Origin of the sequence: Enterococcus ratti, from assembly GCF_001886195.1 — a bacterium.
Taxonomy (GTDB): domain Bacteria; phylum Bacillota; class Bacilli; order Lactobacillales; family Enterococcaceae; genus Enterococcus_B; species Enterococcus_B ratti.
In genome coordinates this window covers 1-56,894 of record NZ_JXLB01000016.1, presented here as the reverse complement: position 1 = coordinate 56,894, position 56,894 = coordinate 1, and the positions used below count along the sequence as shown (strand labels likewise).

Sequence of the window (56,894 nt, the reverse complement as noted above, 5' to 3'; positions counted from 1 at the left end):
TAGTTTAGTCATAGGTATATAAAAAACTACCAAAAATTAGGTAGTTTTTGCTATTTAAAAAGAAAAATGACAAATCGGACAAGTTTTATCTTCACTTCCATGAAGAAACCTTATAGGTAATAATTCTTTCATTGCCAGATTTTTTTCTGGAGAAAATTTCCTATAATCAGAAAAATACTTTTCAATAAGTTTTCTCAAATCTGAACAAAGATACATATAAAACAAATTTGTAAATCCACTAACAGAGACTATTCTTTCTATACTAAAATTAATAAATTGAGAGAGACAGATTGCGATATACGCTCCCTAACTCTCATCATATATTTTTATTTTAAATCCTTGAGGATCATAATAGCTAACGACAGTTTTTACAGCTTCAATAATACCTCCGTTACCTATTAACTCATTTTCATATTTTTGGGAATATCCTGTACTTCCAGGGAAATTCACTAAACAAATATTATTGAAATTATGATAGAAATCAAAGATTAATTTATTGGTTGATACTACAAAACTAAAAAGTCGTTACTCCATATTACTTTATAAGCTCATGCGGGAAGCAGATAAGGATCATGGTAAAAAAATTGCTATCTTACAAGGAACACCCGAGCAATCCAAAGATTGGTTAAACACTCCAGAAAACTATGACTATAAACGTTTAAAAGGTAATGTTCTGAAAAAAGCAGTCGAGGGAATCAACCTAAAAATTAACGATATGGACTTAGAAATATTACAAGCTCGTCGTGGGCAAAAAGTCGTTCAAGTAGAAATCCATAATAATTGGACGTTCCCACATTGAACTATCATGCCTAAAATCACGAGTATTCTCGGGTTTTTGATAAAAAGCACACTAGCCGAAAGTGGTTAGCGTGCTTTTGGACTCTTTATTCTTAGATAGGCATCGACAATGGTAATACACGCCTGAAATATAACATACACAGGAAGTAAAAAAAGGAGAATCATTTGAAGAAAGGACTGATCAGAAAAAAAATAAAAATAAAGTGCAATAGGTCCTAAAAATATATCAATACAATTTAACCATTTAACAAGTTTGGTTAATTTACTAGTGTTTTCCTTGTATCTACTCATTCGTTCTTGCCTTTTGGTTAATAAAGTTTTCATTGGTTAACATATCCTCTGTATTTCCAACTACGTAAAAAATATGTTCTCCCATGTTTTATAGAACCCATTTTTATTGTATTAGCAATCGCACCAGCTCCTGCTTTAGCAGCTCCCCAATAACTTCCCAAATATAATTGAATAATCACATTGAACAATTGAGCGCCTGTATATGAAGCACGCAAACCCACAATAGTCGCTTTAGACAAATATAAATCTACATTTTTGTTTCTTGCTTTTCCATGCCAAACAATCTTAGTAACCCCATCAGCTCTTGAACAAGCAGCGTTCAACAATTCTTGTGGTACTTCTAACCCTTGATCTAGCATAAAATCAACTAATTGTTGATCTGTCATTGTTACAGTAGTTGTGTTCGTAGCTGAATTATACGTAGTAGTATAGTCCTCTATGGAAGGCATTGAACTTACGGAAGAGTTAACGGTAGATTGTTCATTAGCAAATACTGTAACACTAGGAATAACAGCGAAGCCTATGGTCAAGATTGATATAGATATTAATAACGTCTTGAATAAAGCTTTTTTCATAACATTTACCTCCTAAAAAGAAATATTATTTAATCGCATTGTTATTTTAACAACATAAGAAATCGCTATCAATAAGTAATATAAAAATTCTTTTCTATAATGTTCGTTATTTTTAAAAGGGCGATTATGAAGTCAAATTCAACGGTTTTTAGGTGACAAAATGCGCTGTTCCGTGCCTATTCAAATCACCAATATGTTCGATTGGATACACTGTCAGCAACAAATAAAAAAATTATTTCTGCATACAAAAAACTTCCTACTTCTCTTGTATGGGGAAATAATCAAATGGCTTCTCGTTATACCACACCACAACGTTCCCTATATTCTAGAAGTAATCCAAAACATTTTGGCCGTGGTTATGGAATCACATTTTATAACTTTCACTCCTTTTTCAAGAAGTTAGCCACCATCTTTTCACTTTTCTACTTCATTATTGTAACATATCTAAAATATACACTCCATATGATCCAAAACTTGAACTCTTTGAGATTGTCATAGTGAAAATACATATTCCTCTCCTGTAATACACGTTATAGTTTATAAATAATTATAACCCTGTCACTTTTCTTTTTAAATGGCAATATTTTTCATATATAAATGACAATCATCCATTTTCTCTTTATCTGACGAAAATTTTTCTCGTATAGTTCTTTACACAATTTGAATAACACAATGAAGAAGTCTATTGGAAAGAAATAGAGCTTTTTTTTCATTAGAAATAAATTCCTATTAAGTAATGTATAGATTTAGGTATTTATCAGCATAAATTTCATTAGGCGTTTTTTTTTTTTTGACTAATTTACTTTTAAATGATCATATATTACCTGCTTTTACTTCCGATTTTTTTGAAGATCTTGAAAAAAAGCAGAAGTAAAAGAGATTATTCATTACATCGTTTTTAATCGTTATCAATTTCTAATGGAAAATAAAGAGATTGTCTTAATTTTCTTGTCCGAAATACTAATAAACGAAGAGTTACAACAAGATTTTTTCTCATATATTGATTCAAATAATAAGAATAATTGGACAAGAGATCATTCCCTTTTTTCGAAAATAGATGAAAAAATCACGGTAACGAGCTTGTTCTCAGCGATTGCCAGTCAAATTCTTATGTTGTTTGTTCAATGTCTGATTTTTAATAAAAAAATGACTGAACAGCAACAAAATCAACGTTTAGAAGAGATTGTAGACTTAATTTACAATGGAGTTAAAAATAGAAAGGAATAAAAATAATGTATCTTGCAATACCCTACCAATTTTGAATTAAAGGAAGGAGAGTTTACTGCTATTGTTGGTCCTTCAGGATCAGGAAAAACAACTTTCTTGACGACACTAGGAAACTTGCAAACACCAACTAGTGGCCAAATCATTATAAAAAATAAAGAAACAACACAAATGAATGAAAAAGAAAAAACAGCTTTGCGCTTTAAAGAATTTGGCTTTATCTTACAAGCATCAAATTTGATCCCATTTTTGAATGTTCAAGAACAGTTAGATCTAATTGATCGTTTAGACAAGTCAAAAGCAAAAAAAATGAATCGTGAAGAACTATTAGATCTGTTAGACCTAAACAAGGTGTTACAATCTTATCCGAAAGACTTATCCGGTGGGGAGCGACAAAGAGCAGCAATTGCACGCGCATTATATAATAACCCAAGTATCATATTAGCTGATGAACCCACAGCTAGCCTTGATACAGAACGCGCACATCAAGTTGTTGATCTACTTGCACGAATTGCTCACGAGTATAATCGTGGTGTGGTTATGATCACTCATGACCTGCGTTTGCTAGATAAAGTCGACCAAGTTTACACCATGCAAGATGGAAAATTGTCACGTGGAAATGCTTTAGAAAATAATTGATAATAACGTATGTATGACATTCACATGAAAGTAAAATCACATCAAATAATGCGTTGATAAGATAAAAAACTCCCTAACTACTATATAGGGAGTTTTTATTTGTATATAAGTGTCACTTTTCTTTTTATGTGGCATAAACTTTCATTTTTAAATGGCAAAAAACAAAGAGCGTGAAACCCTGTCCTTATCTCACGCTCGGAAAATCAATAATTATATCTACGTTTTGAAATTTTTCTATATTTTTGGCTCCCCATTTAGCTAAACCAAAAGTTATTCCACAAGCTTTCGCACTTTGCATGTCATATAATGAATCCCCAATATAAATGGTTTCTTCTTTTTTTATACCCAATTCATCAATTGCCTTTTGTATAAGATCCGGAAAAAGTTTATGCAACTTAGTGTCTGAATCTGTAATTTGTATATCAAAATATTGGTTTAAATTAAATTNTTTTGGCTCCCCATTTAGCTAAACCAAAAGTTATTCCACAAGCTTTCGCACTTTGCATGTCATATAATGAATCCCCAATATAAATGGTTTCTTCTTTTTTTATACCCAATTCATCAATTGCCTTTTGTATAAGATCCGGAAAAAGTTTATGCAACTTAGTGTCTGAATCTGTAATTTGTATATCAAAATATTGGTTTAAATTAAATTGATCAAATTCATTTTTCATTTCTTCTTTTGTTTTAGATGTAACAACTCCTAATTGAATCCCCTTTGCGTGCAACGTCTGTAATGTTTCTTTTATACACGGAAAAACTTGCACATTATCTTGCTAATAAGAGGACATTTTCACCTCACTTTGATAAGAGATTATCCTCTTCTTCCTCATTATTTTCAAACTTTTTAATGGTTTCTCTTCCTAGAATCCCTAAAATGTAATGTAATTCTTGAATTGGGAGATCCTTCTCTAATTCTTCATGCAAGTTTTTTTGTAGAGAATGTGTCATAACTATTCTGTATCAATAATCGTTCCATAAAAATCAAATAACATCGTTTTAATAACACTTTAAAGAAGAAGGCTCATTTTATAAACATCTAAAAATTCACCCGTATCTTTTCTAGCACCTCGTTTCATCGTCGCTTCAATCTGAAACCCCATTTTTTGATAGAGGCGAATGGCTCGTTTGTTTCGAGTCTGAACATCTAACTCTAATCGAAAAAGAACGCCATTTTCCTTAACCCAACATAAGACTTCCTCTAACATCATCGTTCCTAATCCCATTCCCCAGTATTCCTTTAAAATGCTAATTCCTATTTCTCCGATATGAGCGATTCGGTATTGATCCTTTGCTTTAACGGAAACAAGACCAATTATTTTTTTATCTGTAATCGCAACAAGTAAAAGATTATTGATACTTTCTTGTAAATAACTGATTTCTATTGCTAAAACTTCTGAAGTTAATTCTAGACCTTTCTCATCCAAAACTAAAAAATCAGTTTCCTCATCAATTTGCTGCATTAATCTCAATAATTCGCTAGCATCTTCTGGTTTAGCTTCTCGAATAGTTAAAGCTACTTCTTCACTCATTTATTTGCCCCCAATGCTTCATCACGCGTTGTTTAAAATCTGCACTTTGTTGCCCGTGGGAATGTAATTTCACATACCTTTTAGTTGTATCTTTCTCACTTTTTTCTAAAATCAGTTCCAAATAATCTTCCGGTAAATCATCTCCTAATAAAGTCCCCCATTCAATGACTGATAATCCCTCACCTTCAAAGTATTCTTCTAATCCAAGATCTGCCCCGCTTTCAGCTACACGATAAATATCCATATGATAAAGTGGCAATCTACCTTGAGGATATTCACGAATAATCGTATATGTAGGACTTTTAATCATTTGTTCAATCCCCAAGCCTAGAGCAATTCCTTTAGTCAACGTTGTTTTTCCAGCACCCAAATCGCCAGTTAGCACTAAATTATCTCCAGAAATTGCTACTTCTCCTATCACTTTTGCCAACTCTTCTGTCTGATTTAAACCATTTAATTCAATCATCGGACTACTTACTCCTTGTCGTCTTTTTTGCCAGTATATCGCGTTAAGAACAATTTTTAAAGTCAAAAAAGATTCACAACAAATGCTGTGAATCTTTTTTCCAATAAATAAAGGATCACTTGCCAGTTAAATTAGTCTAATAAAGTCTGAGCAGCAGTAATGATCGCTAGTTTATAGACGTCTTCTTCATTTGCTCCACGAGATAAATCAGAAACTGGTTTATTCAATCCTTGTAAAATCGGACCAATCGCTTCAAAATTACCAAAACGTTGCGCAATTTTATAACCAATATTTCCGGATTGTAATTCTGGAAAAATAAATACAGTTGCTTGACCCGCCACCTCAGAATGAGGTGCTTTTAATTGGGCCACTGAAGGAACATAAGAAGCATCAAATTGCAATTCGCCATCAATCATATATTGTGGTGCTAATTTTTTGGCAATTTTAGTGGCTTCTACTACCTTGTCTACTTCTGATGCCGAAGCAGACCCCTTGGTTGAAAAACTCATTAAAGCAACTTTAGGATCGATATCGAATAATTCAGCTGTTTTTGCTGATTCAACAGCGATTTCTGCCAATTCTTGAGCATTCGGGTTTACATTGATGGCACAATCTGAAAACACATATTTTTCTTGATCCCGTCCTCGAACCATGATCATAGCTCCACTTGTTCGGCTAACACCCGGTTTGGTTTTAATAATTTGCAATGCAGGGCGAACCGTATCACCCGTTGAATGAATGGCTCCAGAGACCATGCCATCAGCAATTCCCATGTAAGTCAACATTGTACCAAAGTAATTGACATCTTTTAGAATACTTTCTGCTTGTTCCTTGGATGCCTTTCCATTTCTGCGTTCAACAAAAGCGGCAACCATTTCATCCCATTTATCGTAATGATTTGGATCAATAATTGTAAAACTTGAAGTTGTGATGCCTCGAGCATTAGCAGCAGCTGTAATTTCTTCTTCACTTCCGAGCAATATTGGTTCCACTAATTCTTCTGCTTTTAAGCGAGCCGCAGCTCCTAAAATTCTTGCATCTGTTGCTTCAGGAAAAACAATTTTAATCCCACGACGTACAATTTTGAATCTTAAACTATCAAACAATTCCACAAGATAACCTCCAGATATTTTTTATGTATTCATCATACACTATCCTTAAAAAAAAGAACAGTTTATTTTATCTGTATTAGTCAAAAAAAAACAATAAAAATGAAGAATTTTACATATAACACTGTCTGATGTATCACAGGAAACCGTTGTCTTAACCTACTGTTTCAGGAAGTTGCCAATTAATAGGTGTCTCTCCTAATGCTATGAGCGCATCGTTGGTTTTTGAAAACGGTCTTGAACCTAAAAATCCTCGATGAGCAGATAACGGACTAGGATGCGAAGAAGTCAAAATAATATGTCGTCTTTTATCAATCATTTTTATTTTCTCCTGTGCCGGTTTTCCCCACAAAATGAAAACGATCGGTTTTTGTCTTTCATTTAATTTTTCAATAATTTTATCTGTCAATTTTTCCCAGCCTTTTCCTTGATGGGAATAAGCTTGTCCTTCACGAACCGTCAATACGGTATTCAATAATAAGACGCCTTGCTTTGCCCAATTAACCAAATAGCCATGGTTAACCGGCTTAATCCCTAAATCATTTTGTAACTCTTTATAAATATTACTTAAAGATGGAGGGATTTTTACACCCGGTTGAACAGAAAATGACAATCCATGTGCTTGGTTCACTCCATGATAAGGATCTTGACCTAAAATCACAACTTTTACATTTTCATAAGGAGTTAATTCTAATGCTTCGTAAATATGATACATATCTGGATGAATTTTCTGAACTGCGTATTCTTTTTTTAAGAAATTTCTTAGGCTTTGATAATATTCCTTTTCAAACTCATCTGCTAAAATATCTTGCCAACTATTATGAATAATTTTTTTCAATTCTTCCACCTCCATCAATCAGAATAACGCACAAATTCTTTCTTAACAAGTAGCAATCTTCCCACGCAACGACACACGAATATGGTAAACTAATAAGAAGAAAAAGAAAGGAACGATTATACGCATGATCAAATTAATTGCATCAGACATGGACGGCACTTTATTAGACGCACATATGAGTATTTCATCAGAAAATGCTAAAGCCATCCGATTGGCAAATGAAGCAGGGATTGAATTTATGGTAGCGACTGGTCGCAATTACCAAGAAGCCCGCGCCGCTTTAGATGAAGTTGGGATTAACTGCGCAATGATTACGTTAAACGGGGCACAAGTTTTTGACAAAACAGGAAACTCCTTATTTACAGTTCCGATCCCAACCATTCAAATAATGACAATATTAGACATTCTTGATGAAAACAATATTTATTATGAAGTATCCACCAATCAAGGTCTTTATTCTGAAAGTCAAGCTAAAAGAATTGAAAGCTTTGCCTCAATGATTGGCGACCATCTCCCCCATTTAACTTACAAAATGGCAATTGCTATGGCTTCTGCCAATCTTGAGTTATTGCATATCAATTATGTCGAAAACATTCGGGAACTGCTGCAAGACAAAACATTAGAGGTATTAAAAGTCATCTGCTTCCACATTGAAGGCCCTCGTATATTAGGTCCCGTCAGTAAAGCAATCAGCCAGCTCGGTAATTTAGCAGTTACTTCTTCTGGACAAAACAACATTGAAGTCAATCATAAAAATGCCCAAAAAGGAATTGCCATGGCACAAATTGCTCATGATCGAGGAATTTCCTTAGAAAATGTCATGGCAATTGGTGACAATTTTAATGACATCAGTATGCTGCAAGCAGCTGGAGTTAGTTTTGCTATGGGAAATGCTGAAATTGAAATAAAAGAGCATGCCAAATATATCACGGATACAAATCTTGAATCCGGAGTAGGTAAAGCAATTTTACGCGCCATTTCTGAAGACTTGTAATTTTTTGAAAAGAGGGGTAAAGATGTCAGAATTTTTCATTCAAGAAAAACATCTGAGCCGTGCCACACGGACGGTTATTAAAAATGAATCTGGAAAATCAATCTTCTTGATGGTTGGACGCTGGGGAACAAAAGGTGATGTTCTATCTCTTTATGCGATGAATGGAAATCTTATTGCACACATTAAGCAAACGAGTTTTACTTTTGGCGCCCGTTTTGAACTGTATAAACATTTTAAAAAAGTGGGAACGATGCAAAAAATTTTTAATTGGCCTGGTGATTTTTACTATATCCGTCATCTTCACTGGACAGTTCAAGGCGACATTTACAACCATAAATATCAAATTCATCATTTTAATGAACGAATCATGAAAATGGATCAAGCAACGCTTTTCACTGGCGATTATTATGTACTTGATATTCCTCTAGAAGAAAATGCACCCATCTGCATTTGTATCGCCGCTGTATTAGATTACTGGCTGTATCGCAAAAATACCAATAAAAAAGCCCCCTTTTCCTATCGGCTAGACACAAATTAGTAGAACACCACAACTTTAATATTAAATAATAGAAAATACATAAGGCGCTTTTATTTTCCATAAAAGCGCCTTGTGTATTTTAGCCAAACCTGTCTACAAATAGCTTTTAAACCACCTCTTGCATCCCGATTAAGTTCATCAAACTTTATTATTAAGCTACCTTAAATCTTTTTTTGCATGTGATCATAAAAATGTCCACTAATCTTTCGTTTTCCAACAACTTTGAAGCCATGACTTTCATACAATTTTTTAGCTTTAGGATTTTGTTCATCTACACTCAAACCAATCACAGTTCTTCCGGATTTTTCTGCCAGTTTTGGCAAGGAAGAAAGTAACTGAGAACCAATTCCTCGACCTCTAAATTCTTCAGAAACCGATATAGAATCTAAATACCATTCTTGCGGAAATGTTTCTTGATCCACAAATAATTGCTCACTTTCCGCTATGCCATATTTTTTTAAAATAGTCGCCAAAGATTGATCAATTGTTGGCTCTTCTTCATCTGTATAACCAAATGCTACTCCTGCTATTTTATCATCCCATTCTGCTACAATCCCTCTTGTATAGCTGTAGCGATAATCAGGATCAGTTATTGCTTCTTCTAAAATTTTAAGCGTTTTTTCTTTCCCATATTTTTGTAAAAATGGTAACTCCATATCACTTAAAATAACTAATATAAGCGGAGCAATTGCACGAGCATCTTCTTTTTTTGCAAAACGAATCATTTCATTCTCTCCTTTTTTTCATTTTAACATTGAAAAATAAAGATCGAAAGCGTTATTTTAAATAATCTTCAATTTTTTGTGTAATAAAATAACCATGTGAAATGATTCGTGCAGCCTCTGCACGACAATATGGACAAACAATTGGCATTTCTTTATCTGAATGCTCCACCACATTATTTACTTCTTCATAAGTAAATTTTTTCCCACAGTTGGGACATTTCATTTTTTCCATAGCAATCGACTTCCTTTCTATTTTACACATTTAGCTTACTCTTATATTTAAAAAAAGAAAAATGATAGCCATTCATTTTAGGCACGAATCAGTAAACTGTACTCTTGGTTCTTTTGGAATAACGTGATCTCATAATACAGTTTGCTATTTTTCATTAATAAAATCCAGCTTTTTATGATAGTATTTTTTCGACCATACTTTTTTATAGCCTCTTTCATTGCTGTTTGTGGAGATTTGATGCTATTTACCTTCTCAATATCAAAAGAGGAATTCTTTTGATGATTAGTTGGTTGATGCAAATGAGCGGTGATTTTACCTGTCGTTGGATTAATTGCCACTGATTGATCAGAACCTACAAATACATACTCAAAATTATTATTTGTCGATTGTTGAGCATTTTCTTGAAGAATAAATTGAACCATTTGAACTTTTGATTGATGTGTTTCCTTTTTAAAAAGCATGGCGGCTTTTGTTATCGGAATTTGATATTCTTGCTCACTAATATCATCGTAACGAAAAGCAGCATTTAACAATCCTAAAGAAGCAGTAATCCCGATAAATACTAGAATCACTGAGCCAACAACAATTTTTTTCATTTTCATCGGTGTCTCCTTTTCTTTTTTTCTAGCATAGCAAGTTTTTTTTAAATAAAAAATCGAATGCAAGAAAGAAAAAGTGACAATTTTGTTACTTATTCATGTAATTCTAAAGGTAACCCATCTGGATCAAAGAAAAAAGTCATTTTTTCCCCAGTAAAAGTATCAATTCTGATTGGTTCTGTTTCGATTCCTTTTAAACGAAGTTCATCAATCACAGGCTCAATTTTTTCGACTTTAAACGCAAGATGCCTTAATCCACATGCTTCAGGATAGTTTAACCGATTAGGCGCATGAGCAATACCAAAAATTTCCAATTCTATTTGTCCTAATCTTAAGTCTAATTTATAGTCTTCTCTTTCTTTACGGTAGTTTTCACGAATGATTTCAAATCCCAATTTATCAACATAAAATTCCCGTGACTTTTGATAATCAGACACAATAATGGCAACATGATGAATGACGGATAAATCCATGTATTTGCTCCTTTTCTTTTTATTCAGTAGTATTTTACCATTTTATTTCCTCGTGTGAATTTTTATCTATAAAAACTTATTTTTTCTTTTTAGTCCTTTCTAACTTTTTCTCACTCGTGTTTTTTCCTTTCAAAAACCATAATTACGTAAAAAATACTTCCAAAAAATTGTTCTTCTGTACAATCTTTTGGAAGTAGTCGATTTTATCATCTCGTCTGATAATCTTTGTGGCATTGATTTTTAGAAAAAAATTAATGAGTAGTTCCAGCATTACCAGAGATGTCCCGCTTATTCATTACAGCAGCTTCTATCGCATACGTTAAAGAAGCTGCAATATCTGCTAATGACATAGACGGCGTACCCACGGGGCGATCAATTACTTGATCAGGCGAAAAAGGAACATGAATAAATCCACCGCGAATCGTTGGAAACTGTGTTTTAATCAAGTGAAGCAAGCGATACATAATATCATTACAAACAAATGTACCAGCTGTATAAGAAATATATGCCGGTAGCCCATGATCACGGACATTTTTTGTCATGGCTTTAATTGGCAATGATGTAAAATAAGCTGCTGGACCATCTGCTTCTAATGCTGTATCAAAAGGCTGGTTTCCTTCATTATCTTCAATTCTAGCTTCGGCTAAATTGATTGCTATACGCTCAAAGGAAACAGCAGAACGTCCGCCAGCTTGTCCTACACAGATCACGATTTCAGGACGATACGCTTGAATCGCTTCCTTCACTACTTGACTGCTTTTTTCAAACACAGTCGGCACTTCTAATTTAACTATTTCAGCTCCAGCTATTGTATCAGGCATTTGCTTGACAGCCTCATAAGCAGGATTTACTTTGTCTCCGCCAAACGGATCAAATCCTGTTACTAGTACTTTCATTTTTCATTCCTCCATGTTTTTTCATCTAAATAAATGAAGTCATTGCTGTGACGGACTGCTTTTTAATGGATTGATAAGTTTAGAATTCATCAAGCATTCTTTCACAAATTATGTCCTTATCATACCATCTTAATCATGAAGCGTAAATAAAGGAATGTTTTCTTCCTTTAACACAACTCATTCCTCTACTCTTTTTCATTCATTTTATAACACGCTTATTGACTCGTTCACACTAATTCTTTGTTTTTTTCGAATTCCTTTTTTTATAAAGAATTCCACCAAGTAAAACAACGGCAAGTAAGAAAAGCCCTATCAAATAAAAAAGAAGATTTATTTCATTATTTTTTTTTCATCAACAGACGTCGCATTTAATTTTTTTGCTGCCTTCTCTTTAATTTCAAACTCTTTTGTAAAATGCCATTGATGTCCTGATGAATCAGCCAACTCTATTGAATAAACATAACTTCCCGATTCAAATTGTTCTTGCCATTGCGTTATTAAGTGAAATTTAGAATTTGGAGCAAACGACAATCGTTCTTTATTTTGTTCAATAATTGGCTGTTTTTCTCCTTTTTTTGTAATGCGTATAACTGCTTTTACTTTAGAAATAACTGTCGGCGTCACGTTACGAAGCTCCATTTGAATATGATTGCGTAAATTGATTTGTGTAACAGTTATTTCACCTGCTTTGACTTCAGGCACCACTTTATTTTCTGTTTCTGTTAATTGAATGGCGATCGTTCGGGTGAAAATATTATGGATTCCTTCGTTGTCGTTTGCTGTTATGATTGGCTCCACAGTAATGCCTCCAAGTAAAACTCCCTCAAACGGTTCGCTCGGCGTATTCAAATCAAAGATAATTTCTTTTTCACTATTTGCCGCAATCTCAACTTGTGATTCTTTTAGACTCAAACAGTCTTTTAAAGAAATTTTCATTGAAGAATCCTTCTCAAAATCTTCAAGTGAATAATCAATAATTCCATTTTGATTTGTCGTAGCAGTGTTGATTGAAATTTTATATTTCTGAGCAGTAGCAGTATGATTCGTCACGTTTATTTGTAAATGCTGCTTTTGATTGGGGACGACTTTTAAATCAAAAAAACTTGAATCTTTACTTTTTTGATTTTCCGGCAAAACTGGTGTGACAGAAAAATAATTATTGTCTGCCCTTACCATCTGCTCAAAAGCAAAGGCACTAATCATTACGATAGTTAATACAAATATATTTTTAATAAAATGTTTCATTTATCTCTCCTCCAAAAGAAAAAAGACTGAGACCATTTAGCAGGGCCCCAGCTTCTTATTTTAACTAATGTCTTCTATGTTAGAGCATCTTGTACCATCTATTCTTTTGCTTGTCACTACATCAAACAAAAGAATTTTTTCGCTTTATCGAGTCAAAAATTAGAAAATTTCTTTAAGAATTATTCATCTGCTGTTTCAGGTCCTTCTGCTAAGTTCCAAATAATAGTTGTTGTATATGTATTTACTTTTGTATTTTTAGGAATATTAAGTGTAGCATTTAACAAAATCTCAGTTTCAAAATCAGAATTTGCAATGCGGTCATTATCAATAGATGCAATTAACTGATCCTGATTATTCAAATTACTTGTATTAGTTGCAACTGTCGCCACTTCGGTATTTGTATTAAGAGCTGGCGTTAACTTTAATCCTAATCCATTGAAATTTCCTTCACTTAGTTTTGCTTTTAAAGTCCACCCTTTACTCGTCGTGCCACGAAAATCTTCGACTGTTACTTTTGCATTCGTTCCTTCTGGTTCATGAACAACATGATCCGTTCCATCAATTTGAATGTCTGCAAACACAAGATTATCCGCACTCTTTATACTAAGTTGCCCCGGATTTACAACGACCCTTGCTTGCGTAGATTTAGAATCTGCATGTACCATTTGGTTTTGCATGACTCCTCCAATTATAATTGCTCCTAAACATACTACTCCTACTAAATTAATTTTTTTCATTTGTCTTCTCCTTTTTATTTCTATTTATGTATAAGCCAATTATTCCGACTAAAAAAATCAACATTCCTGAAGTCGAATAAACTGGTAAATTCACAGAATTTGTTTCTGGTAATTGTTTCATTTGCTTATTCTGAGATTCTTTCTTAGTATTTACCTGATTCTCTTGATTTTCTGGCTCTTGAGAACTCGCTAATTCTTCGTTGATTATTGTAACTGTCACATTACTTCTTTTTTCATCCGCCCTTATACTTGTTGACTTATAATTTATGGATAAACCAATCATGCTAAAGCAAGCAAAATAAATAAAACATTTTTTCATCTCAAGGTCCCTCCACAAGATTCCACATAATCGTTGTTGTATAGGATTTAGCAAATAAATGATTTTTTGCAGGAACTTTAAGTAAAATACCTGTATCATTTGTCCATTGTCCTGAAATTTCTACATTAATTGGTTCAGTGGCATTTTCTTGTTTTTCTTGGGCATAAATTTCAGTCATGCCATGATTTAAATACTGATCCTCAAAGCCCGAATTTCTAAAAATTAAATAGGAAGCCAATCCATCTTCCTTATTTTCAATTTGTGCCATTAAACGCCAATTCCCTTGGCTATTCGCTCCCCGACTATCTTTTACCGAAAGTCCAAGATTTCCTGAATACTTTCGTTGAATAATTTGTTCATTTCGTGATTTTGTAAACTCTTTGAAAGTTAAAGTTTCAGGCACCTTATAAGATAGCTCTCCGGGAGTAACGCTAAACGTTACTTCATACTCATATTGAACATTTTGTCCAGTTGTTAGCGTTTCTTCTACTAAAATTTTCCCTTTTTGTTCACCAGATACCGTAGTATTTGGATATTGAGAAAAACCAACGATCCGAACATCCGAATGACCGTTCAAATCTATGTACTGAGCAACATGGTCATTTAAATACTCTTCTGTTGTATAAATTGGTATAGTAGGAGAGACAACTTCTAAGTGGTTCACATGTAAAATGCGGTACCCGTTCGTTGTAATTTCATAATAAACAGTACCTTTTCCTTCGCTTTCAAACTGCTGGACTTCATCACGCATGACCCATTTATTATCTCCCCAACGACTATCTACTTGATATGCAAGAATATCTCCATAAGCGAGCTGCTTTCTTTGTTCAAGACGATTCCATTTGTCCGTTGCAGTAGCGAGTGTTTCGTTTTGCCCTCCAAGAATTAAAGAAAGATACGGATTCGTTTGACTGTCATTTAAGAGTTGGGGATTTTTAAATATCTCTACTGAAATATAAGTTCCATTTATATGATCATTTAACCAACTATTTCTAGTTTGATCATTCCCTAAAGTAGCAACAATCGCTGGTGTTGTACTTGTCAATAAGCTTAATGAAAAGCCAGTACTTGAAGGATAAGGAACATTATTAGAACCTATGGTATATCCCCAAAGAACTGATACAGGAACTAATACGTCAGTCGTTTTTGTTTGATCTGCGTTGAGTGTTACTCTTAATTTAGCTGTTTTATTCCCTATAATGTTGGTTACTAAAGGTTCAAGCAACTCAACCGTGTACTGATCTGCAGAAATCATTTGATCGCCAACTTTTACATTTTGTACAAAATCGGAAAGATTCATAGTCACTACTTCTGACCCAAGAATCGTTGTTTGTGAATTCGGTTCAGCAGTTAACTGAGTATCTTCTACTACGACAGGAAGGTTGAATAATTTACTTTGAACATAATCATCTAAACGATCAGTTACTCGGATTTGCGCCATCTGCTCACCAACCACAGAAGTATCCGGTCGTTTTATCCATTCCATAAAAAGTTGGCCACCATCCATATGTTGAGAAACAGAGACATAATGAGTAGGATCAAGTGCATCTATTGATTCATTTTTGGCTAAAACTAGTTTATCAACTGTAGTTGTCCCCACAATTTCTGGCGGTGCTTCAAAATTTAAATTCGCTGGACCATAAATAGTCGTAGCGTAGGTACTCTTTAATGATTGCGTATAATAGCCACCTAACATACTAGGCATATATTTTGTCCCAGCGTAACTTAGAAACGCCTGAATTCTTACAGCATTAAAATCATAATCAATCGGCGTATTTTTTAGTCGCTCAATAGTAACCATGTATGTAGCTGGATCGTAGTAAAACTTAAAACTTCCATCACTTGCTACGTAGGTTGTCATACTCTCTAAGGTAAGACTTCCTATATACCTCACCCCACCCCCTGCATTATATTCTGGAAAGAAAAAATTCCTAGTCACTTCATAAGACATTTTATTGCCCTTTAAATAGCCCAGAGAAGCATTTTGCGCATCTCTAACCCATCTTGCGTTGTTGCTCAAATAATTAGTAATATAGTTTTCATATATTTGGTCTGCTGCATCTTCTGCAAAGCTCACTGGGGCATGGAAAAGCATCAATAAAATGATATAGCTCACTAGCAACGTCTTTTTTTTCACTTAGTTACTCCTTTCTTTTTATCATTCGTTATAAAATTTAAAAAAAAGCAAGTCTATCCTCCTTTTTAAATATAGCAATAGACTTATTTTTTCCTAATTCTTTGTTCTAGATGAGTAAAAAAGACACTTAACTTTCCTTATTAGATCCAACATGAAGCAAGTGACAAGTACTAAAAGCATTTTTAGTAAAATGTGAGTTTAGTAACATATACAAGATATCTCTTTGTCATTTATGTAAGTAATTGTTTAGTAGACTAATATAAAATAGGGGATCACTTTTAGAAGAAAATTACCTTTTCTTTCTAATAATAACAATAAAAACCTAATATCCTTATAATTATGTTATTTAAAAATAAAGTTTTTATCGTTGAAAAAATAAGTAGAGGACAAAAAAATGCTTAAACACCAAAAGAAAAAAGATGAATACATACATATATTATTATAATAAATAAGCAGTGTCAATACAAAACAAACATAATAAACGTTATTAAAATAATCTCTCTAAAAAAGTTATGTAAACAAAACGAATAATAAATACTTTTTTGAAATAAAAAAACAAGTAGAAGTTTCACCTAACGCAGTCAAGTCTTCTACTTGTTTTTTATATAAACTTATCTATAAATAAATTTAAACTATTTAAATAAAATCATGTAAACTATTTGAAACACTAACATAAATACTGCGATAACTAATTGATTTTTTATCACGCCATATTTATCTTTCATTTCTAACATGGCAACAGGTACTACGTTAAAGTTAGCGGCCATTGGGGTCAATAATGTTCCACAAAAACCACATGTTAAAGCAACCATTCCAACTAGTGCTGGATTTGCTCCAAGACTAAATACAAAAGGAGCGCCAATCCCCACAGTCATCACTGTAATTGCTGCAAAAGCATTTCCCATAATCACCGTAAAAATGACCATACCTAATGCGTAAATAATAATGCCGACATTTACGTTGCCTTCAGGAACAACTCGACCTACTGTATCAGAAATGACTGTACCTACACCCGCACTAGTAAATACTGCTCCTAAAGAGGCTAAAAGCATTGGCAGCATGCTTAATGGTCCTACTGTGCCTAACATGTCCGCTGCATCATCCAAAAAGGTTGTTGGACGATTATCTCGCGAAAAGAACATCATAAGGATCATGGCAGCGAACACCCCAACACCCACTCCCACTAATGCACCAAGCTTGGTAAACAAGGCAAACAAAATCGCAAATAGACCGATGCTTAACGCTGGGATAAAAATTTTCATGCCTAATTTATCAGACATTTTTTCCATGTATTGTTTGGAAGGTAAACGACTTTCCCCTTTGCTTACTTTTTTTGCAATCGCAGGAATCGTCATTGCAAAAATTAAAAGTCCATTTACAATTGGCGGTAACCATCTTCCACCAGCAATCACGATTCCTAATACGAGCCAAAAAAAAGCTGAACCGTAACGATGAGGATTTGTTTTATCACCTATATTTCTCATCCCCGTATAAATGAGTACAAGTCCCATGATAATATATAATATTTCTAATAATTTATCGCCCAATAAAATTTCAGGATTTGTAAAAAAGCTCATTTTATTGCTCCTTATCTGAATAATACTTTTTTGCTAATTTTTTTTCTTTTAAATAGAAGTAAACACTTGCAGCAATTAATGCAACAAGGGCAACAGGTACTTCTACTAAAGCAAGCTGACCTAAAGAAACATCATAACCTAGTTCTTTTAGCGTCGATTGAACAAGTAACGCCCCTGCACCGCCTACAAATAAGACTTGTCCAAAAAACCAACAGATGTTTTCCATTGCAGAAGACATTCCTTTTAGTTCTTCTTCATGTCGTGGATCAACTTCTAGCCCTTTTGATTCGATGGTTCCTAAAGCCATTGGCAGAATAATTGGACGAACAAACCCTGCTACTCCACCAAAGCTGACATTGAAGGCTGCAAAAATCATACGAAAGATGCCATAAATATCAATGATCATTCCTGCTGATACTTTCTTAAAACGCTTGATAAGGGAAGCTGCGGATTCTTTTAGTCCATTCCGTTCAAGAGTGCCTGTCGCAAGCATAATGATAATAAAAATAGCCATCCCGCGGTTATTGATAAAACTTGTGCCTAAAGTTTCAAGCATTCCTTCTAGACCTAAACCGCCTGTTAATGCGGTAACAATAAGGGCTACCATGACAATTAAGATTGAATCTAACTTTAGTGCAAATCCAAGGATAACAATTAATACACCTAAAAGACTAAGATAGTTCTCCATTTAAATTCCTCCCTAAGAATTATATTTTTTTATTATAAAACAAAAACGAATGAAAACATAGACTAAAGTCAATGAAAGATTATTATTTTTTTAAAATTCAGAAGATTAGAAAAAGAAAACAAACAACTAGCTAACAAAGTATTACTGCCATTGAATTTTATTTTTATATTTATACATTTTCAAATTCTTTGCTACCTTTACAAAGAGAAGAAAAAGTCCAAACAAATACGATTGATACTTTTACCAATCACGTTTGTTTGGACTATCTATAACTTAAAATGTTTGCTTGTTAAACATGCAAGATTCCCGTAGCAAATAAAAGCATAGCTGTCAATCCGATCATTGTGACTGCTACTAATAATATTTTATCCAGATGAAGATGTGGAACTGGTTCGTTTTGTTCTTTCCTTGCTCTTAAATAAAAGAAAATACCCGGTAAGAATAAAACCAATACCAGCATGACCTCATTGAATGCTACGACCAACATCGCCCACACTTGAAAAGCACTTGCTAAAAAACCTACAAGAAATTGCATCCATTCTTTTCTTTGATAAGAAAGTTTCATTTGATAAAGCCCTAAGAACAGCCATGTAAAGAAAATAGCTGCTGTACCAAGTGTATAGGCAAAATTATAAGCACTATTCGTAAATAATAAAGAAAGTAAAAATACATTTGTACAGATAGTCGTTAAGGCAATAGCATAAGTAGGTGCACCTTTTTGATTGACTTTTCCCCAACGTCTCGGTAGCAAACCATCTTCCGCCATATTTCGCATGGTTTCGATCGGCAAAATCGTCCATGACAACCAAACACCAATTAATGAAATAATCAAGCCGCCATTGATTAGAATAGCGCCCCATTTCCCAACCATCCGCTCAAACACATATCCCATTGCTGGTTGAGTATTGATTCCTTGCAACTCCTGCATGGACATTGTTCCATAAGGCAACATGGATACGAGGACATAAATAATGATCAAACCAAAAATACCAAGAATCGTCGCTTTACCTACATCAGATTTCTTTTTCGCCCGTGAGCCAACAACAGAAGCACCTTCGATTCCTACAAATACCCATAACATGACCATAATGCAACTGAGTATCTGACTTGAAAACGACACGGGCTGTCCATTTATATTTAATATGATGGCACTAGAAAAATTATCTAAAAACTGTTGCAGTGAAAAAGTACTGATTGCCACGACGATAAATAAAAACAAAGGAACCAATTTACAAATCGTGACAATTGCATTCACGTAACTTGCATTTTCGACGCCACGATTGACTAACCAGGCATATCCCCATAAAAATAAGGTGCTCATTACAATTGAAGCAACGTTTTGTCCTCCGTCAAATACTGGAAAAAAGTAGCCTAGTGCACTCATCAATAATGTCGCAAATGCTACATTTCCTAGCCAGCAAGTTAGCCAGTAGCCCCAACCGCTGATGAAACCAGCAAAACGCCCGAACCCTGCTTCTGCATAACTAAAAATTCCGCCTTTTAATTCCGGACGTTTTTTATTAATATTGTTGATTGATAACGAGAGCATCATCATGGCTGATCCGACGAGCAGCCAGCTAAAAACAGCTGGACCGCCGGCTGATCCAGAGATGTCCGTCATAATCCCAAATACGCCACCTCCAATCGCTGATCCAATCACTAAAGCCGCTAGTGGAATCAAACCTATTCCTTTGCTCTGTCGCTTTGTATTCATTTAAGCATCCTCCAAAATAAACCGCTTTTAAACAAAGTATAACAAATAATCTCTTATTTCACTTTATTCATAAAGATTCTAATAGAAATATAATTGTAGCGATTTTTTTCTAATTATACAAGAATTTTATCATTTCACTACAAAAATCCTTTTAACTAAACCTGTTTAAAAAATGCTATACTGATTACTAAGGATTGGAGGAAGTGTAATGAATATTTTATATCTCTCAATTTCTGGTAATACCCGTGCTTTTGTCAAAAAGCTTGCAGGATACGCAATCAAACAACATACAATTGATTCTCGATTTCCAGAAGTTGTATTAAAAGAAATTCACGAAAATAGTGATTTTGAAAAAGAAAGGGAGCCTTTTTTTACTTTCGTTCCGACATACCTTGATGGAGGGAATGGAATAGATAATGGGGATACGGAAATTTTAACGGAAACGATGCGCGAATACTTGGAATATGAAAACAATTATGCACTTTGTCTTGGGGTCGTAGGCAGCGGAAATAAAAATTTCAATAATCAATATTGCTTAACCGCCAAGCAATACGCAACTCAATTTGGTTTTTCTTTTCTTGCCGATTATGAATTACGAGGTACCCAAGCTGATGTAGAAAGAGTGTATCAAACGCTTGTTGAAACATTGAAAACAAATGTTCATTGATTCGTTGATGAATTGAAAATTTTTCTATGCAAAAATGGTTGTGACAAAAGCATGCTGTTTTTAAACTTCAGACTTCTGTCACAACCTTCATTCGCTTATTTTTTTTAATAGACTGAAATGCTTTAAAAGTTCTTATTTTTAGGATCAAAAATAACTAATTCAGTATTATCTACAAAAAAATCAAAGAAAATCGCATTTGGCATGGGATGAAAATAAGCGTTCATGATTCGAATTAAAGCATTATGGCATACAAGTAAATAGACGTTGTCTTGGTCTGCAAGGCATTCTTCAATTAGTGGAACGACGCGAGCGTAAACATCTAACACAGATTCTCCATTTGGAAAACGAACAGCAAATTCTCGACGTGCTTTTTGAAACATCGGATCAAGAGCATCTACTCCATCATATTCACCAAAATCCATTTCGACTAAACGTTCATCTACTTCCAGTGGCAACTGAAGCTTATCCGCCACTGCTTGTGCTGTATTTTTAGCTCGCTGTAACGGTGAATGAATGATTTTTGTTACGGGTATTTTTAGTTTTGAAACATCCTCTGCCAATTTTTTTGCTTGTTTTTGACCTTTTTCCGTCAGGGAAACATCCGCTCTTCCACAGACAGCTCCTGCTGCATTCCAAGTGGTTTCACCATGTCTGGTTACATATAACATTTATAACGCTCCTTTATTTGTACTGGCTCGATTGTAACACAATCAGACAGCAAAACAAGTTCATCTCGTTATTTCCTTTGAAGAAATAATTTGATCGGCTACTTTTTCTAAAAATACTTGGTCGTGGTCAACAATCAATATCGTCGGTTTAATCGTTGCAATTAATTTTTCTAGATGTATTTGATTAAATACATCTAAATAGTTTTGGCGGACGTAACTGACCGCTAATTCAATATCTTCTAGGTATTTCCCTTTTGATGTTCCCGTGAAATACCTAGAAGATACTGGATGATTGAAGACCTCCCTGCACTATTAGATCCTATTAATGCCCTGCATTGACCTTGTTCAATTAAAAAAATGATTGGCGAAAAAAGCATTTTTTCATAACCTAGCTATAAATTTCCAATAGATAGTAAGCGCTTATAATAGTTTTTTATTACATTCATTTTAAACTAAAAAAGGAAGAAAATCATGCCATTTGTTCTCTTCCTCTCATTAAATCCATTCTATATCGGTATATTTTTAACCACACCTAAAAATAATTCCATTTATTACATGTTGTGGCTAATTTTTTAATTAATCAATTCATTTTCTATTCTAATTTTTTGACCCAAGTACAAACACTTATTATTCAAAGAAATTGGTAAAACTTGGGTGTTTTCAGTGTCAAATCCGCTTTGATAAACAGTAACATCACAAAAAACGATTCTTCTAGTACGATATAGACATTCATCAGGCAGCTCTTTCAATGAGTGATAAATCATTGAATTTAATTCACTATTTTCGTTAATCTGAGCCATCACCAGCTCTCGATAAAAAATTTGTTTTACTGCATTGGGTGCCACAATAAAAATTTCAGTGGGTTGATTTTTTTCTTCCATACGTACAGTCAAGTACATGCTTTTAACAAATTTTCGGATTAAATTATGATTCCATCTTATATCAAGGCAATGTTCTTCTTTCCAATTATTTAAAATCTTTACAGTGTTTTCATAAAGTTCTTTTTCGTCATCCGTTAATAAATAAATTTGATCAGGAAGAAAAACTTGTCCATCCGCCCATATTGTCCGAATAAACTGTAAATAAGATTTTCTTAAAATAAAATTATTCGCACATTTTTTCCCAATTTTACTGACTATTTTTTCAATTAATTCATTTAAATATAAATTATTTTCAATGAAACTAGTATAAACTATTTCAAAATCTTTTCTTATCAATTCCATATTCTCGTTGGTATAATTACGAGTATTAAATAAAGAAAAAATATAATAAACGTCCTCTTCCTGTAATCCTAATACATTTTTATATTGAGTTAATCCTTGACATATGATATGAAATAATGGTTTCTCTTCTGCTAATTTCTTTTCTTTTTCACTAAAATGAAGAGGATAATTTTTTCTACCAATCGCAATCTCAATCCCTCGAATAATCAAAATTCTTTCTTCTTCAGAATATCTACGCTTGAAAAAATGTGCTTCGATGAAATCAACTAGCTCATTACAAGCATTTTTTACTTTATTATTTTTGGTTTCATATCCTTCCCAGTTAATATACCTCACCAATGCAATCAAAAGATTACGCACATCATATTCAGGAATAACGATCTGTTTGTTTTTCAAATACGAATTTGCTTTAAAGAAGTCAAAGACTGTTTTTTTGATCGTATAGACCTTGCTCAAAGAGATGAACTCCAAATCGGATAATTCCGTACTAGTAAATTGTCCTTTAAAATAATAGCTCAAAAATTTTAAAAAATACGATTGACCATACAAAAACTGTGTTAATTCTGATAGCCTAATCCCCTGCTTAAATATAACTTTATATATATGTTTTTCCCGCTCACATTTTTCAATACAGTATTCCAAACATTCTATAATACTTTCAAGATCATGCAATACAGTCGGCACTGTCACACCCAACAACTTGGCAGAATCATTAATGTCTATTTCTTGAAATTCAAATAATTGCTCACAAAGATATACTTTTCTAGAAACATTCCGCTCAATGTAATTCTCTAACATGCCCTTTCCCGCTCCTCTAAATTTTATGTATGTCTATTTAAGCATATTATCTCATTTATATTTTTTTTATTTCCTTTTTTAGAAAACGCTTACAAAAAACAAAATAAAAAAGTCACCTAAGCTAGTCACACAACATTCTTTTTTACTTAAAATAGCTGAATTTCTTGAGTAATTAGTAAAAAACACTTGCTATAAATTTCCTGATTTGTCAATATGATTCTTTTTCCTTTTGTTATTCAACATTTTTCTTTTTCTTTTATTCAATACAAAATAGTGGTTCTCTTCATTTTAAGAAAAAAAGTTTCCTTCGACTTTTCCTTCCATACACCCTTTTTTCTAGATTTATCTTCAAAAAATATTGTTATTTTCAAATTTATTTTCTTATGAGTACTACATGATGCAATGTATCTAGGACTGACTTTTGCCATCATTTAATAAAGGAAGTACGTCCCAGTTTTCTTTCTCGCGGTTCAAGTTGAAATACTCTTTTAATCAACCGTATTCGAACTTTTGTTCGTTTAAAAAAACTAAAATTTTTAAATAATAAGGAGTGATTTCAAAAAAAATTGTTTTGATCATCATTAAAACTAGCAATATTTTTTCATTCAATTATTCAAAAATAGCAATATCAAGTTTTTCAATGATCTCTTGTTGCGCTGTTGTCAAAGGAATCTAATGCTGAACCCAAAATTCTCATACCATGCAGCTACCATTAAACCTTTACCCACACCACTTTTATCTGGTACACCGATATGAACAGAAAATTCACCTGATTCATCATATAAGCCTGCGGTAGTCATGATGGCTTTGACAATCGTAGCACTTTCTTTTGCAATGATTCTTTTCTTATTTCAAGGTGCAATCCCTTTATTTGCTAAAGCTGCTCCCAATTTAGCTATTCCTAAAGCAGTAACGTTAACAGAGTATTGCTTAAAATATACGTTTATAACGTCTATAACCTCTCCGTCAATCATTTGATTTTCTTTCATATAGTAAGCTAGAGAACGAATGATGTCATTTGTTTGAGATTCAAAATGATAAATTTCTTCATTCAAGGTGATTTCCGGATCATTACAAATTTCTTTTATAAAAGCCAAAATTCGCTCAAATTTCTCTTCTAAATTTTTTCCTGCAAACAAAGAAGTTGTTGCTACGGTCTAGCATTAAAAAAAGGAGGCATTGGACGCCGCCGACGGCTAGTTTTTATCTTCCACATGGAATAAAGAGCAAATTCTGTGGTTTTTGTATCAATTATTTGAAAGACGTTATCAATTCAATTTTATGATCTTCGATCGCTAACAACAAAACTGGTGCTTTTGACATACCTTCAATGACAAAACAAACACGTGAATCACCAAATTCTATCATTTGTCTTTTTTTCAAATCGTAAATAGCCATTTCTAATTGCTTGGGGTTCACTTTTGCTAGTGCTGGAATATAATTAACTACACGTCCTGTTTGATAATAGTGAAGATTTTCCCCAATCAATTATGCTAATTCTTCGACGTCCATTTGAACAATCTGCTTTCAATTTTTCCCTTCTAAACTTGATAAACTCTTTTTAACGATAAGCTAGATTTAAGATAGCTAATGAAAAACATAAAATACAGTATTAAGTAAATAACTACAATTAACAACATTGTTGAAAGAAAAGAAAGATTATTAATGCTGCTATTTAGATAGAGGTAATGAGAAACACCGTATCTTCTGTTTGATCAATACGTGATTCATTCGTTCTCACCTCATTTCTACACTTATGAGTATAAGCAACTTTTCTACCTGCTTTTTGTTTATCTTTTTGTTTTTTCCTTTGCCAAATTATAAATAGAAAAAAACTGCAGTAAAGCAACTAGTTTCTAAAAAAAGAGCCTCTTTATTTATTTTTCCTTTTTTCTTATTTAAGCTTTTGGCATAATTTTTTTGAAAAAACGTTTGATTCTAGTCATAATTTTTAATTTTACTGTCTATTTTCTAAAAAATAATAATTATCATTTTAAACTATAAAATGTAATTGGATTCTTCAATCATCTTTAACATTTTTTTCACGTAAACTCTGTTTTGAAAAAATAGTCAATCATTAACTATAAATTTTTATTTTTCCTATGAAAGTCATTTTACTTCTATAAGAAAAAATGACAAATAGATGAAATTTTAATTAAAAAGGGGTATTTTGTTTTCAGAATTATTGAAATTATCAGATAATTTGTTATGATAAAACAAGTCATTTTTCTACTAGTCCATCATTTTATTTGATTATTCGTATACAGTGATGAATATTTTATCTTCAGAAAAGAGGTTGTTTATGGAGAATACTGAAAAAACAAAATTAAAAAAACAGCTAAGTTCTCGACATATCACTATGCTTGCATTAGGAGGCGCAATTGGTGCTGGTCTATTTAAAGGAAGCGGTGAAGCAATTGAGATTGCAGGGCCTGCTGTTTTAATTGCCTTTTTGATCGGTGGTGCTGTCTTATTTATCGTAATGAATGGTTTAGGGAGACTCGTTTTAGACGGTGGAGACACCCAGCATGGACTCTCTGGATTAGTTCGACCGTTTTTAGGCGTACATGCCGCTGATTTTATCGATTGGGTATATTACTCATTGTGGACCATCAATATCATCGCCGAAGCAGTAGCTGCTGCTTCTTTCTTGCAGTTATGGTTTCCAAACATCCCTACTTGGGTCTTCGTTCTTATTCTGGCAATATTTACTACGCTAATCAATTTATATTCGGTACGTTTATTTGCAGAAACTGAATACTGGTTAGCTTTTGCTAAAATTAGTGTCATTATTCTACTGATCATCTTTGGCATTTACCTTGTCGGTCAGCAGATGCTAGGAAATGGTGTATTGCCTACGTTACAAACACTCACTAACTACGGCGGATTTTCTCCTCACGGAATGAAAGGAATCATTCATTCTTTACTCGTAGTCATTTATTCTTACGGTGGCTCAGAGCTTATTGCTGTTACTGTAAGTGAAGCAGATGACCCAAAAAAGGCGATTCCAAAAGCCATCAGAGGCGTGATGGGACGAATCATTTCTTTTTACATTATTCCTTTATTCTTATTGTTAATTATCTTTCCTTGGCATGTATTAGCAAAGACAACGGTTAGCCCTTTTGTGATGGTATTTGAAAAAATGAGCATCCCATTTGCCGCCGATATCGTAAATTTTGTGATCATCCTTGCTTTATTTTCTTCGATTAATTCTGGCGTCTATGCTTCTTCACGGCTTTTATATTTTCGAGTAAAAAATAAAACAAATGCAGTAAAAAAATTGGCTGTATTGAATAAATACCATGTACCGCAACGTGCTGTTTTATTTTGTGCAAGCATACTGTATCTAGGCGTTGTTTTATCTTATTTAGTAGGAGACAAATTATTTGGCTACTTAGCTGGTTCACTTTCTTATACCGTATTAGTTATTTGGATGATGATCAGTGCAGCAGCGTTTATACTTGCTTTAAAGAAAAAATCATCTTTTGGAAAAGTTATAAATTTGCTTGCTATAGTAGTTTTAGGATTAATCTTTGGAGGAATTTTCTTCACTAATCCCATCGGCGTCACCTTATTAACAGGATTGCTTTACTTAATTATTTTCTTTAGCTATCAAAAAAAATGATCATTTTGCTTAACTAAAAAAACTGTTCATATAAAAAATTAAGTATAACAAGCGACTAAGTTGTTTCAAACAATTTAGTTGCTTGTTTTTTGTAAGCTGGGAAGATAAAAGAAAGAAATCTTAAAAGGAGTGAGTAGAAATGAAGAATTATGGACAGTTTTTACTAATGATTGGTGTATCTACAATAATTATGTTTGGAATGATGTATTTAAAATTTCCGGAACCTTTTTCCATGCACCTAACAACAACAGAACCATAAGAGGAATCAATGACCAAATAGAAATTGTAAAGTTCACTTCAAGGGGGCAGTTGCCTTTTAAATGATCGTTAAACTAGCACTGTTATTTGTGTGTCCTAAAACCATAAATAAAACGAAAGAAACTACAAATGCTGGAACCGTTGGCTAAATCATATGTTTGATGTGTTTGAAAAGGTATGCATCTACAATTACTGCTGCTAAATTGGTTGATTCCGATAAGGTGACATATTATCACCAAAAACAGCACCTGAAACAATCGGACCTACTACTAAAGCCGAATTTAAACCCAACATTGTGCCAACACCGAAAAAAGCAATCCCAATTGTTGATATCACTGTAAATGCTCTGCCTACCGCACTACCAACAATTGCACAAACTGTAAAAATAGAAGGAACAAACCACTGGCTACTAATCAATTTAAAACTTGGTTTTTCTTTCATAATCATTCTCCTTTTTAGTTTATTGCTGTTCTAAAAAAGAAGAAATATCGGATAACTCCGCCACAATTCATTGACCTTCCCCACCTTTTATTAAACAAAAAGTCCTGTTTTCAACTAAGAACGAATGACTCCGCGGTACCACCTTAATTAAAAACAGAACTGTTTTTCTCTTTATTTGAATGATTTAGTTTTTATACTTTTTTCCTGTAATTCGACATCTAGGCTTGATCGGTTCACAGCAACCACCGACTTTCTGAACAAAACACCTAAAATGCTACTATGTGAAAAGTTGACTTTTGTGAGTTCTACCTTGTATATGATATTTTGTCAACATAAAAACGAAATTTATTTACACTCTCCTTAAACATTTTTCTCCTATACTCTTATAAGCAAAAGCAACTAATGGCTATTATCCTTATTTGAAAATCAATGATCAATGATTGTTTTTATTCATTGGTGCTCGCTAGAATAATTTCCTATTTTCTAATAAGAAACTTATCTGATGTCTTACAAAATGATTCTCTTCGCTTATTTCTGCTCTTTTTTCTATTTTTTACTTCAAAAAAATGCTTATTCATATTAAAATTTCTACCTTGAAATAACAAGTATACAGGCGCTTTAGTTAGTTTATTACCAAAATAATTAGTATTAAACTTGACCTAAATAAATGAAAACTTTACAATGAATGACTATTAATTAGCTATGAATTGATGGCAGCTAATTTTTTAATAGATTCTACTTTAAAAACTGAATACCAGTCGTTACGAAAATCGGTAACAGCCTTTTGGATAGCGGGCATTGCGAATCCTTGTGCAATCAAATCTGGTGTGACGGTAACAGCCTGTACTCCACTTTGACAGGCCTTATTAATTTGGGCAATATTTTTAAAACTTGCAGCAACTATCTGACTATTTGAGCCGCTGCGTGAAATTTCTTTTACCAAATTTTCAATGATTTTTTGTGCATCAATATTCAAATTTTCCATTCGATTATAATAAGGAGCTAAGTAATCTGCGCCTGCGGCGATTGCTAAATATCCTTGAAACTCCGTATAAATCGCTGTAGCAGTAATTCGATACATTTCTTGTTTGAGTTGCTTGATGGCAGCTAGTCCCGCTTCATTCACCGGTATTTTGATGAACGTCTCTTTTCCTAATTTCTTTACAATGGTTTTAGCATCTTCGATCATCTCTTTCGTTGTTTCACCAACTACTTGTACGTGAAGACTGGTAGAACCAATTACTTGTTTAATTTTTTTTAAATGTGAAAAAAATGAAATTTCATGCTCTAGTTTAACAATACTTGGGTTAGATGTAATTCCTGTTAGCGGTAAAATCGTTTGATAATAACGAATAGCTTCAAGATTAATGGTATCTAACATAAATTTCATGTGCTGCACTCCTTTTGTTTATCTATTGAATGATAATCGTTGTACCTACTGAAATTTTAGGAACTGCTTTGTCCTCCACGTACAACGTTCCTGCTAATTCAGGCACCGTTGAGCCATCAAATTTAATTGTTATATGCCCCAACGTATCTAAATTGGTCAAAACAACACTACCAACTGCTGTAATTCGATATTTTTGTTCGCCAATGATTAACGTTTGGTTTACTTTAATTTCTTCTTTTACTGGATGAATCTCAATGTTATAGCAATAATCTGCTAAAACATCCGGTGCATCTTTTCCAAATAGTATCACCATTTTTTCTTTTTTAAATAATTCGGCTTCTGATCCAATAGATAAGACCGTAGTTGTAAATACTGACATTTTTCATCCTCCAACAGATAATTTAACTATACAAGCCAAAACTTGCAAGCCAAGCAACCAACACACGAGGTACTCCATTTAAAAAACGTGAATACAACACAGATGGTACCCCCACTTCAACCGTTTCTGATTTTGCTTCTTCTAGCCCAAGTCCTACGGGAATAAAATCGCAAGCATTTTGGGTATTAATAGCAAATAATGCAGGTAAAGCCAATTGTGGTGGGATATTTCCTTTGCCAATTTCCACCCCAATTAACGCCCCAATCACTTGGCTAATTACTGCGCCGGGCCCCAATAAAGGTGATAAAAACGGAAGTGAACAAACAAAACCAATAATTGTTAACCCGATAATATTCCCTGCGAGTGGTGCCATGACATGGGCAAAAAATTTACCTATTCCTGAGCCTTGAATCACACCAATCAATAACGAAACAAATGCCATAAAAGGAATAACTGTATGAATCATCGTCTGAACGCCTTCTCTTGCAGATTGATTAAATGTAGCTACTACTTTTCCTGCACCCATTCCAATTTTAGCAATAAAATTTTGCTGTTCCGCTTTTTGTTCTGTAATTTTTTTACTGGTATCATATTTAAATTCAGCTTTTTTGCTTATGGAATCTTTTGCAATTGCAAAAGATCCTTCAGAAGCAAGTGTAATTTGTGCTGAACCAACCGCCGAAACATAAATTGTTTCATTAATATATTGAGCCAGTGGACCACTTTTGCCTGTGGGGACTATATTAATTGTAGGAATGCCTTTTTTAGGATAAATACCACAACGAAGCGTACCGCCACAATCAATAATAGCTAATGCAATTTCATTATCTGGAATAGAAGTTTTAAATCCATTTACGGCTTCCATACCCGTTAACTCAACAATTTTATCTACAATTGCCGGTTTTTCTCCACCACCGGTAACGAAAATAAATTTATGTTTTTCTTCTGTCGGAGTAATAATTAAAGGACCACCATAACCACCATTTCCCTTTACTACCTTGATACTGTTATATGCCATCTCATTTTCTCCTTGTACATTTAGATTACTTATAAGCTCTTCCGTTTTATTTAGTCGCTATTTTTATATAATGGAGTAACATTGGACGAGTGATCGTCGTTTCAAGGACTTTTTCTCAATCCATGACGACTGTTTTACTAAGCGTGATTCCTTGTTGCTTACAAACATAAGCAGTAGTGAAATCAGTAACCCAACCACCAATAAAGTTCATTAAAAGACCTACAAACATGTAACGAACTGCTAAATCCATTGAATTTAAGCCTAATGTATCGATGCCTTGTGCAATTCCTAACCAGACAAATAATTCTCCGGGATTAATGTGCGGAAATACACCGTTGCTTGTATGGCAAAACTGTGCTTGTGCGGCGTAATAACTTGGTTTATAGTACTCCGGTAAAAAACGAGCCATGGTGAAAGACATCGGATTTCCTAACATAAATGCCGATAAAAAGGGAAGAACTAAATAACGCGTAATAGGATTTTTGGCAGAAATTTTAGCTACGCTAGTTACTCTTTCTTCTCCTAAAAAAGCAATTAGGGTATTCATCGCTACCATTAACATTAAAACAACCGGAACGATTCCCGTCATCCAAGAAATAAATGTCGATGCTCCCGTCTGAAATAGATTCATAAATCCTTCAGCAAATTTTGTAATGTAAGACATTACTCTGCACTTCCTTTCAATTTTGATCGTACTTTATTTTTCCATAATTGTAATTGAATTTTTAAACTGCTTATCCACGTAAAGGATTGAAATTCTTGATCATCTCCTCGCCCTACGCATAAGTATACTTCCCGAGCATTTTCTATCGCTTGCTGCGTTAATTTGTTTTCTTGACGTACGAGTGGATGGTAATGATCCATGTAATGAATGTCTTCACCGACATATTGTGGTAAAGAATGGAATTTAGCTAAAACGGTCACTCCTTGCATTTTTCTAGCCGCTAAAATACTTCCCTTTGGATCAACTGCAAACAAAAAAATTGTTCCAGCTTTGACTTTACCTGCTCGGCGACCAATTGCTACTTTTCCCAGTTTCCGAAGTTCTTGATAGTGTTGATTAAAATGTTTCATTTGTTTTATTCCCATTGCTACTTGCACGAAATACGCCGTCAAAAATAGCAAACCAAAAATATAGATACTATTCATGTGATAACCCCCTTTCTTTGCATCCATTCTTTCACTGCCAAGATATCTTTTTGTTTACGTAACTCAAGACACAAGTTTTCATCACCTGCGATAGTGAATAAACGATCGTATAAGTGCAATAACTCTGCTTCTACAGCATGAGATAATTTTTCTGGAATCCCCAATAGTAAAACAACATCAACTTTTCCTTTTGAAGTATTTAATGATTCTTCAAAAACACCAATTGATAAAATAATCGTCGTTAATGCTCGATTGACTGCATGCGGAAAAGCAATTCCTGATTCAAAAATCGTTGTTTGTTGATCTTCCCTAGCAAAAATTCGCCGAGCAAAAGTCGAATCTACTAACTTTTCTTTCTCCAACTTTGTAATCATTTTCTGAATATTTGTGTGATATTCTTCTTTTCTATCCAATAACTGATACGTCATTTGAACATTTTTAGATTCAATCGAACGAATTTCTTTTACTCTTTTCCATTCATTTCTTAACCATGCGTCATTAAATAAATTGGTCATGTGGATAATAGGTGTTTGCGGGCGAATATTTTTTAAAGGAATAGTAGTAAAAACAGCAAAATATTGATTTAAATCTTTTTTTTCACATTCTTCTTCAGAAAAATGTGAAATCTGCACGTTGGCTCCAAGTACTTTTTCTAATTGCCGTTGAATCATTAACGCCGTTCCGTGACCGGTGCTGCAAATAACAGCAATTTCTTTTTTGGTACCCGCTTCATAATTTCCTCTTAACGCTAACTCAAAATAAAGAGCAAGATAGCCGTATTCTACTGATGGAACAGTTCGATGTAGCAATCTGCCGAGCTCTTGTAAACTAATTTTTGCTAACTCATAGGCAAAAGGATAGTGACGCTCAATTTCACCATAAAATAAATCGTGACATTCAACATGAAAAATCAAACGGTTCATCACGTTCATCAAATGTTCTTTCATTTCTGAAAATAAGAACGCTTCATCCAATTCAACCACTACATAACGATGAATTTTCATCATCATTTTTTGGAAATAGTCATATAAAAGTTGATCATCTGTTAATAAAGTATTTCGTACATGATTGGTATTAACATTGAAAGGAAAACTGATAAACGAACGTTCCCAATGACTTAGCGTGACGTTATAAGTGATTTCCAAATGATACATTAATTCTTCAATGTACTCATTCTTACTCACATAATCCACATACTCTCTTGGCAATTCTGTCAACATTTGACCAGCTAACACTCGCTGTAACACGATTGAAATGACTCTTGGCAACAAAAAACTGTCTTGTTTAGCCAGCTTCGTTTCTTTGATTACTTTTTGAATCACTTGCTTAGTCGTTTCTTGAAGAAACTCTTCTTCAAAATATTCTTGAACCTCATTCACATGCAATAATCGTAAATCAAATTCTTTTCCTTTTAAATAAATCCCACGATTGGGTCTTCCTATGACTGACACCTGCCATGGTCGAACTAATTCCTTCATCCTTTTAATATCTTTATTTACTGTACCACGACTAACGGCTAATTCTTCTGAGAGATCATAAGTTGAAATAAAATGGTCTGCTTCTATCAAACGTTTGATAATGTAAGAAACACGTTTACTTGATGAATTAAAATCGGCTTCTTTTTTCAAACGTCCTGATAGAACTATTTCAAATTCTTCAAAATCACGTATTTCTAATTGAAATAGACTTTCTTTTTGAATAATTTTTGCAATCCCTATTAATTCGTCATTTAACGTATCAATACTTTTACGAACCGTTTGAGGACTTGCTATCAACTTCTCTTGTAAATCCTGTAAATTCATTTCTTTGTGATCAACTAGTAATTTTAATACTTGGTACCATCTATTTACTAGCGTCATTTAGTTTTCCCACCTCTATCCTCTTGTTTTTCCTCCAGCTACGTTTGTAGTAATGCCTGTAATATAGCTAGAACGGCCTGATAAATAATAGCATACTAAATCAGCAACTTCATAAAGCTTTCCACTTCGTCCTAATGGAATGGTGCTTGTTTTTGAGTAACCTGCACATAATTGCTCAACAGAAATGCCACGCGTGTATGCTAAAGCTTCTTCATAAGCGACTGTTCGTAATCCTGTTTCTTCCATGATTCCCGGAGCAATACCGACCACGCGAACGTTCGATTTACCTAACTCTTTAGCCCATGAACGAGTATAACTATTTACTGCCGCTTTCGTTGCTGCATAAGCACTTTGACCTTCTGAGCCTTCTAATCCAGCTTCTGAAGACATGTTTACAATGACTCCTGCTTGTTTTTGTACAAGAATACGACCTACTGTTTGACTCATTAAATACAATCCTTTTTGATTAATCGCAATTATTTTATCGAAAACATCGTCTGACAATTCATAAGGACCGTAAGGATGTTTTTTGTCAACGAGTAAACGTGGTATATTGATTCCCGCATTATTTACTAGACCATCGACTGTACCAAAATGTTCAATCACTTTTGAAACACCAACTTCTACTTCTTTTCTTGAAATAACGTCTACTTTCACAAAGAATAAATTTTGATGTTTCATTTCTGAATCAGAAATATCAAAATTGGCAACATAAACTTTTTGTTCTAATAAACGCTCGACGATACTTCTACCAATACCTGAAGAACCTCCTGTAACAATTACTACTTTTCCATTTAATCCTAACCAATCTGTCATTTTTTTCCCTCCCATTAATTGTTTGCGGTTTCATTTTATGTTTGTTCGTAAAATTATTTAAGACAGTCTTTTTTCTTGGTTGAATTAAAAAAGTATACTATTTAATGACAACTCTTGTTCAAATCAAGTATTTACTCTACTTTCTTTAATTATCATTCGTTCAAATACTCGCTAACTAGCATTTTTTTAAAGAGCATTAACATAAAATTGAATAAATCTGACAGATTTAGTACTCGCAATTGATTTTTTAGGACGTTTTTCTCCAAATTAGAAAAAACTCTGTGTAAAATCTATCGACACAGAGTTTTTGTTATTTAATTTTTGAACTATTTTTTGGTAAACACTAAGCACTTACGTAAAATATTTTTAGAACCCCTGTCATACTTTTTCCAAGCAAAATCGTTTGAGAGTATATCCAACTTCAAATACCATTCTTGTATTGCTTTTTTAATTAAACCCACGACATACAATCTGTTCATTTTTATCAGATGATTGAAGGTAAAAAAATTACAGTTATTTCACCAATACATTATTTTAAACGCTTAAATTCCACTAATGAAAACTAAGAGAAATAAAAGAAAAATCAATTTATTCTCTTACTGTTTGAAGCATTCGGATAACGACTCGTAAATCTTTGCCTTCAGCCAGCAAGTTCAACGCTGCTTTTTCTTTGTCTGTATAATTTCGTTGAAAGCTTGTATCTGGAACCAAGACCACCCCCATGCCCGCTCGTGAAGCAGACGTCGCCCCTACTAAAGAATCTTCTACTGCAAATGCTTCTGAAGCCGTCAATTTAGTTCTTTCTAATGCCGTTAAATAAGGGATTGGAGAAGGTTTATTTTCTGTGACTTCATCCCCAAAAGTCATCGTATCAAAAAGCGCTGTTAAGCTAAATTGTTCCAAAATATCGGTTGCTCGTTTCGTCACAGTCGTCGTAGCTAAGCCAAGCTTGATCTTTCGGTCTTTTAATTCAGTCAACGTTTCTGTCGCATAAGGTTTTAAATGAATAACACCGTCACGTAATTGTTGATAAAAATATTCTTCCCGTCTTGCTCGTACTGCTTGTACTTTTTCTGGGCTTCCTGCTGCTTTTACTAAAATGTCAAAACTTTGTTTCCAATTTTTTCCACCCCAAGTATCAACAATTTCTTTAGGAATTTCTATGCCATAATGTTTAAATCCCCATAACCAGCCATCACGATACACTTTTTCTGTATCCACTAATAGGCCATCTAAATCAAATATTGCGCCTTTCATTCTTTCACTAATCCTTTCAGAAAACAATATCACCAGTTTAACATGTTTCTTTATAATTTCATACAATCATAGCCATAAAAAATGATCGTGTTAAAAATGAAAAAAATCAGGAAAATAATTAAAGAAAAAATAAATGATTGTTCCACTCATCTATCTTTAAGTACACAAAAACTACTCTTTCACGTAAAATTAATCTGACGAAAAACAAGCAGAAAAGTTTCTAGAATAAAAATAAGACTGACTTTGATCTTACACCTCAAAATCAGTCTTATTAGCTGTTTAAACTAGGACTATTGCATATCTTGCTTTTATTTTTACAATAAAGTGCCAAATTTTTTGACATAGAATTTTTTGACTATGGTTACTAATGTTAAGTAAGCTAAGATTGTAACAACTAACCACATCCAATACTCTCCCGGTAATGGCATCAAGCCTAACTCTAATCCAAAACCTGTGAATGGTAAAACTGAACCAACTACTATCCCTAATGTCGTAACAATAAACATAGTAAACGTTGCATGACTTTGGAGAAATGGAATCTTTGGAGTCCGTAAAGCATGTAAAACCAACGTTTGTGACCATAGTGATTCCACAACCCAGCCTGCATGAAACAATGAAATAAAAACTATTTGCTGTTTGGTGTCTAGTGTATGGAAGCTGCCACCAACTACCGCCGGGCAAATAACAAAATACATCAATAAATATGTGGTGACGTCAAAAATGGAGCTTGTTGGACCAAAGTAAATCATAAAACGTCCAATACTTGAAGCTTCCCATTTTTTAGGTTCATTTAGGTACTCTTTGTCCATTTTATCCCATGGAAGTGACAAGCAGGAAACATCATAAATCAAATTCAAAAATAAAATTTGCAAAGGTAGCATTGGCAAAAAGGGTAAAAAGATACTAGCAGCTAATACAGAAAACATGTTCCCAAAGTTGGAACTTGCCGTCGCTTTAATATATTTCATAATGTTACCAAAAGTTTCTCGTCCCGATAAAATTCCCTTTTCTAAAATCATTAAATCTTTTTCTAATAAAATGACATCTGCTGATTCTTTCGCAATATCTACTGCTGTATCTACAGAAATACCAATGTCTGCTACTTTCATTGCTGGTGCATCATTAATTCCATCACCTAAAAATCCTACGGTATGTCCATTTTGACGTAAAGCGGTTGTTAACCGTGCTTTTTGTTGAGGATTTAATTTCACAAATACTTCATGATCTTCAACTACTTGTGACAACGTATGATCATCCATTTTGGAAATCTTTTCGCCCGTAATCAATTCGTTAATTTCTATACCTACTTGACGACAGACACAGCGAGTGACTGACTCATTATCACCAGTTAAAACTTTTACTGCAACTCCATGATCTTTCAATGCATTCAATGCTTGTTTTGTGGTGGCTTTTGGGGGATCAAGAAAAGCAAGATAACCAATCAATACCATGTCAGACTCATCTTTTATTGAAAATTCCCCAACCACACTCGGATTTGTTTTTTGAGCAACACCAATGACGCGCATCCCTTCTTCATTTAATTCCTTTACTTTTGCAAGTACGTAGGCTCTTTTTTCGTTTGTTAAAGGGTTAACGACACCTTCAAGGTCAATATAATTAGAAATGCTCAACATTTCTTCGATGGCACCTTTTGTGATCATTTGTGTTTTACCAGCCACATCTTCTACGACAACACTCATGCGGCGGCGTTCAAAATCAAAAGGAATTTCATCCACTTTACAATACTTACTTTCGTCTGTGGCTAATGTTTGCTCGGCTTCAGTAATGATTGCCACGTCTAACAAATTTTTTAATCCTGTTTGATAGTAACTATTTAAATAAGCATGACGCAAAACACGATCATCTTCTTTTCCTGCACAGTTTAGATGGTATTCTAAAATAATTTTATCTTGTGTAAGTGTACCGGTTTTATCTGTACATAATACATCAATTGCACCAAAGTTTTGGATGGCGTTTAAATTTTTGATAACAGTTCCTTTTTTCGCCATTTTACTGGCACCTTTAACTAAATTCGTTGTAACAATCATCGGTAACATTTCAGGGGTTAACCCAACAGCTACGGATAATCCAAATAAGAAAGCTTGTAGCCAGTTGCCTTTCGTAAACCCATTAATAACAATAACCGTTGGGGCCATTAAAGCCATAAATTTAATCAATAACATGGAAGTTTTGGAAATACCCATTTCAAAACTTGATTGAACGGGCTTTTCAGATAATATTTGAGCTACGTGTCCAAACATCGTCTGTTTACCTACTGACAGGACAATGCCTTTTGCACTTCCACTAATTACATTGCTTCCCATAAAAGCAATATTTTCATCACTTGCTTCACTAAATGACGCATTTTTATGAATATTTGCTTGCTTTTCGACCGGATAGCTTTCTCCAGTTAATGCTGCTTGTGAAATAAACAAATCTTTAGTTGACAACAATCGCATATCTGCTGGAATCATATCTCCAGCGGATAAACGCACCAAATCGCCGCAAACGATTTCTTCCATCGGAATTTCAATATAACTTCCATTGCGTTTGACAGCTGCTGTAACCTTCACTAAAGACTTTAATTTTTCCGCAGCTTGATTTGAACGAACCGATTGAACGAGCGTCATTGTTCCACTGACAAGCACCATTGAAAAAATAATGATTACACCAAAAAGGTCTTTATCTTTTGGAACGGGTAATAAATATTCGGTAATGAATGAAATCACACCTAAAGCAATCAATACAAGTGTAAAAGGCGTAACATAAGCTTTCAAAACTTCTAAGAAAAAAGGAGATTTTTTCCCATAAGAAATTGAATTTTCACCATATTTTTCTCTTGATTCTTCAATCTTTGCTTCGTTCATTCCCTGATTCGTTGAATGAAAAAAGGCAAATAATTCTTGTTTATTCATTTCTGAAAAAGCAACATAACTTTTCCTTATCACTCTCTTTTTTTCCATCTCAATTTTCTCCTTTACCTCAGTAAAAACAAGCAACAGCTATTTTTACCTAGGAAATATTTTAGTTACTCAAGCGATGAAGAAAGAGTGGTTCTTAAAGGCGCTGAAAACAGATAGATAATAGCCTCAACCAACCAGCAATTTCTCTCGCTTTTTTTCTCCGCAGGACTGTCATCCATTTGTTCTCATCTCCTTTATCTGACGATTATTTGCTTTTTTCATTTTTAGCATCAACTTCCCAAAAGACCTACACCCCCTTTTTTAATTTGTAAAGGCAAAAAAGACCTTTCGTCAAAACTCAACGAAAGGTCGAAAAAATATATAAAAAGCTTCGTTGATCTCATCGTTGAGTTTTGACACTGTACAACGTAAAAAGCAATGACTTGCTTTTAGCTACCTTATGAAAAGCCTTATCTCGACAATTCCTGTTCTACCCATTGGCGTCTCTCGACGTTTTTGGGCAGTAGCCTGTGTTTGTACAGGAGCCTCACCTAACAAATCCTATTTAGTTTTCCTTTGCAAATATAGCAACTTACAAAACATTTGTCAAACGAATTTTTTTGACAACTCATGTTCTTTTTTTTAATAGTACCAATTAAGTAAGCAAAATTTTTTTTGAAACTATTTCTTTAACTAGATACCAATATAAGAATTGACAAAGACACGAAACTCTTTAATCTTTTTCTTTCATTACCACTGACAGCTTTTCTTCTAATAGCTTACGTTCTTTTTTCCCCAATGTATATTCGATCACAGCAAATAATGTATGAATTTCTTCAGACAGCGACTCTCCTAATGCTTGTGCAATGAGTATTTTATAGTATTCTGACATCAAGCTTTCATAAATGATGGTAGATTTTTCTTTATGTGCTAAGCTGCGATACATATCCATATTAATACTACGCGCTTTTTTAAAACGTTTTTTATCAATATAATAAAGCGTTAAATTCATCAAAAAAATAAATAAATATTCTTTAGGAAAAGCATCTGCCATTTGACGCATTCTTTTTTTTATTTTTAGATAATTGTTATCAATAAATGAATCACTAAAAATATATGGATAGTTCGAAAGTATCTCTAGTTCAAAACGACCATATTCTCTTATCTGCATAAAATATTCTTCAATTATTCGACATTCATAACGTAAAAATTCGAGTTGTAATTCTAATTTTTCATTCGTTTTCCAAAACATTTGTAAATTGAGTATTAAATAATATAAATCTAATGTTTTTTTGTATTGTTTTCGGTTATTCGCTATTTCTTTATACGGATCAAAGTTATCTTCTTGAATTTTATTAAGTAAATGACGACTCTTTTTAATTTTTTTTGGTTCTTCAATTTGGTTGCGCAGCCATTCATATTCGGCCAAAGAAATATTTAGCCGATCTAAAAAAGCTCTCAGCGTAGAAAAAGAAATTTTTTTAACTGAATGATTTTCAATCCCAACCAAAGATGTTTTTGAGCAAATTCCTTTTGCTAATTGTGTTTGAGTCAGCTTTCGATTGATTCGAAGCTGCTTGATTAATTCCCCATCGTACATAATTTTTCGTTGCCAAAAACCATAAATGAATAACTTGCCATTTCATACATGTGACAGTACTGGAAAGATCAATCAGGTCTCCATTACTCCCACGAGCAGTTTGTTTTTTACTAAAATTTAGGAATAATTATGCTCCGTTGTACAAGTTTATTCATTTATAAATAAAGTTTTGGTCAAACTCTCCCCCCTCATTCCTGTTATTTTATCGCAATCATTAAAACAATCACTCACTTTATCGCTTTCATTTTCCTTCCTTTTTATTCTTATTTTGCCTCTATTGAATTCATCCATCCTTTTTTACATCAATTGATTTTTTCTTATTTTTGAGCTATTTTGATGTAAAAAAATTTGTTTCATTCATTAACTACATACGCTAAAATAAAAAAAATTATGAATTATAACAAAAAAACTTCAAAAAATTGAAATATATCAACTTTTTTGAAGTTTTTTTGCTGCTTTGTTTAATTTGCTTCTGCTGTTTCTAAAGGGTAAAGATGAGTAGTCGTTTGATCGCCATTTTTAGAATAGATGCTTGTTGAGTTCCTTCCTTTTTGTTTTTCAATCGCTTCATTTTCTTCCGCTTCATTTTTGTAATTATATTTTTTAGGATCTATTGGTTTAAAGTTTTCTGGAACATAAAAACGTAATAAGTTTTCTTGATTCAATTTATCCGATAAGCTCAAAGCTTTCTTCACTTGTTCTTGCTCTTTGTTTATTTCATTTTGAATACCAGCTTTCTTTGGATCAATCATTTCTCCCGTTTGATTACTGTAGGTTTTTCCACCTAAAACCGTATGTTTAGGTGTAACAAAATTTCCATTTCTAAAAGCGACTAATTGATCATGTTGAAAGGAGAGCAAGTCTGTACCAAAGTGGATATAGTCTTTATCGTCAATTCCTACTAAATGAAGCAAGGTAGGTAAAACATCAATCTCTCCACCGTATTCGTGATTAATTTTTCCTTTTGTGTATCCGGGAATATGCAGCATCAAAGGTACCCTTTGCAATTGCGCATTGTCGTAGGCATCCCAAGTGGAAGGGTCTTTACCTAAAACCGTGGCAAGGTCTTGGTTATCCGTATTTGATATACCAAAATGATCACCATAAATCACAAACATGGATCGTTGATAAACCCCCGAATTTTTCAAATACGTAAAAAATTGCGCCAGTGACTGATCCAAATAATGGGCTGTACGAACGTAATCATCTACGGTACTGTTACCGGTATGCAAAGATGGAAACTTAAAGTTCTTATCATCCGTATAGTAGGGCGTGTGATTCGTTACGGAAAGAAACTTAGTGTAAAATGGTTGCTGTAAGTGTTCTAAATATTGAGCAGATTCTCTAAATAAGTCTTTGTCTAAAATGCCATATCCTAATGTTTCATCTGAATTGTTGAAGTAAGAGCGATCGAAAAAGTTATCGTAACCTAAATTTTTATATACATGATCACGGTTCCAAAAACTTGCAACATTTCCATGAAAAACAGCACTAGTATATCCTTGCTGCTGTGCCAAAATTGCAGGAGCTGCTTGAAATACATTATCTGAACCAAGTTCCGTAAACAACGAACCTTGTGGTAAACCAAAAGTGCCTGTTTCTAGCATATTCTCCGCATCACTGGTTTTTCCTTGCCCGACTTCATGGAAAAAATTATCAAAACTGATGGTTGACTGATTTTTATAGACGCTGTTTAAAAAAGGCGTCACTTCTTGGCCGTCCACTTTCATATTAATCAAAAACTGTTGAAAACTTTCCAAATGAAGAACGATAATATTTTTTCCTTTAGCGATTCCAAATGTTTCAGAATTAGGGGCTGCATGGTGTTTCTTCGTATACTTTAATACCTCTTCAATTCCATTACTACTAGCATGAGCTCGCACACTATTTGTTATTCCTGTTTTAATCGCATCATAAACCGTATACGCATCAATTCCTAAATATTTTACAATATAAGAGCGATCAAATGTTCGCTGCAACAGTTGCGGACGATTTGCTTCACTAAGTGCTAAATTACCAGAAAAAATTAACGCTGAAAGGCACGTAACGGCTATTGCTGTAGATTTGGATACGGCTGGACTTTTTATCGGAATCCTCTTTACGAATAACCAAATAATAAAACCAATAAACACTAAGATGTCTCCCCAATAGAAGATGTCGTGTGGTTTCATTAATGCAAAAGAACTTCCCGACAAGCCTTGAGAAACTTTTGAAAATCCTAACACAGATTTTATCGTAATGAAATCCGTAAATTCACGATAAAAAATAACGTTTAAATAAAGTAAAAGCGTATTTAGAATATCAATAATCAAAAGAACCATTAAAGCAGGCTGTGCTTTTTTCATATATAAAACAAAACCAAAAAACAACAGAGTGGTTGCTATTGGATTTATCCACAAAATAAAATATTGGACGCTGCCTTCTACACCCAATGAAAAATCGATGTAATAGGCAAAGATCGTCTTGAGCCAAAAGAAAAAGCTTACGACCAAAAGAATTACCAATCGATTTTGGCACATTTTTTTCAGATGTGTCACAACTATCACTTCTTTCTTCATTTTTGTACATTTTGCTCCTCAAAAATGAAAATTCCCTAAAAAAAAAATTATTTTAATTTTTTTTTAAAATTATTGAAATAAATGGCAGTCAACTTTCCAATAAACAGATTTTCATTAACTTTATTGGTTGTAAACATTCTCCTCAAGCAATCTACTTGTTGTATTTTGTATGCTGTCAGAAATCGTAGATGAAGTAGTAGACGGCTCCAACGTTGTTTGTTCAGAATGTTTTTTTACTGCTTTATTGAGTTTTATCCATTCTTTTAGTCGAGTTTCCACGAGCTCACTGTTTACTTTATCTGAGTAACTGGTTATGACTTTTCCTTTTTTTAATCGAGCCAGATTAGCTCCATCACTTGTTAAAAGTAAGATAGTTAAATTCTTATCTTTAAATTGATATTGTCTAAGTGAAATTGCGCTTAACACATCATCGATATTAATAAACTGATTGCTTTCGTTATCTTTTGGTAAATAAATCGCCAATTCTCCTTTATCATAATTGGCGATCAATCTGTAATCCTTCCACCAATAAGTTGAAAGTTCTTTTTTAAATTTATCTACTGATTCTTTGCTTGCAATGGATTTTTCTGCTCCCAATTGGATATCTACTGTCATTTTCCCTGCATTTGCCACAGATACAATAAGCAGCACGAAAAAACCAAGTAACCAAAAGAGAAGAAAAGGTCGTTTTTTTCTCATACCTTCCACCACTCCTATTCAATTTTGACTATTCCATTATATACAAAAAAGAAAGAGGAAAGATAAAAAAATAAAAAAAGATTCTAAAAACTTAAGTTATTTTATAAAAAAATTCTCCCATTCGTCTATCTAAACGAGCAGGAGAAAAAGTAATTTTTTATATGATTAATTGGTTGGTATCCGCTAACTTTTTAAACCAATAACCTGATTTTTTGATGGTTCGTTTGCCATTATTTGATAAATCAACTGAGATAAATCCATAGCGGTTTTTATAAGCATTAGTCCACGACCAGTTATCCATACACGTCCACATATGATAACCTAAACAATTGACCCCTTCTTCGATAGCTTGATGCACATACCTTAAATGTTCTTGAACAAATTCAATTCGATAATCATCATGGATCATCCCGTCTTCTTGTATAAAACGAGCTTCATTTTCTACCCCCATTCCATTTTCTGAAATGAAACAAGCAATATTTCCGTAATGATCGCGAACATTAATTAAAATATCATAAATTCCTTTTTCATAAATTTCCCATCCACGATAAGGATTCATTTTTCGCCCCGGCATGTCATAGTTATCAAAATAATCCTCTGGCATGGGGCCGTTTTCTTTATCAATTGGCGTTTCTTTTGCTTTGATTCTTCGCGGTTGATAATAATTGATTCCTAATATATCAATGGTGTTTTCTTTAATAAGCGTTAAATCCCCTGCTTTGATATCTGGCATCATCTTTAATTCTTTTACGATAGCAATCAATTCTTGAGGAAATTCACCTTTTACTGCCGGATCAAGAAAAGAACGATTAAAAAAAGCATCAGCAATTTTTGCAGCTTTTACGTCTTCTGAGTTCTTTTCATCTCTAGGATAACTTGGAGTTAAATTCAGAATAATACCGATTTGACCATCTAACTTCATGGAATGATAAGTCTTAATAGCTAACGCAGAAGCCAATGCTTCATGATATCCCACTTGAATTGCTTTTTTCATATCCGATTCTTCTGGGTAATGCCAGCGATAAAGATAACCTGCTTCTACTGGAACAATTGGCTCATTTTGAGTAAACCATTTTTTTATTTTTTTCCCAAACAATTCAAAACACACCCTAGCGTAGCGTTCATATGCCTCAACCGTTTTACGACTGAGCCATCCCCCTTTTTCTTGCAAAGGCATTGGCATATCAAAATGATATAAATTAACAAAAGGTTCTATCCCATTCTTAATCAATTCATCAAAATAGTCATGGTAAAATGCTACAGCTTGCTGATTGACCTCTCCAACACCATCAGGAATTAAGCGACTCCATTGAATAGAAGTCCGAAAACTATTATGTCCAGTTTGTTTCATCAATTGGACATCCTCTTTATATTTAGTGTAAACTTGAGAAGTTTTTTCTGGTCCAACCTGTTCAAAAAACTTTTCTGGTTCTTTACTAAACCAATAGTCAAAAATATTCTCCCCTTTACCATCACCAACCATTCGGCCCTCGGTTTGCGGTCCACTGGCAGCCGACCCCCACCAAAAATTTTTGGGAAATTGATAATTTAACATGCTTGCACCTTCTTTTAAATTTAATTTTATTTTCTTTTGATCATTTTTAGATGGTTCCCCATCAATATAGCAAACGTTTTCTAGAGATACAAGTCCCTTGTAATGCTATTTTTCTTATGTAATTTCCTATCACATTTTTACTTTACTAAATATTTTTCCTTAGCCAGCCGAAAAGTTGACATCTAAGAAAAAATGGGATTGAATAGAAGAGGCGTCTTTACATGTGTCATTATTTCAAAATAACTAGTCATCATATGATCTATACGAAAAGTGCTAGATACAGTAAAACTTCGCCTCGTTATATGATTAACGCAAGGTTTGTATATTAAAATGGAGGAAATAGCTTGAAGAAATTTGTCATTATGGTGATTTCGCTTTTCAGCTGCTTCGTCTTGTCAGGATGCAGCTTGTTTGGCAGCTCTCAAAAAACAGAACAAACAACTGGCTCATCTACTTTACAAGCAGAAAAATCAGATATCATCAATAGCAACTATTCATTAAAAGTTCGAAAAAACATAGATTTGATCAGCGGTCAAATTATTTTTAAAGGCAATGAGATGGAATGGTCACGTACGTATATCGGAGATAAAAAAAGCACCTCAAATACCACTCAAAAGAAAACAACATTAACAGATATTAAAATCGGCACAAAGGCAGATACTTACACCGTTTCCGGCAAAGAAAACGGCGAAAAAGTTGTCATTACGTTTAAAAAGATCGGTAATTATCGAATCGAAGACAAAGAAGGAAACATTTATAGTTTATAAAGAAGTCATAAAAAGACACTTTATTCCCAATATAAAGGAAAAAACTTGAAACAGCTTCTCATCGTTTGTAGTTTTTATGCTTATTTTGCATAAAACATGTTTTGAACACCTTTTAATATTTTTTTGTTTCTTTTTTGTTATATCAGATAAACACGTTAAAATAAAAGAAAAAAATGAACCTATTTAATCACCATGATTACTATACTTGTCTGAATAGTAAAAATATCCACACCAACTTTAGCAATCATGGAAGCTCAGTCATTGTGAACATTGCCATAAATTAGGAAAAGATTCCTTTAAGTCATTTAACGCATATATAAAGAGAAAAAAGGAAACTGAAATTTATCTCAGTTTCCTTTTTTTGTAAAAACCGTTTGAATCAATGACACAAAAGAGGAAATTCTTTATAAATTTATCTTTCCATTCTTATTTCATTTTCTTTGACTTTAACACGTCTTTGCATTGCAACCATCGTATTCCTTGTATTTTTCTTTCGACATTTTTTAGTTCTTTTATAAAAAAACAGTTCCTTCTTTAACAAGCTGTCTCACATAAATATTTTCTACAGAAATACCTTGAGAGTCTTTTTCCTTCATTTATTCCCTAAAGTCATCAAAAATGAGTATAAATTTGATTCAATCCATCAAATTTATACTCATTCTCGTTTAAAGAAAGAACGATAGTCTTACATGTTTTATAAATAGAACATCCATTAAAAGTTTGCTTTATTTTCAATTCATTAAATTCAATAGCCTATACTCCTATATCCTATACAAGCGTTCTGTGCAAATCAAAACCTATAAATTTTATTAGTAGCACGTGGGAAATCAGCCTTTCCTTTTTTGACTCGCCCTTCATTCTTATTAATCCACTTATTATATAATATGACAAAATGTATTTCTTCTTCATCCTTAAATCCTTCAAAAACCACATCTTCAATATCTTCTCTATTGAAATAATATACTTCTTCTGGATCCAAGCCTTGTGGGTATAATGCACCTGTATAATCAAAAAATACTTTTTCTCCTTGCTGTTCAACTAACGGTCCACGATTTAAAATCATGACCTTTTGATTTTCTTCTGCTAAATAAACAATACTTCCAATTGGTAACATGTTCTTTCTCCTTACTTTTATAAAATTTAATTTCATACCATTTTTATAGGATTAAGTTAATAAATGATGAAAATAACAATGAATAGAAAGATAATATGTCCACAAAAATAGTACTTTAATGATTGTAGACGACTAATACCTAATAAAAAAGTAGGATAAAAGATGTAAAAATGATCCATTTTACTATACGTGAAAGAAATAAAATTAATTTTTATAACATTTTCTCTTTTCTTCAACTTGTTTTAAAATGAGTAATTTATTTCTGACAATCGGTTATTTGTTTTATTTAGAATAAAATACTTGACTTTAAAACATCAGTTACTGTCCACCATACCGGCAAGCCCCTCATTAAATAAGACCATTACAAGTCAATACCCAAACAAATTTTACAGATATTCTATGATAAAAACGCAAACTTGCTTCTCACAACTTCTTTAAAATCTGTTTCATCTTATCTTTTTTGATATTTCTAAAATCCTATACGTAAACCTAAAAAATATCTTTTAAATTACTTGGATCAATCTTATTCGCGTTTTAAAGTCTATTAAACATTTTCATTCACTTTCTAAACTGATAAAAGGAAAGATTTACTTGGCGTAATCACCAACCTTTTAAAAATATTTCCTTTACTACTCGAAAACATTCTTCACGAATAATTTCAATGTCATTCTTTATTAAAAAATGTTCCTATAAAATCCCCAATAACACAAAACATTTTTTCCTTAAAAAAAGCGTTAAGCCAATTCCTTGCATAACACTTCAAATCTACACCACTAAAAATCAAATGATCTTACTTCCCAACGATCACGCTTTATTCTTCTCTTGGCATAGCTATTCAATTAATTAACTATTCTTCTTAATAACTATTTCATCTCATTCACATTATTTTTAGTTAATACTTATTATTCTAATAGATCTGAAGTGTTTGCTTTTTCTATTTTTGGACGATTAATTGATCATAGTTTTTACTTTAGGAATTACCTCTTATATTTATAAAAAAGCTGTTAAGTAGATCTTTCGTCGGAATTTTTTTAACTATTAATAACAATATTTTTACATATTTCAAAAAAGCTGTCAACTTATAACTAAAACATATAAGTTTTTTATTATAGGAAAAATAGCTAATGATCTGCTATTTAATTTAAACAAAAACGATAATTAACTAAGAAAAAAATCATACAAATCCTCTATATTACTCAATTATAAATTTTATTATTTATTTTTACAAAAAACTATCATTAAATACTTTTCATACGATAGTAAACTAAAAATAGAAATTATAGTTATTTTATATATCTATTTCATTTTTTTATTTTATATTCATATAACTATAGATATAAAAATTTTATAATTTGAATTATAACACTTTAAATTATAAAACAATATTAATTGTTCTAGTTTTTTATAAATTTTTATTAAAATGAAACTATGGAAACTTTTTTATGATAATTAATCCTTTATTTTTATATTAGGAAAACCTTTTTTTAATAAAAAATTAGAGAATAGAATTATAATTTCATTCTCTAAAATTTAATATTTTTTTAAAAGCATACATCTTACTATGTATACTAAAGGATAGAAACAGCCAATCTTTTTTATCGTCCGCCATTCACGTACGAATAGTAGACAACATTCCTTGAAAAAGTCAGTAACACTCTTAGCACTATTTACTTGCCCAAGTAAAATCTCCCCTGTATTCACATGGTTTCCACCTTTTTTACTTCTTATCCTAAGGTGTATGCAGTTGGATAAAAAAATGGATTGGACACATTGCATCCAATCCATTTATGGCACAGTAAATAAAACACATGTATTTCATCTATTTTCTCGTTAAAAGGCTAGATTTCTCCTTTAAGATTCGATACAATAAACGAAGTTAATGGTTTCCATTGACTATGGCAAACTTGACTGGTCACCGTGTATGACTTTTTCAAGTCCTCTATTTCTAGCTGCCACTAGAAATGGAGGTGCCTTTTTTTATTTGGCTGTTTCTATCTGTCATTTATAATACTGATGGCTTACTTCGTAGTCAAGAAAAATCAGAAAGTTACAAAAAACTGTTCTATTTTTCTCCCAGATTTTTGTTCACTTACTTTTCCGCTCTTTTTTTCAAGTTGCTATTTTCAACGACTACATTCCCAATTTGAAATTCTTCTTCCGAAGCATACGCATTGAAAATGATAAAGTCATTAATTAGTTTGGTTACAAATAGATGTTTTGCTGCAATTTCTACTGGCAAATGACGGTGCATTTCTAACGTAGACAGACCATCATTAATAGACCAAGAATCAATTGTATCAACCTGTGATGAATAAAGGCTGCTGTTTACAACTCATGTTTTTTAAAACGAGTACTACAAGCTTCAAAAAAAGAATAGGATAGTCTTGTGTCTTCTTGCGGATAAAAGTTATGACTACCATATAAAAATGGTCTATTTGCTTGATAGGATAAAATATTATCTAAATAAGCTGCATTTTTACTCATATTTAGTTCAATTGCTAATTGATAGGAATTATAGGAAAGTAATACTTCATTACAATTATCAAAGTCTAAGTGGATGCCATTTGCATCAATTTATAGAAAAAACCTAAATCATTATAGGAAATATTAAATTGTTCAAACACATTTGGTGCTACATCTAAGATTGTTTCAAACCCTAAATTTTTAGCAAAATAAAGTAATCGTTGAAATTTTTGTTTCACAACCAGTACTTCTTCATTTACTTCTAACATAATCATGAAAATACGAGTGAGACCATATCTATGCACTAATCGTAATATTCTTGGTCTTTTTTTGGTTCACTGTGATCTGGATAAAGAGAAATTCCCAATGAACATTTCATATTAAACGATCTCCATTTATTAGTTATTGGCTTTATTCCTATATAGCTTCATCAAGCAGTACAGTTTGCTCTTTTGCTTCATGAGCTAGTTGCTGATTTTCAAGTACTTTAAAAAACGGATAATAGATACCTAATGTGAGCAAAAAATTTACCATAATTAAAATCCCTGCTTTCACACTCCAATTGATACTCATCCAATTCGCAATGAGCGCTGGCATTGCAAACGATAAGCGAGCTACCATCATCGGCACTAAACTACTTACTGTAAAAACATAAGACAATGTTGTCGTGACTAACGGAGCGAGAATGAACGAAATTCCCAAAATAGGATTTATTACCACCGGTGCGCCAAACATTATGGGGTCATTAATACTGAATAATCCCAGTAAAATAGATAATCTACCTAAACTCTTTAAAGATTGTGATTTGGAAAATATGAATAAAACAATTAAGGAAAGGTTCGTTCCAGCACCGCCGATCCAAACAAACCATTGCAAAAACTGTTCCGTAAAAATATTTGACATATCATGTACATCGATACCTGCATGAAAAGCATCAATATTTTCAGTAATTGAAATATCCAAAAAAGACAAATCACCGATCCCAAAATTGCTGGTCCATGAATGCCCAGAAAAAACAAATAAGCCACCAATCAACAATTACATACTCTCACTGTTGATTGATTAGCTCATCCTACCGGAAGGATTCAATTTTTTATCTTCTTACAACGCTTGGTCATCGAAATACTCTACTTAAGCAGAATTTTTCACGCTTTTGTCGCTAGCAACATACCGTTTATTTTAAATAAAAGGATAGCCTATCTGTCTTTATTTCATCAAATTTTAATGATGCTTATAGCTAGCATAATAAAAACCTGACACAAAAATAGCGCCTCCTATCACGTTACCAATGTAAACAGGAATAAAGTTCATAAAGAAATCGATCCAAGTAGCTTGTCCTTCAAAAATAGCAGCTGGTATCACGAAACAATTCGCTACACTATGTTGAAACCCAATAGCCACAAAAATCATCACTGGAAACCAAATAGTCAATACTTTTCCAGCTGCATCTTTGGCTCCGTAGGATAACCATAGTGCTAACCCCACAAACCAATTACATCCTATTCCCGATCCCAATGCTTGCCACCAAGATACAGCAACTTTATGATCCGCAATTTGGATGACTTGATCTAAATAAACACCAGAACTTGTTAATCCGACAAAATGACCAAAAAAGCATGCGACAAAAATAGCACCAATCATATTAGCGAAAGTAATCAACAACCAATTTTTAATTAACTGAGAAAATGTTACTTTTTTATCCATAAAAGCAATAGCTACTGCCATCATATTTCCAGTAATTAATTCTCCACCTCCAAGAAGAATAACCAATAACCCAATTGGAAAAACAGAAGCTCCAACTAAACTCGTCAAGCTAGAAAGTGACTCTGGAATCGAAGCAGAAACTCTGATATAAGCTAAATACCCTAAAGAAATCATTGCACCTCCAATAAAGCCTAAAATCAGTTTAGCAATGATCGGTTTTTGTACTTTTTTTGTCCCAAGATGAATACTAATCTCCATTATTTCTTCTGGTGTATGCATGTCTTTTTGATCCCTACTTTTCCTATAAATTTTTAACTAAAATTATTTTGCCTTTTCTTCAGTGATTATATCATTTTATATTTTCTATCTGTAGAATTATTGTAAAATAATTCAAAAAATTTTAATGGATTTTATGTAATAAAAAATATAAACACCGTTTTTTTTATCATTTTTTAACTTTTATTGAAAACAGTTTCTATATCTGGCATTAAGTTTCCAGTTGTGTTTTTTTAATAATTATTTTTTCACTTCCAGAAGTCAGAACCTTTACTACATGTAGATTTTCTTATAAATATCCTACAGTTTTTGACTACTCAAATTGAATCTCTCACGACTAAAGTCGTGAGTATTCTTGGCTTTTTGATAAAAAACATAACTTTTCTTGTGATAAAATTTCTTATTTTTTCAACTTTTAAGTAATTCTTGTTGTTTCTGCTGTATATTTACAAATTTTTATAAATAAAAAATAATTCGTCTTCCCAAAAATTAACACATGAAACAAACATTTGGGTAAACGAATCAATAAACCAATTCCTCAGTGAACTAAAAAGTTCTTGTTTCCATATTGAATGCGGCTTTCATCTCTTTTGTTGCTTTCTTCATTGGCGTAATATTCTCCAATTCACCTTGAACAACTAAACGTGTCACTGCATTCATATCTCCACAAGTAATTAATGTTATAAGAGATTTTCCTTTTGATGTCTCTAATAACTGCGTATCAGTTGGTGCTACTTTTTGTTTAAAGGTAGCTTTATACGTATACACATTCTCTAAATCAACTAAATAGATGTTAGCACCTAATGATAAATTCTCTAACGGTGTAAATAACAAGTGAGGATTGTTCGCACGATGACTTGCTAACGCATAATTTCCCTTACCCATTTGTTGATCCGGAGACAAAGTTCCAGCTCCGTATAATAAATTCGCATTGTCTAGTCCTTTAAAAACAGGGATATTAATGGCTACAGAAGGAACAGCAATGCTACCAATAACTGGCAATTCAGCATGATTCAACTGCGCTTTTAGTACACTTTCAGTACTCATAGATTCTACAGCATCAAAATCAAAACTTGCCTTCTTTTCTCTATTTTTTTTAATGTCGTCCTTTGTCACATTCGCAATTGCGTATTTATCACCTGTATTTTTAACCAAAAAATCTTTAATCTGCTCATTAAAAATTAATGCTAAACCAATCAATAATAAAAGTATCAAGAAAAGATTGGTTAACCATTTTTTTACTCTCTTTTTTTTCTCCACTCACGTTCCTCCCTAATCATTCTGTCATTGTGGTGTAGTTCTGTTTTTCAAAATTCCAACTACTTTTTATTGACTTCTACTTGTCAATTTATTTTATTCCCTTTGCTTCATTTCATCAAAATAGAAAATTAAATGCTCAATTATCCATAACTAGCGCCAATCATTGATCTATTCTACTTCCTTTTTTTCTGCTAAAGCATCGATTCGTCGTTTGTGTTCTTTTTTTGTTTGCGTTTTACTGTTACTGAATCTTTAAGAGAACAAAAACCTCAAAATGCAAAAATTTATTGTATTATGTTAATCATAGCACATATGATGAAAGAGAATCATTAATAACAAAAGTTTTATTATCCGTAATAATATTAAAGATAAAACTAGCCTTTTTAATCAATACTTTTATCTATAATAGAACGTAAAACCTTTTCACGTAATTCAACTGCATTGACATTATTTTTATGCTCATATCCCTGTACAAGCAAATCGCAAATGTATAGCTGCGATATTTTTCCTGCCAATGAACCACCATTTAAAAATTCTTCAATGGCGGTTTGTAAAACGATATCTGATGCTTGACCGATTGGCGAATGAATATAATTAGTGATAGCTAAGATTTTAGCGCCATTGTGCTTAGCAATATTTACAGAATCATACGTATCTTTTGTTTTACCAGAAAGTGAAAAAGCAATGACTAAATCATCTTCCTTCAATAAAGAAGCTACTTGTGCTTGAAAATGTGGGTCTAAAATTGCTTTTGCTTGAAGTCCCACACGCAAAAACATGCTTTCTAGGTCTAGACACGTATTCCCACTTGATCCGACCCCAAAAATATAGATGTTTTTCATCCGATTGATCAATTGAAGTGCCTGATCCAATTTTTCTTCATTCAATAAGCGAACTGTAGAATGAAGTGCCTCTATCAAACTTTTCGCAATTTCCTCATAATATTTTCCACTAGAAGGGTGTTCTTGTTTTTGGCTAAAGTCTTCTTTAGCAATTTCAATTTTTAAATCGGAAAAACCAGAAAAACCAAGCTTTTGACAAAAACGAATGATCGTGGCATCTCCTACTTTGGTTTTTTCTTTAATGTCACTCATTGTGCTATAAATAACCGTCTTTCCCGAATGAAGAATAAAATCAGCCACTTTCTTTTCTGATCTAGTTAATAAGGGATAATGTTCTTTAATTAAATAAATATAACTCATATAAGCTCCTTTAAAACGAATCATTTTCTCCATTATACTCTATAAAAATAAAAAAAACTCCAAAATTATCCATTTTTTTCTTTACAGCAATGAAAGCGGGTGCTATATTTATATCGGAGTTATTATCCTAAAAAAATATAAAAACGGAGTGTTTAGGAGAATGGAGAAAGAATTATTTTTAAAAGCCATTTCAGGAGGCTTAATTGTTTCTTGTCAAGCATTGCCTAGTGAAACATTTTATTCAGAAAAAGGAGGTCTGATGCCTTATTTTGCTTTGGCTGCCCAAAGAGCTGGTGCAGTAGGTATTCGTGCCAATTCGGTTCGTGATATTTTAGAAATAAAAGAAAAAGTTTCTTTACCCATGATTGGAATTATCAAACGCGATTATCCTCCTGAAGAACCATTTATTACAGCAACAATGCGTGAAGTTGATGAACTCGTAACTACTGGAGTTGAAGTGATTGCACTAGATTGTACGCTTCGAAAACGACATGACGGATTATCCATTAACGCATTTATTGCTCAAGTGAAAAAAAAATACCCTGATCAACTGTTGATGGCAGATATTGCTACTTTCGAAGAAGGAAAAAATGCTTACGAAGCAGGTGTTGATTTCGTTGGAACAACTTTAAGCGGTTACACAAAAGAAAGTAAAAAACAAAACGGACCTGACATCGAATTGATCAAACAACTCGTTCAAACAGATATTTGTGTAATTGCAGAAGGAAAAATTCACACACCAGAACAAGCAAAACAAATTAAAGAACTCGGTGTTGCTGGAATAGTTGTAGGAGGAGCAATTACTCGCCCACAAGAGATCACCAAACGATTTATTGATGCTTTAAATTAGGAGGAAAAAAATGTTTAAAAAGTTTTCGCAATTGGGCCGTGCATTTATGTTACCGATCGCTATTTTACCTGTTGCTGGGCTGCTGCTAGGGCTTGGTGGTGCATTGATAAATGAAAGCGCCATAAATGCCTACCCATTTTTAGCTCAGACTTGGCTCCATACGATTTTAAGCATTATGAGCTATGCTGGAAATGCTGTTTTTGCTAATTTAGCGTTGATTTTTGCTATTGGTATTGCTGTTGGTCTGGCAAACAGCGATAAAGGTACAGCGGGTTTAGCGGGCGGAGTCGCTTACTTAGTTTATACCGCAACCATTAGCGGTTTTCTTGAACTTTTTTCAAAAAAAGGAGCCACATTGGATACTGGCGTTGTCGGCTCTATTGTAATTGGTGGTATTGTCGCCTTCTTACACAATCGTTATCGAAAAATTGAATTGCCTCAGTTTTTAGGTTTCTTTGGTGGTTCACGCTTCATTCCAATCATTTCCAGCTTAATTGCAATTATTATTGGTTCCTTCTTTTATTTAATTTGGCCACCCATTCAAAACGGATTAGTCATTGCTGGACAACAAATCGCACAAATGGGAAGCTTAGGTACTTTTTTATATGGATTCTTATTGCGATTGACTGGCGCAGTAGGTCTTCATCATACCATCTATCCTTTATTTTGGTATACCTCTTTAGGAGGAACAGAAAATGTAGCCGGTACCGCAGTTTCCGGTGCACAAAATATTTTCTTTGCACAATTGGCTGATCCAAATCATACTGGTTTATTCACTTATGGAACACGTTTTTTTGCGGGAAGATTTGCAACAATGATGTTTGGATTACCAGCAGCATGTTATGCTATGTATCGCGCAATTCCTAAAAAGAATCGTAAAAAAAATGGCGGTCTTTATTTCAGTGGCGCTCTTACTTCTTTTTTAACGGGAATCACCGAACCAGTAGAATATATGTTTTTATTTGTTGCACCATGGCTTTATGTCATTCACGCCTTTTTAGATGGATTATCCTTTTATTTTGCAGACCTCTTAAACATTCGAGTAGGAAATTCTTTTTCTGGCGGCTTAATCGACTTCTTATTATTTGGTGTCCTTCAAGGAAATGATAAAACAAACTGGCTAAAACTAATTCCATTTGGACTTGCTTGGGCAGTTATTTACTTCTTTGTTTTCACTTTTTTCATCAAAAAATTTAAAGTAGCTATTCCCGGAATGATCGAAGAAACAGACACAATACCCACGACATCCTTAAAGCAAAATACTTCTTTACATGAAGAAGCACTACTCATTATTGATGCTTTAGGCACAGAAGTGAATATCGAATCAGTTGAAGCTTGCGCTACTCGCTTACGAGTAGCAGTCAAAAATGGACAGATCATCAAAAAACAAGTAATCAAAGAATTAGGAGCTACAGCTGTCTTTGAAGTAAAAGGTGGCATTCAAGCGGTTTTTGGTGGTAAAGCCGATTTACTTAGTCAAGAAATCAACCAAATTTTGGGTAATGATAATTAGGGAGGATTTTGATGTTAAACCTTTTTAAAAAGAAAAAACAAGATACTATTTACGCACCTTGTTCAGGGGAAGTAATTCCAATAACCACTGTCAACGACCCAGTATTTTCTCAAAAAATGCTAGGAAATGGTTTTGCTATCGTACCTACACTAACAGATAAAACCATTTGTGCACCAATAGCCGGTAAAATAACTTCTATTTTTCCATCTAAACATGCCATCAATATAAAAAATGATACCGGCATAGATTATTTAATTCATATTGGACTTGATACAGTTGAATTAAAAGGTAAACCCTTTTCGATTCTTGTTGAAGAAAACGAAACAGTGACACCGGAAAAACTACTTGTTAAGGTAGCATTTGATCAAATCATTCAAGCAAAAAAAGACCCTTCTGTGATTGTTGTTTTCACACAAGATAGTCAAATCAATGAATTATCACTAACCACTGGTTCTGTGCTTTGTGGAGAAGCTTGTGGAAAAATTAATCGAACAAAGTAAACGAAACAGCAATCATAACCACCCTTCAAAAGGGTG

47 protein-coding genes, 8 pseudogenes and 1 riboswitch are annotated in these 56,894 nt (G+C 33.2%); of the genes and pseudogenes, 13 read left to right on the top strand and 42 right to left on the bottom strand.

Annotated features, from left to right (window positions below; translation table 11 throughout):
- Positions 1-493: 493 nt before the first annotated feature.
- Positions 494-799 (top strand): annotated as a pseudogene (locus tag RV14_RS08685) (replication initiation protein); the annotation flags it as partial.
- Between the two features lie 319 nt (positions 800-1,118).
- On the opposite strand, the gene RV14_RS08675 reads toward RV14_RS08685, so the two are convergent.
- Complete coding sequence (locus RV14_RS08675) at positions 1,119-1,538, bottom strand: hypothetical protein (RefSeq protein WP_143139754.1); 420 nt, start codon at positions 1,536-1,538, stop codon at positions 1,119-1,121.
- Positions 1,539-1,841: 303 nt separating this feature from the next.
- Between RV14_RS08675 and RV14_RS13050 the strand changes: the two are divergent.
- From RV14_RS13050 to RV14_RS08660, 3 genes and pseudogenes are all read left to right on the top strand, one after another.
- Positions 1,842-2,051 (top strand): annotated as a pseudogene (locus tag RV14_RS13050) (Tn3 family transposase); the annotation flags it as partial.
- 531 nt (positions 2,052-2,582) lie between these two features.
- The gene (locus RV14_RS08665; protein ID WP_245785488.1) at positions 2,583-2,891 is read left to right on the top strand and encodes a hypothetical protein; all 309 of its coding nucleotides are present in this window, start codon (positions 2,583-2,585) and stop codon (positions 2,889-2,891) included.
- Between the two features lie 9 nt (positions 2,892-2,900).
- The gene (locus RV14_RS08660) at positions 2,901-3,527 is read left to right on the top strand and encodes an ABC transporter ATP-binding protein (protein WP_071855869.1); all 627 of its coding nucleotides are present in this window, start codon (positions 2,901-2,903) and stop codon (positions 3,525-3,527) included.
- Positions 3,528-3,711: 184 nt separating this feature from the next.
- On the opposite strand, the pseudogene RV14_RS12105 reads toward RV14_RS08660, so the two are convergent.
- The 6 genes and pseudogenes from RV14_RS12105 to RV14_RS08635 all read right to left on the bottom strand — a co-directional run.
- Positions 3,712-3,974: pseudogene (locus tag RV14_RS12105) on the bottom strand (HAD family hydrolase); the annotation flags it as partial.
- Position 3,975: 1 nt separating this feature from the next.
- Positions 3,976-4,294, bottom strand: a 319-nt coding sequence (locus RV14_RS12720; protein WP_245785487.1) for an HAD family hydrolase, incomplete at its 3' end; no start/stop codon positions are given.
- Positions 4,295-4,537: 243 nt separating this feature from the next.
- Positions 4,538-5,059 carry a GNAT family N-acetyltransferase gene (locus RV14_RS08650; RefSeq protein WP_071855868.1) on the bottom strand — a complete coding sequence of 174 codons (522 nt, stop codon included), beginning with the start codon at positions 5,057-5,059 and terminating at the stop codon, positions 4,538-4,540.
- Positions 5,052-5,525 carry a tRNA (adenosine(37)-N6)-threonylcarbamoyltransferase complex ATPase subunit type 1 TsaE gene (gene tsaE, locus RV14_RS08645; protein WP_071855867.1) on the bottom strand — a complete coding sequence of 158 codons (474 nt, stop codon included), beginning with the start codon at positions 5,523-5,525 and terminating at the stop codon, positions 5,052-5,054. The genes RV14_RS08650 and tsaE overlap by 8 nt, the downstream gene beginning before the upstream one ends.
- Positions 5,526-5,656: 131 nt before the next feature.
- Positions 5,657-6,637 carry a phosphate acetyltransferase gene (gene pta / locus RV14_RS08640; RefSeq protein ID WP_071855866.1) on the bottom strand — a complete coding sequence of 327 codons (981 nt, stop codon included), beginning with the start codon at positions 6,635-6,637 and terminating at the stop codon, positions 5,657-5,659.
- 151 nt (positions 6,638-6,788) lie between these two features.
- Positions 6,789-7,472, bottom strand: a complete 684-nt coding sequence (locus RV14_RS08635) for a uracil-DNA glycosylase (protein WP_071855865.1) — start codon at positions 7,470-7,472, stop codon at positions 6,789-6,791.
- A 124-nt stretch (positions 7,473-7,596) separates the two neighbouring features.
- Between RV14_RS08635 and RV14_RS08630 the strand changes: the two genes are divergently transcribed.
- Both RV14_RS08630 and RV14_RS08625 read left to right on the top strand, forming a co-directional pair.
- Positions 7,597-8,466 carry a Cof-type HAD-IIB family hydrolase gene (locus RV14_RS08630; protein WP_071855864.1) on the top strand — a complete coding sequence of 290 codons (870 nt, stop codon included), beginning with the start codon at positions 7,597-7,599 and terminating at the stop codon, positions 8,464-8,466.
- Positions 8,467-8,488: 22 nt separating this feature from the next.
- The gene (locus tag RV14_RS08625) at positions 8,489-9,004 is read left to right on the top strand and encodes an LURP-one-related/scramblase family protein (RefSeq protein WP_071855863.1); all 516 of its coding nucleotides are present in this window, start codon (positions 8,489-8,491) and stop codon (positions 9,002-9,004) included.
- A gap of 161 nt (positions 9,005-9,165) precedes the next feature.
- Here the strand turns inward: RV14_RS08625 and RV14_RS08620 are convergent, their stop codons facing one another.
- The 12 genes from RV14_RS08620 to RV14_RS08565 form a co-directional block, all read right to left on the bottom strand.
- Positions 9,166-9,729, bottom strand: coding sequence for a GNAT family N-acetyltransferase (locus tag RV14_RS08620; RefSeq protein ID WP_071855862.1), 564 nt, complete (start codon positions 9,727-9,729; stop codon positions 9,166-9,168).
- Positions 9,730-9,781: 52 nt separating this feature from the next.
- Positions 9,782-9,961 carry a hypothetical protein gene (locus RV14_RS08615; RefSeq protein WP_071855861.1) on the bottom strand — a complete coding sequence of 60 codons (180 nt, stop codon included), beginning with the start codon at positions 9,959-9,961 and terminating at the stop codon, positions 9,782-9,784.
- A gap of 77 nt (positions 9,962-10,038) precedes the next feature.
- Positions 10,039-10,563: a hypothetical protein gene (locus RV14_RS08610; protein ID WP_084650345.1), complete on the bottom strand. Its 525-nt coding sequence runs from the start codon at positions 10,561-10,563 to the stop codon at positions 10,039-10,041.
- An 89-nt stretch (positions 10,564-10,652) separates the two neighbouring features.
- Positions 10,653-11,033 (bottom strand): SMU1112c/YaeR family gloxylase I-like metalloprotein, encoded by a 381-nt coding sequence (gene gloA2 / locus RV14_RS08605; protein ID WP_071855860.1) that lies wholly within the window; start codon positions 11,031-11,033, stop codon positions 10,653-10,655.
- 251 nt (positions 11,034-11,284) lie between these two features.
- Entirely contained in the window at positions 11,285-11,929 is a 645-nt protein-coding gene (gene pcp, locus RV14_RS08600) for a pyroglutamyl-peptidase I (RefSeq protein WP_071855859.1), read from the bottom strand.
- Positions 11,930-12,259: 330 nt separating this feature from the next.
- Positions 12,260-13,174 (bottom strand): WxLIP family cell surface protein, encoded by a 915-nt coding sequence (locus RV14_RS08595; protein ID WP_071855858.1) that lies wholly within the window; start codon positions 13,172-13,174, stop codon positions 12,260-12,262.
- A gap of 179 nt (positions 13,175-13,353) precedes the next feature.
- Positions 13,354-13,911, bottom strand: a complete 558-nt coding sequence (locus RV14_RS08590) for a WxL domain-containing protein (RefSeq protein ID WP_071855857.1) — start codon at positions 13,909-13,911, stop codon at positions 13,354-13,356.
- Positions 13,898-14,230, bottom strand: coding sequence for an LPXTG cell wall anchor domain-containing protein (locus RV14_RS08585; protein ID WP_071855856.1), 333 nt, complete (start codon positions 14,228-14,230; stop codon positions 13,898-13,900). The genes RV14_RS08590 and RV14_RS08585 overlap by 14 nt, the downstream gene beginning before the upstream one ends.
- Position 14,231: 1 nt before the next feature.
- Positions 14,232-16,367, bottom strand: coding sequence for a hypothetical protein (locus RV14_RS08580; RefSeq protein ID WP_071855855.1), 2,136 nt, complete (start codon positions 16,365-16,367; stop codon positions 14,232-14,234).
- A gap of 632 nt (positions 16,368-16,999) precedes the next feature.
- Complete coding sequence (locus tag RV14_RS08575; protein WP_071855854.1) at positions 17,000-17,944, bottom strand: DUF979 domain-containing protein; 945 nt, start codon at positions 17,942-17,944, stop codon at positions 17,000-17,002.
- Position 17,945: 1 nt separating this feature from the next.
- Positions 17,946-18,632, bottom strand: coding sequence for a DUF969 domain-containing protein (locus RV14_RS08570; RefSeq protein WP_071855853.1), 687 nt, complete (start codon positions 18,630-18,632; stop codon positions 17,946-17,948).
- 289 nt (positions 18,633-18,921) lie between these two features.
- Positions 18,922-20,346 (bottom strand): basic amino acid/polyamine antiporter, encoded by a 1,425-nt coding sequence (locus RV14_RS08565; RefSeq protein ID WP_071855852.1) that lies wholly within the window; start codon positions 20,344-20,346, stop codon positions 18,922-18,924.
- A gap of 208 nt (positions 20,347-20,554) precedes the next feature.
- Between RV14_RS08565 and nrdI the strand changes: the two genes are divergently transcribed.
- On the top strand, positions 20,555-21,013 hold the full coding sequence (nrdI, locus tag RV14_RS08560) for a class Ib ribonucleoside-diphosphate reductase assembly flavoprotein NrdI (RefSeq protein ID WP_071855851.1): 459 nt from the start codon (positions 20,555-20,557) through the stop codon (positions 21,011-21,013).
- Between the two features lie 122 nt (positions 21,014-21,135).
- Here nrdI and RV14_RS08555 read toward each other — a convergent pair whose 3' ends face one another.
- The 3 genes and pseudogenes from RV14_RS08555 to RV14_RS08545 form a co-directional block, all read right to left on the bottom strand.
- A complete protein-coding gene (locus RV14_RS08555; protein WP_071855850.1) occupies positions 21,136-21,681 on the bottom strand; it encodes a histidine phosphatase family protein in 546 nt (181 codons plus the stop codon).
- A gap of 572 nt (positions 21,682-22,253) precedes the next feature.
- Positions 22,254-23,702 carry a hypothetical protein gene (locus tag RV14_RS08550; RefSeq protein ID WP_071855849.1) on the bottom strand — a complete coding sequence of 483 codons (1,449 nt, stop codon included), beginning with the start codon at positions 23,700-23,702 and terminating at the stop codon, positions 22,254-22,256.
- 609 nt (positions 23,703-24,311) lie between these two features.
- A pseudogene (locus tag RV14_RS08545) lies at positions 24,312-25,190 on the bottom strand (glutaminase).
- An 814-nt stretch (positions 25,191-26,004) separates the two neighbouring features.
- On the opposite strand from RV14_RS08545, the gene RV14_RS08540 reads away from it, so the two are divergent.
- Positions 26,005-27,327, top strand: a complete 1,323-nt coding sequence (locus tag RV14_RS08540) for an amino acid permease (protein ID WP_071855848.1) — start codon at positions 26,005-26,007, stop codon at positions 27,325-27,327.
- 209 nt (positions 27,328-27,536) lie between these two features.
- Here the strand turns inward: RV14_RS08540 and RV14_RS08535 are convergent.
- The 14 genes and pseudogenes from RV14_RS08535 to RV14_RS08470 all read right to left on the bottom strand — a co-directional run.
- A pseudogene (locus RV14_RS08535) lies at positions 27,537-28,008 on the bottom strand (Na+/H+ antiporter NhaC family protein); the annotation flags it as partial.
- Positions 28,009-28,726: 718 nt separating this feature from the next.
- The gene (locus tag RV14_RS08530) at positions 28,727-29,416 is read right to left on the bottom strand and encodes a fructose-6-phosphate aldolase (protein WP_071855847.1); all 690 of its coding nucleotides are present in this window, start codon (positions 29,414-29,416) and stop codon (positions 28,727-28,729) included.
- A gap of 22 nt (positions 29,417-29,438) precedes the next feature.
- Positions 29,439-29,795 (bottom strand): PTS glucitol/sorbitol transporter subunit IIA, encoded by a 357-nt coding sequence (locus tag RV14_RS08525; protein WP_071855846.1) that lies wholly within the window; start codon positions 29,793-29,795, stop codon positions 29,439-29,441.
- Between the two features lie 22 nt (positions 29,796-29,817).
- Positions 29,818-30,813: a PTS glucitol/sorbitol transporter subunit IIB gene (gene srlE, locus RV14_RS08520; protein ID WP_071855845.1), complete on the bottom strand. Its 996-nt coding sequence runs from the start codon at positions 30,811-30,813 to the stop codon at positions 29,818-29,820.
- A gap of 115 nt (positions 30,814-30,928) precedes the next feature.
- Positions 30,929-31,477, bottom strand: a complete 549-nt coding sequence (gene srlA / locus RV14_RS08515) for a PTS glucitol/sorbitol transporter subunit IIC (protein ID WP_071855844.1) — start codon at positions 31,475-31,477, stop codon at positions 30,929-30,931.
- The gene (locus RV14_RS08510; protein WP_071855843.1) at positions 31,477-31,962 is read right to left on the bottom strand and encodes a transcriptional regulator GutM; all 486 of its coding nucleotides are present in this window, start codon (positions 31,960-31,962) and stop codon (positions 31,477-31,479) included. Before RV14_RS08510 ends, srlA begins: the two co-directional genes overlap by 1 nt.
- Positions 31,959-33,821: a BglG family transcription antiterminator gene (locus tag RV14_RS08505; RefSeq protein WP_071855842.1), complete on the bottom strand. Its 1,863-nt coding sequence runs from the start codon at positions 33,819-33,821 to the stop codon at positions 31,959-31,961. The genes RV14_RS08510 and RV14_RS08505 overlap by 4 nt, the downstream gene beginning before the upstream one ends.
- 15 nt (positions 33,822-33,836) lie before the next feature.
- A complete protein-coding gene (locus RV14_RS08500) occupies positions 33,837-34,637 on the bottom strand; it encodes an SDR family oxidoreductase (RefSeq protein ID WP_071855841.1) in 801 nt (266 codons plus the stop codon).
- Positions 34,638-35,225: 588 nt separating this feature from the next.
- Positions 35,226-35,894, bottom strand: a complete 669-nt coding sequence (locus RV14_RS08495) for an HAD family hydrolase (RefSeq protein WP_071855840.1) — start codon at positions 35,892-35,894, stop codon at positions 35,226-35,228.
- Between the two features lie 314 nt (positions 35,895-36,208).
- Positions 36,209-38,857 (bottom strand): magnesium-translocating P-type ATPase, encoded by a 2,649-nt coding sequence (mgtA, locus tag RV14_RS08490; RefSeq protein WP_071855839.1) that lies wholly within the window; start codon positions 38,855-38,857, stop codon positions 36,209-36,211.
- A gap of 331 nt (positions 38,858-39,188) precedes the next feature.
- Positions 39,189-39,363, bottom strand: a riboswitch (M-box (ykoK) riboswitch).
- A 167-nt stretch (positions 39,364-39,530) separates the two neighbouring features.
- A complete protein-coding gene (locus tag RV14_RS08485; protein ID WP_071855838.1) occupies positions 39,531-40,397 on the bottom strand; it encodes a helix-turn-helix domain-containing protein in 867 nt (288 codons plus the stop codon).
- A gap of 461 nt (positions 40,398-40,858) precedes the next feature.
- Positions 40,859-42,934: an LTA synthase family protein gene (locus RV14_RS08480; RefSeq protein ID WP_071855874.1), complete on the bottom strand. Its 2,076-nt coding sequence runs from the start codon at positions 42,932-42,934 to the stop codon at positions 40,859-40,861.
- Positions 42,935-43,075: 141 nt separating this feature from the next.
- The gene (locus RV14_RS08475; RefSeq protein WP_071855837.1) at positions 43,076-43,654 is read right to left on the bottom strand and encodes a hypothetical protein; all 579 of its coding nucleotides are present in this window, start codon (positions 43,652-43,654) and stop codon (positions 43,076-43,078) included.
- A 157-nt stretch (positions 43,655-43,811) separates the two neighbouring features.
- Positions 43,812-45,209 (bottom strand): glycoside hydrolase family 1 protein, encoded by a 1,398-nt coding sequence (locus RV14_RS08470; RefSeq protein WP_071855836.1) that lies wholly within the window; start codon positions 45,207-45,209, stop codon positions 43,812-43,814.
- A gap of 344 nt (positions 45,210-45,553) precedes the next feature.
- Between RV14_RS08470 and RV14_RS08465 the strand changes: the two genes are divergently transcribed.
- Positions 45,554-45,976: a hypothetical protein gene (locus tag RV14_RS08465; protein ID WP_071855835.1), complete on the top strand. Its 423-nt coding sequence runs from the start codon at positions 45,554-45,556 to the stop codon at positions 45,974-45,976.
- A 173-nt stretch (positions 45,977-46,149) separates the two neighbouring features.
- Positions 46,150-46,343 (top strand): annotated as a pseudogene (locus RV14_RS12920) (hypothetical protein).
- A gap of 423 nt (positions 46,344-46,766) precedes the next feature.
- Here RV14_RS12920 and RV14_RS08455 read toward each other — a convergent pair.
- From RV14_RS08455 to RV14_RS08430, 6 genes and pseudogenes are all read right to left on the bottom strand, one after another.
- Positions 46,767-47,090, bottom strand: coding sequence for a DUF4176 domain-containing protein (locus tag RV14_RS08455; RefSeq protein ID WP_071855834.1), 324 nt, complete (start codon positions 47,088-47,090; stop codon positions 46,767-46,769).
- Positions 47,091-49,233: 2,143 nt separating this feature from the next.
- Positions 49,234-49,932 (bottom strand): annotated as a pseudogene (locus RV14_RS08450) (MupG family TIM beta-alpha barrel fold protein); the annotation flags it as partial.
- Positions 49,933-49,970: 38 nt separating this feature from the next.
- Positions 49,971-50,566: pseudogene (locus RV14_RS08445) on the bottom strand (PTS transporter subunit EIIC); the annotation flags it as partial.
- A 208-nt stretch (positions 50,567-50,774) separates the two neighbouring features.
- Entirely contained in the window at positions 50,775-51,536 is a 762-nt protein-coding gene (locus RV14_RS08440) for a formate/nitrite transporter family protein (RefSeq protein ID WP_071855833.1), read from the bottom strand.
- A gap of 543 nt (positions 51,537-52,079) precedes the next feature.
- The gene (locus RV14_RS08435) at positions 52,080-52,793 is read right to left on the bottom strand and encodes a class A sortase (protein WP_071855832.1); all 714 of its coding nucleotides are present in this window, start codon (positions 52,791-52,793) and stop codon (positions 52,080-52,082) included.
- 383 nt (positions 52,794-53,176) lie between these two features.
- On the bottom strand, positions 53,177-53,995 hold the full coding sequence (locus tag RV14_RS08430; RefSeq protein ID WP_071855873.1) for a MurR/RpiR family transcriptional regulator: 819 nt from the start codon (positions 53,993-53,995) through the stop codon (positions 53,177-53,179).
- A gap of 160 nt (positions 53,996-54,155) precedes the next feature.
- Between RV14_RS08430 and RV14_RS08425 the strand changes: the two genes are divergently transcribed.
- From RV14_RS08425 to RV14_RS08415, 3 genes are read left to right on the top strand one after another with little or no spacing between them, the layout of a single operon-like run.
- Positions 54,156-54,845, top strand: coding sequence for an N-acetylmannosamine-6-phosphate 2-epimerase (locus RV14_RS08425; protein WP_071855831.1), 690 nt, complete (start codon positions 54,156-54,158; stop codon positions 54,843-54,845).
- Between the two features lie 10 nt (positions 54,846-54,855).
- Positions 54,856-56,358 carry a PTS transporter subunit EIIC gene (locus RV14_RS08420; RefSeq protein WP_071855830.1) on the top strand — a complete coding sequence of 501 codons (1,503 nt, stop codon included), beginning with the start codon at positions 54,856-54,858 and terminating at the stop codon, positions 56,356-56,358.
- An 11-nt stretch (positions 56,359-56,369) separates the two neighbouring features.
- A complete protein-coding gene (locus RV14_RS08415) occupies positions 56,370-56,858 on the top strand; it encodes a PTS sugar transporter subunit IIA (RefSeq protein ID WP_071855829.1) in 489 nt (162 codons plus the stop codon).
- The last annotated feature ends 36 nt before the right edge of the window (positions 56,859-56,894 follow it).

Excerpts from the sequence above, each read along its gene's own strand:
- RV14_RS08540 (WP_071855848.1), top strand. The coding sequence starts at position 26,005 with ATGGAGAATACTGAAAAAACAAAATTAAAAAAACAGCTAAGTTCTCGA.
- RV14_RS08625 (WP_071855863.1), top strand. The coding sequence starts at position 8,489 with ATGTCAGAATTTTTCATTCAAGAAAAACATCTGAGCCGTGCCACACGG.
- RV14_RS08675 (WP_143139754.1), bottom strand. The coding sequence starts at position 1,538 with ATGCCTTCCATAGAGGACTATACTACTACGTATAATTCAGCTACGAAC.
- RV14_RS08475 (WP_071855837.1), bottom strand. The coding sequence starts at position 43,654 with ATGAGAAAAAAACGACCTTTTCTTCTCTTTTGGTTACTTGGTTTTTTC.
- RV14_RS08650 (WP_071855868.1), bottom strand. The coding sequence starts at position 5,059 with ATGAGTGAAGAAGTAGCTTTAACTATTCGAGAAGCTAAACCAGAAGAT.
- RV14_RS08595 (WP_071855858.1), bottom strand. The coding sequence starts at position 13,174 with ATGAAACATTTTATTAAAAATATATTTGTATTAACTATCGTAATGATT.
- RV14_RS08615 (WP_071855861.1), bottom strand. The coding sequence starts at position 9,961 with ATGGAAAAAATGAAATGTCCCAACTGTGGGAAAAAATTTACTTATGAA.
- RV14_RS08590 (WP_071855857.1), bottom strand. The coding sequence starts at position 13,911 with ATGAAAAAAATTAATTTAGTAGGAGTAGTATGTTTAGGAGCAATTATA.
- RV14_RS08565 (WP_071855852.1), bottom strand. The coding sequence starts at position 20,346 with ATGAATACAAAGCGACAGAGCAAAGGAATAGGTTTGATTCCACTAGCG.
- pcp (WP_071855859.1), bottom strand. The coding sequence starts at position 11,929 with ATGAAAGTACTAGTAACAGGATTTGATCCGTTTGGCGGAGACAAAGTA.
- RV14_RS08530 (WP_071855847.1), bottom strand. The coding sequence starts at position 29,416 with ATGAAATTTATGTTAGATACCATTAATCTTGAAGCTATTCGTTATTAT.
- gloA2 (WP_071855860.1), bottom strand. The coding sequence starts at position 11,033 with ATGGATTTATCCGTCATTCATCATGTTGCCATTATTGTGTCTGATTAT.
- srlA (WP_071855844.1), bottom strand. The coding sequence starts at position 31,477 with ATGTCTTACATTACAAAATTTGCTGAAGGATTTATGAATCTATTTCAG.
- nrdI (WP_071855851.1), top strand. The coding sequence starts at position 20,555 with ATGAATATTTTATATCTCTCAATTTCTGGTAATACCCGTGCTTTTGTC.
- RV14_RS08420 (WP_071855830.1), top strand. The coding sequence starts at position 54,856 with ATGTTTAAAAAGTTTTCGCAATTGGGCCGTGCATTTATGTTACCGATC.
- RV14_RS08525 (WP_071855846.1), bottom strand. The coding sequence starts at position 29,795 with ATGTCAGTATTTACAACTACGGTCTTATCTATTGGATCAGAAGCCGAA.
- RV14_RS08430 (WP_071855873.1), bottom strand. The coding sequence starts at position 53,995 with ATGAGTTATATTTATTTAATTAAAGAACATTATCCCTTATTAACTAGA.
- RV14_RS08495 (WP_071855840.1), bottom strand. The coding sequence starts at position 35,894 with ATGAAAGGCGCAATATTTGATTTAGATGGCCTATTAGTGGATACAGAA.
- RV14_RS08620 (WP_071855862.1), bottom strand. The coding sequence starts at position 9,729 with ATGATTCGTTTTGCAAAAAAAGAAGATGCTCGTGCAATTGCTCCGCTT.
- RV14_RS08585 (WP_071855856.1), bottom strand. The coding sequence starts at position 14,230 with ATGAAAAAATGTTTTATTTATTTTGCTTGCTTTAGCATGATTGGTTTA.
- RV14_RS08455 (WP_071855834.1), bottom strand. The coding sequence starts at position 47,090 with ATGTTACCAATTGGAAGTATTGTTTATTTAGCAGAAGAAAATCAAAAG.
- mgtA (WP_071855839.1), bottom strand. The coding sequence starts at position 38,857 with ATGGAAAAAAAGAGAGTGATAAGGAAAAGTTATGTTGCTTTTTCAGAA.
- srlE (WP_071855845.1), bottom strand. The coding sequence starts at position 30,813 with ATGGCATATAACAGTATCAAGGTAGTAAAGGGAAATGGTGGTTATGGT.
- RV14_RS08505 (WP_071855842.1), bottom strand. The coding sequence starts at position 33,821 with ATGACGCTAGTAAATAGATGGTACCAAGTATTAAAATTACTAGTTGAT.
- RV14_RS08630 (WP_071855864.1), top strand. The coding sequence starts at position 7,597 with ATGATCAAATTAATTGCATCAGACATGGACGGCACTTTATTAGACGCA.
- RV14_RS08440 (WP_071855833.1), bottom strand. The coding sequence starts at position 51,536 with ATGCATACACCAGAAGAAATAATGGAGATTAGTATTCATCTTGGGACA.
- RV14_RS08570 (WP_071855853.1), bottom strand. The coding sequence starts at position 18,632 with ATGGAGAACTATCTTAGTCTTTTAGGTGTATTAATTGTTATCCTTGGA.
- RV14_RS08575 (WP_071855854.1), bottom strand. The coding sequence starts at position 17,944 with ATGAGCTTTTTTACAAATCCTGAAATTTTATTGGGCGATAAATTATTA.
- tsaE (WP_071855867.1), bottom strand. The coding sequence starts at position 5,525 with ATGATTGAATTAAATGGTTTAAATCAGACAGAAGAGTTGGCAAAAGTG.
- RV14_RS08470 (WP_071855836.1), bottom strand. The coding sequence starts at position 45,209 with ATGTTAAATTATCAATTTCCCAAAAATTTTTGGTGGGGGTCGGCTGCC.
- RV14_RS08510 (WP_071855843.1), bottom strand. The coding sequence starts at position 31,962 with ATGAATAGTATCTATATTTTTGGTTTGCTATTTTTGACGGCGTATTTC.
- RV14_RS08555 (WP_071855850.1), bottom strand. The coding sequence starts at position 21,681 with ATGTTATATGTAACCAGACATGGTGAAACCACTTGGAATGCAGCAGGA.
- RV14_RS08485 (WP_071855838.1), bottom strand. The coding sequence starts at position 40,397 with ATGTACGATGGGGAATTAATCAAGCAGCTTCGAATCAATCGAAAGCTG.
- RV14_RS08665 (WP_245785488.1), top strand. The coding sequence starts at position 2,583 with ATGGAAAATAAAGAGATTGTCTTAATTTTCTTGTCCGAAATACTAATA.
- RV14_RS08550 (WP_071855849.1), bottom strand. The coding sequence starts at position 23,702 with ATGTTAGAGAATTACATTGAGCGGAATGTTTCTAGAAAAGTATATCTT.
- RV14_RS08415 (WP_071855829.1), top strand. The coding sequence starts at position 56,370 with ATGTTAAACCTTTTTAAAAAGAAAAAACAAGATACTATTTACGCACCT.
- RV14_RS08425 (WP_071855831.1), top strand. The coding sequence starts at position 54,156 with ATGGAGAAAGAATTATTTTTAAAAGCCATTTCAGGAGGCTTAATTGTT.
- RV14_RS08500 (WP_071855841.1), bottom strand. The coding sequence starts at position 34,637 with ATGACAGATTGGTTAGGATTAAATGGAAAAGTAGTAATTGTTACAGGA.
- RV14_RS08610 (WP_084650345.1), bottom strand. The coding sequence starts at position 10,563 with ATGAAAATGAAAAAAATTGTTGTTGGCTCAGTGATTCTAGTATTTATC.